Genomic DNA, 46074 nt, shown 5'->3' with positions numbered 1-46074 from the left:
TTTGGACGGGAATTATAGGGAATTACTTCCGCTTTGTCAAGGGGTTTTTCTTATTATTCGCTTAAATTTTGGAATTTAGGGAGTTTTAAGTTTTGGGGCTTCTTTCACCTAATTTATTATCCCATCATGCCATTGTACTAATGATAATCTATATCCATCTTTTACCTCTAATACTTCATGAGTAAAATAAGGATTACTCAAAAAAACAATCATATCTCCAGCTTGTGGTTCTAAACGTATTTGCTTTCCTTCTTGATCATATAAATAATTAAAAACCAATTCTCCACCTTGAAAGCTATTTTTTGTTTTTTCTTTATTATGACTTGTTGTAAATAAAACACTTGTAATTTTTCTTTGAGGAGCTACTGGAATAAAACCTACTAATTCATCATCTTTTAAAAGTACATTTGAATCATCACTATGTGCTTTATAGAATGAACCCTTTGTATACTCTAATGTTTGTATTTTTGTTGAAGTAGTTAAAGGTAAACTAAAAAATTCTTCAATATCTTTTTGATGTTTAGCAAAGTTTTTTAAATAAATCTTTTCATAAAATGGTGATAATTTATGTATTTTTGTATTTCTAATTTTTTTATTTAAATTTTCTTCTTTAATAAGAATACTTTTTTTTCTTACCTTTGCATCTATTGCATCATCTTTTTTTTGTGTTGATGTAGTTATTTCATCACATATTTTTTTAGATAAAAAATTTTTTATTATCATATATGGATAATCATAATATGGATTTGGAAGGATTTTTGTTTCTATATCTAACTGAGTAAGGAATTCTTTACAGAATATTTTATTACTTATTTGAATCATTTTTATACCTGATAAGTAATATTGTAAAGTTTATTCTTTATATATTTAACAATTTGATTTATTTTCATTTAATTTTCCTATTCATAGAGTATGAATAAATAGCATTTAATCTGAAAGATAGTCACAGATTATTGCAATGTTCTTTACTTTAATATACTTAAGAAGTTATATTTTTAAGTATAAGAGTTTTAAGTAAATTATTAATAATTTACAATTTCCAATTAATATAAGCACTATAGAGTTATATTACTTTGTATATCTATTAGGTAGATTTTAACTTGAAATATTAGCTAAGGAATTGTTAATTTTGATTTAAAAGTGTGTTCTAAATAAAAAAAGCCCGATTTAAACACTGTAAACAGTGATTAAATCGGGCTTCTAAATGGTACGCCTGGCAGGATCCGAACCTGCAACCGCCGGGGCCGAAACCCAGTGCTCTATCCAGTTAAGCCACAGACGCATTTTAAAGTTCGAGATTATATCTTATGAATACTTACAGAACTTTGAAATTTTTATCTTTTTTTATTTTTATACATTAACTCATCAGCTTTATTAATGATTGTTGATAATTCTTGTTCTTTTTTGAAATTTACCAAGCCAAAAGAAAAAGAGAATTTTAAATCATTTACTTTTCCAGATTTTAGTTTTTTACTTGATAATTTTTTTTGGACTTCAACTAATTTATCTTTTAAATTACAATTAATTGAACAAGGGAAAATTAACATAAATTCATCCCCTGCATATCTAACAACTTTAGCCTCATACTCTTTTAACTCTTTTGTTAAAAATTGTACTAGATATTTTAAAACCTGATCGCCTAATAAATGTCCATGATTATCATTTATTGATTTAAATTTGTCTATATCAATAAATGCTAAAAATCCATCTTCTTTGAAATTATCATTTTCTAAAAATACATCTGAAAACCATTTTCTATTATATGCTTTTGTTAAGCTATCTGAAAATAACTCTTTTTCTAAAAATTCAATTTGTTCTTGCATTTTTACTATATTTTTATTTATTGTTGTTAAAGATTTAATATCATTTTTCTCAATTGCTGTTTTTGCATTTTGTGTTGATTCTTTTAGTGTATTGATATTATTATTAGTCTCTTTTACAATAAAATCAATTTTGTCTAAATCTTGTTTTAAAGCTTGAAGAACAACTTCTTCATCTTCAATATCAATACTTAGTTCTTTTGCAAACTTTTTAAATGTATTAGAATATGTTGAAGGAAGAACAATATCATGTTTTTTTAAATCTTTTTGAGTTAAATACGTAATTTGTTTTAATATTTGAGACATCTTTGACCTTTTTATTTCATAATGATTGTATCAATAATAATTAATACAAAGAATACTATTCCAAGATAACCATTTACTGTAAAAAAAGCTCTATCAATTTTAGTAAAATCTTTATTTACAAGGTAATGTTCATAAGTTAGCATTATAGCACTAATTAAAACAGCTAAATATGAAAAGTATGAACCATCAGAATTTATAGCAAACAATAACCAAAAGACAACAGTTAAAATATGAAATACTTTTGATATTAGCATTGTTTTTTCTACACCAAACTTTGATGGTATTGAGTGTAAATTTAGTTTTTTATCAACTTCAATATCTTGTAAAGAGTAAAGTAAATCAAAACCAGCAACCCAAAACATAACACCAACACTTAATAATACTGACCATAAAGGTATAGATTCACTAACAGCTACAACTCCTGCAATTGGTGCTAAAGCAAGTGAAACACCTAATATTAGGTGAGCTAAATATGAAAATCTTTTAAAATATGAATAAGAACCAATGATTAATAAAATAGGTATTGACATATAAAATGCAAGATCATTTACAAAATATGCTACAAAAATAAACGCCAATGCATTTGCAAATGTAAATAAAAACATCTGAGTTGAAGAGATTCTACCATCAACATTTGGTCTATTAACGGTTCTTGGATTTAAAGCATCTATATCTCTATCCATATATCTATTAAATCCCATTGCAAAGTTTCTTGCACTTAGTGCTGCTAGAACACCAAGAAGTAGTAGTTTAAATCCAAACCATCCATTTGCAGCAACTACCATTGCAATAAAAATAAAAGGCAAAGAGAATATTGAGTGTTTGAACATAACTAGTTCATTAAAATCATTAAGTTTTTTTAGTATTTTTTCCATGGACGAGATTTTATCTAAAAGTAGAATAATATTAGTTGAATCTTTTCTACTAAAAAATAATATTTTAAAGATTTCAAAGATATAATAAAATAAAAAAATGAGGCAAAATTGAAACAAATAAAAATAACTCTTATTGCAATTTTTCTTATTCTAAATTTTACTGCATGTTCTTCTAAAGTTCAAACTGATGTAATTGACTCGAATAAAAAAGATATTTCTGAACTACTTTCAAATTTAATAAAAAAAGAAAAACAAATTAATAAATTAATGCAAGAGCTTGAAGATTGTAAAAAAGCAAAAAAAGATAATAAAGATGTTTCACAAAAAAACTTAGATAAAGTTAACTAATGAAAGAAATAGCAATAATTGGCTCAACAGCCTCAGGTAAAACAGCTTTATCAATAGACATAGCACAAAAAACGAACTCTATAATCTTGTCATTAGATTCATTATCAGTTTATAAAGAGATTGATATTGCTTCTGCTAAACCAAGAATTGAAGAAAGAGGAGATATTATTCATTTTGGAATTGATGAAGTTTATCCAAATGAAGAGTTTGATGTTATTCAATTTATAGATTGTTATAAAAAAGCAAAAAACTATGCGCTTGAAAATAATAATAACCTTATTATTGTTGGTGGTACTGGTTTTTATTTAAAAGCATTAATTGATGGTTTATCAACAGGTGTTGATTCAAAAATCAAACTTGATATTTCTGTAAACGATGCTTATGAGTTATTATATTCAATTGATAAAGAGTATATGCAAAACATTAAACGAAATGATAGATATAGAATTGAAAAAGCATATGCAATTTATAAACAATCAAATAAAAGCCCAAGTCAATACTTTTTAGATAATCCTAAAGTTCCTATTGCAAAAGATTTAAAAATTTTTGAAATTCTTTGGGATAGAGAAGAACTTAGAAAAAGAATAGCACTTAGAACAAAATTAATGATAAAAGATGGTGTAATTGATGAAGTTATTGCTTTAGAAAAAAAATATTCAAGGCAACCAAATGCAATGTCCTCAATTGGTATTATTGAAACACTTGATTATCTTGATGGAAAACTTTCAAAAGATGAACTTTTAGAAAAAATATCTTTAAATACTGCAAAATTGGCAAAAAGACAAAACACTTTTAATAAAGGTCAGTTTATTGAGAATAAAACTTCTAATATTATAAGCAACTTAAACTCAGATATAATTAAGTTTTTTACGCTATAATCCCGACTTAAAGAGTTTGCTAAAGGGCAACATAGACTTGACCTTTTATCTTACATTAATTAATATAAGGAATATGGCGTGAGAAAAGAAATACACCCAGATTACAAAACATGTTCAGTATCTTGTGCTTGTGGTAACGCGTTTGAAACTAGATCAAATGTAGAAACTATGAGAATTGATATTTGTTCAGCTTGTCACCCATTCTTTACTGGAGAGCAAAAAATTGTTGATGCTGCTGGTAGAGTTGAGAAGTTCAGAGCTAAATACAACATGGCTAAATAGTACAATATTGTGCTGTGCTTAGTTCCCACTCCAATAGGTAACCTTGAAGATATTTCTAAAAGGTCTTTACAGGTTCTTATGGATGCGGAACTAATTTTTTGTGAAGATACACGAGTAACAAAAAAACTACTTTCGCTTCTTGGTGAAAAAAACAATCTAGACTTTTCAAATAAAGAGTATAAATCTTATCATTCTCATAATGAAAAAAAAGTCCTAGAAACTTTAACAATCGAAACTTTTACTAAAAATGTTGTTTATGTAAGTGATGCAGGAATGCCTTGTGTTAGTGATCCTGGTGCAACACTTGTTGATTATTGTATACAAAACAATATCAAATATGATGTTCTTCCTGGTGCAAATGCAGTATTAACAGCTTATGCAATGAGCGGATTTACTCATACTACTTTTTCATTTCACGGTTTTTTAGACCATAAAGGAAAAGAAAGAGCTTCAAAGTTAAATGCAATTTTAAATGATGATAAATTAGCAATTTTATATGAATCTCCACATCGTTTAGCAAAATTACTTGAAGAATTAAATAAACTTGTTCCTAATAGAACAATATTTTTAGCAAAAGAAATAACAAAATTACATCAAAGAACTTATAAAAATTCTGCTTCAAATTTATATGAAGAGTTTAAAAGTATAAATATTAGAGGAGAGTGGGTTGTAGTAATTGAACCTAGCGTTATTACGGGTTCTGCAATTGAATTAAAAGATATTCAAGATCTTGATTTACCTCCAAAAATTAAAGCAAAACTTATCTCAAAACTAACTGGACAATCAACAAAAGAGGTTTATCAACAAATTTTAGATAAAATCTAGCCATGATAATATATGGAAAACAAATAGTACTTTACGTACTTGAAAATCACCCTCATTTAATAGAAGAAGTATTTCTTTCAAAAGAAATTGACAAGAAACTTTTTTCTAAGTTTGCAAATCTTAATAAAGTTATTTACAAAGTAGATAATCAAAAAGCACAAGCATTAGCTAAAGGCGGAAATCATCAAGGTTTCTTTTTAAAATTAGTTCAGTTTGATTATACAGATATCAAAGAAATTAAAAAAATGAATTTAATTTTAGTTCTTGATGGTGTAACTGATGTAGGAAATATTGGTGCAATTGCAAGAACTGCTTATTCTTTAGGAATTCAAGGAATAGTTGCTTCAAATATTAAAACAATTAACAACTCAGGAATTGTAAGAACAAGTTCAGGAGCATTACTTGACTTACCATTTACTGTTCATCCAAGATCTGCTGATTTAGCAAGTGAATTAATTGATAGTGGATTTACTTTAATTGGTGCTACTATGGATGGAATTGATCTTAAAAAATATGGTAAATTAGAGAAATCTGATAAAGTTGCAATATTTTTAGGTAGCGAAGGCGAAGGAATTTCTCCAAAAGTTAGAAAAAAATTAGATTTAAAAGTTTCTATTGCAATGGAACATGAGTTTGATTCATTAAATGTATCAGTTGCTGCAGGGATTTTAATTTATAACTTAACAAAATAAAGATTTATAATGATAAAAAAACTAATTTTAATAATAACTTGTGCTGTTGTTTTAAATGCTGATTTAAATACAAAAATAAAGAATTTATTAGGAGAAGAAGAGTATAGAACTCATCTTAATCTAATAAATTATATTTTTAAAGATCAAAGCATCTATTATAATAATGAACAAGTTAATTATCCACTTTTAACACAAACACTAAAAGACAATGGTTTATTAAAATTAGATTTATCACAAAAGAATCAAATTGAAGTAACATTTCAATTTACAAAAAATCCAACAAAATCTCTTAAGATATTAAAAGATACTCTTAGATCTTTAGGATACTACTATTATTTTACACAAGAAGCCATTGCTTATCAAGATGGTTTTATATGGAATATAATATTAAAAACTGAATCCGCCATTAACCCTCTCATGTTATCCAAGTCACTTTCATTATTAAATTGTGATGTAACTGATATAAAAAGAGAGGGAAATTATAAATGGTATTATTCTATAAATAGCAATAATTCAGAAATTTATAAAGCTTTAGACTTAATTACAAATAATGAATTAAGATTAAAAAAACCAGCAAAACCTTATATGATAAAAGTTAATAATTTACCAAACTTAACTGTTAACTCTAATAGCGGGAATAGATGGCATCCAAAAATAGTTTTTTATGACAATGAATTAAATATAATAGAAATTTTTAAAGAAGATAGTTTGCACAGAAATTTAACAATTCAAGTGCCTGATTATACAAAATATATCAAAATTGATGATTTATATAACCTTGCTAATTTAAGGCGAGGGATTAGTATTACTAAGGAGTAGAAAAAGTGTTTCCTGAAATAGAATTTGAAAGAATGAAGAGACTTCCTAATTATGTATTTGCAGAAGTAAATAATATAAAAATGGAAGCTAGAAGAAATGGTGAAGATATTATTGATTTTTCAATGGGAAATCCTGATGGTCCAGCACCACAGCATATTACAGATAAATTAAAAGAAGCTGCTGATAAACCAAAGAATCATGGTTATTCTGCATCTGCGGGAATTTATAAATTAAGACTTGCTATTTGTAATTGGTATAAAAGAAAATATGGTGTTGATTATTTAGATCCAGATAAACACGCTTGTGCAACTATGGGTTCTAAAGAGGGTTATGTTCACTTAGTTCAAGCAATTGTTAATGTTGGTGATGTTGCAGTAGTTCCTGATCCTACTTATCCAATTCATTCATATGCATTTATGTTAAGTGGTGCAGCTGTTCATAAATTTGAATTAACTTTTGGTGATGATTATAAAGTTGATGAAGATTTATTCTTTGAGAGATTACAAAAAACAATTGATGAATCAATTCCTAGAGTTAAATATATTGTTGTTAACTTCCCACATAACCCAACTTGTGCAACAGTTACACCTGAATTTTACCAAAGAGTTGTTGATTTAGCTAAGAAAGAAAGATTCTATGTAATTTCTGATATTGCTTATGCTGATATTACATTTGATGGATATACAACTCCTTCAATCTTTCAAGCAAAAGGTGCTTTAGATGTTGCTGTTGAGTCATATACTTTATCTAAATCATATAATATGGCAGGATGGAGAGTTGGTTTCATTGTTGGAAATGAAAAACTTGTTGGTGCTTTAAAAAGAATTAAATCATGGCTTGATTATGGTATGTTTACACCAATTCAAGTTGCTGCAACTGTTGCTTTAGATGGTCCTCAAGATTGTGTTGATGAGCATATTGAAAAATATAGATATAGAAGAGATATCATGATTGAAGCATTTAAAGATGCTGGATGGGAAATGAATACTCCTGATGCATCTATGTTTATTTGGGCTAAAATTCCAAAATGTGCACAACACTTAGGAAGTATGGAATTCTCAAAACAACTTCTTACTGAAGCAAAAGTTGCAGTAAGTCCTGGTATTGGATTTGGAAATTATGGTGAAGGTTATGTAAGAATTGCCCTAATTGAAAATGAAAAAAGAATCAGACAAGCAGCAAAAAATATAAAGAAATATTTAAAAACTTTAGAAAAATAGGAAATAAAATGTTAAAAGTAGGAATTATTGGAGTTGGTACTGTTGGAGCAAGTGTTGCAAATATTTTAAGAGATAATAAAGATATTATTACAGCACGTGCAGGAATAGAAATAGAACCTGTACTTGGAGTAGTTTCAAACTTAAACAAACAAAGAGATGTATCAATTAAACTAACTGATAATATTGATGATGTTTTAAATGATGACTCAATTGATATTGTTGTTGAACTTATGGGTGGAATTGAAAAACCTTATGAAGTTGTAAAAAGAGCTTTAGAAAAAGGTAAAGCAGTTGTTACAGCAAATAAAGCACTTTTAGCTTACCATAGATATGAATTACAAGAGATTGCTGGTGATACTGCTTTTGAATACGAAGCAGCAGTTGCTGGTGGTATTCCAATTATTAATGCACTAAGAGATGGATTAACAGCTAATCATATCCAATCAATTAGAGGTATTATGAATGGTACTTGTAATTATATGTTAACAAAAATGATTAATGAGGGTATTGATTACGACACTATTTTAAAAGAATCACAAGAGTTAGGGTATGCAGAATCTGACCCAACTTTTGATGTTGGTGGTTTTGATGCAGCACATAAATTATTAATTTTAGGTTCTATTGCTTATGGAATTGATGCAAAACCTGAAGATATATTAATTGAAGGTATTCAAAATATTTCACCTGAAGATATTGATTTTGCTAATGAATTTAATTATTCAATCAAACTTTTAACAATTGCTAAAAAAATTGGTAAAGAAATAGAATTAAGAGTTCATCCTGTTTTTATTCCAAATACTGAAATGATTGCAAAAGTTGATGGTGTTATGAATGGTGTTTCTGTAATTGGTGATAAAGTTGGTGAAACTATGTATTATGGACCAGGTGCAGGTGGTGATGCTACAGCATCAGCAGTTATTGCAAATATCGTTGATATTGCAAGACGTGGAAAAGGTTCACCAATGTTAGGTTTTGAATCATCATATGGTGAAGATTTAAAACTTATGTCTAAAGATGATATTCAAACAAAATATTATTTAAGACTAAGAGTTGAAGATAAAGCTGGTGTTTTAGCAAAAGTTGCACATATTTTAAGTGCAAAAAATATTTCAATTGAAAAAATGATACAAAAACCACTTAATTCAACTCATGCACATATTTTATTATCAACTCATACTTGTGTTGAAAAAGATATAAATGAAGCTTTAAGTGCAATTGAAGAAGCAGGAGTTGTAACAAATAAACCTGTTATGATTAGAATAGAGGATTAATCCTCTATTTTTAACCTTTCTTATATTTTCTTCTTTTCAAATATATCAATCTTTCAAATTTTAAAACTTATAATAAATTGGATATAAATTGAAAAATACAAATAACTTAACTACCCAAAATATACCAACACTAATAAAACAATTAGCAATACCTGCAAGTACAGGAATGTTTTTTAATACAATGTATAATGTTGTAGATACTTTTTATGCAGGATTAATTTCAACTCAAGCAATTGCTGCTTTATCTTTATCATTTATGATTTTTTTCTTAATTATTGGATTTGGATATGGTTTTTCATCTGCTATTACGGCCTTACTAGGAAACTCTTTTGGTAAAAAAAGATATAAATTAGCTTCTATTTATGCACATAAAGGTTTGATTTTTGTTCCTTTAATTGGAATAATCTTAAGTGCAATTGGCTATTTTATTTCTCCTTACTTATTCACACTATTAGGTGCTAGTGGTGAATACTTAGAGACTTCAATAGAGTATATTAACCCTATTTTATTTGGTGCAGTATTTTTTATGTTTAACTTTTCACTAAACTCAATATTAGTTGCACTTGGTGATACTAAGACATATAGAAATACACTTATTTTTGGTTTTTTTGCAAACTTAATTTTAAATCCAATTTTTATATATGGATTTTTATTTATTCCTGCAATGGGAATAAAAGGTATTGCAATTGCAACTGTTTTAATTCAAGTTATAAATATGTTTTATATGTTTTACAAAGTTTTACAAACAAAAGTTATTCACTTTGAGAAATTAGAATACTTTATTCCTAATCTTAGAATTTATAAACAGTTTATGATACAAGGCTTACCTGCTAGTTTAAATATGCTTACAATGGCAATAGGTTCGCTTATTCTTACATACTTTGTTGCACACTATGGAATGCATGCTGTTGCTGGTTATGGAATAGGCTTTAGAGTGGAACAACTTATGCTTTTACCTGCACTTGGTTTAAGTACAGCAGTTTTAACACTTGTATCAAATAACTATGGTGCTAAAAAATATGATAGAGTAATTGAGATTTTAAAAACTGCATTAAAGTATGGATTTATAATCTCAACAGTAGGAATTATAACCTTAACACTTTTAGGTGAATTTATTATTTCACAATTTGATTCAAATGAAATTGTTATTGCTTTTGGATTAGATTATTTACTTGTTGAAATCTGGATTTTTTATGCTTATGTTGTCTTATTTATTTGTGTATCAACTCTTCAGGGAATTAAAAAACCTAAGATGATTTTATATATTGGATTATATAGACAAATTTTTGCAAAACTTATTGTTGCATTTATTATTGTAAAATATTTTGAACTTGATTATATTTATTTATGGTTTGGTATTTTATTTATGATTTATTCAGCTGCAATATTTGCTTATATTTATACAAATAAACTACTAAAAGAAAATTGTCATAGAACTATTTAGTTCTATGATTTAATTTAATCCTATTTTATATTTTTGCATTATTTCTACATTCTTTTGGGCTCTTTTAAAACCTTTTTTAGCTGATAATGTAAAGTATTTATAGGCTTGTTTATCATCTTCTTTAATACCTAAACCTATATAATTATAAATACCTAAATTAAAATATGCCTCTTTTAACTCACTACTTTTAAAATAATCTATTGCTATTTGATTACTTCTTACAGTATTTATTTTAGAGTAAATAATTCCTAAATTATAGTAAATTGTACTAACTGAACTTTCATTAGATTGAATTAATGCTTCTTCTAATAATTGCCTACTTTTTAAATATTTTTTCTCTTTATAAAAATCAATAGCCTTATCATTTAAAGAATTAAATTTATTAAAAGCTATCATTTCATTTATTCTTTTTATATCTAAAGAATAAGATGGTAAAACGGCCTTTTGCTTCTCTTTCTTCTCTTTCTTCTCTTCTTTTTTTACTTTTTTCTCTTTTTCTGTTTTCTGTTTTTCTTTTACTACTTTTTTCTTTATTTCTTTTTTTACTTCATCTTTTTTTAGCATATCTTTTTTATCTAAATTCATAAAATATGTATGGATTTTATTAAATTTATTATCTGAATGTTGAATAATTTTAAAGTGATTACTTATATAAGTATCAATCTTTTTTTTATCTAATATCATTGTATATGAGTAAACTAAATCATTAAAAACAGTATTTGTTTTATCAAAACTAAAATAAATCCACTTATTAAGTTTAGTATTTATTGAAGAAGGAATATTTGAAGCCTCAATTATAATAGATGTAAATCTTTCATATGGAATGACTTTATTATTCAATAAATATGATAATTGATTTTTTTTCTTTTTTAAAAAATTACTTGTATAGTATTCTAAATCATTTTCATTAATATTTTCTATTATATTTTGAGCCAAAAACCTACTGTTTTTTGATAAGTAACCACTTATATAACCAATTGAACCTACTCTTAACATTTCTAAATTATAAGATTTTGTAAAATTTGGTAAATAAAATTTAAATCCATTTTGATCTTTAGAAATATATCTAGGTTCTTTTATATATACTCTATAATCACCATTTTCTATACTATATGATAATTCAGGGTTTTTAAAATAATAAATAGATTTAAAAGAGCAGAAGGCTAGTGTTTGAAGAAAAATAAGTAGAAAAAAAATTCTACTTATTTTAGGTATTTTTAAAAAGAAATTATTTTTTTGAATAATCATGTACAGCTAAAGCCTTACTATGAAAACTTTCTGGTTTAACTTCTTTAATCTCTTTTGTTGCACATCCTGAAAACATATATCCTACAGAAAATGCAAATACAGACATAATAAATTTATTTTTCATATAATTCCTTTTAAATTAATTATTTAACAGGAGCGCTAACTGCTGTGTTAATAAATGTTTCATTGCCTTGCATAGTTGAAACTAAAGTTGGTAAAAATGATGCATATTGACCTTGACCTAACTGATGATTACTTCTATTTCTAATCTCTTTAATTTGAATCATACCTTCTTTGAATTTACCTGCATTATTAGTTAATTCAATTAATTCATTTACAGGAATTACTGCTAGTTCATTTTTAATAGAGTATTGTTTTTTAGAAACTCTTGGAGAGAAGATTACTTCTTTTTCAACTTCTTTATTTTCTTGCATATCTCTAACTGTTAATTTAAAAACTCTTTCTTGATTATGTGTATATCCAAAAGGAAATGTTAAATAAACAAATTGCTCTTTTCCATAGTTATCGTAAGTAAAAGATGTAGTACTATTTTGTAATAATTCAAGAATTTGTTTTTTCTCACTTTGACCTAATAATATTGAAGGACTTGTATCTTCTGAATATCTAATACTAGCACCTGTTTTTTGCTTTGAATGAGTTCCTTCAAAAGCTGTCATATTCATAGATGCAGTTTCTTTATTATTTGTTTTATATGAAGTAATTCCACTTAAACTATTTCCATCAACACCATTTTTTCTAAGTTTAGGATTTGACATATCCCCATTAGCTAGAGCATCCCATCTTTTTACAAGAATATCTTTTTGTACTTTATTTGTACTTCCTTCTTTAAATTGTGCAATAGGATAAATTTCTATATAACCTCTTGAAAAATCAACATTTTCATGACCTGCACTTATACTTTGAGCATTTAAATCTTTTCCTACTGCTAAAATATCTTTTGCAGCTGGATGATTTGAATCATCATTACTTGTTAATAAGATTTTTCCATAAGTTTCACAAATCTTTCCAGACCATACATCTCCTGGAGATAAAAATATTGGTAAATCAACTTCTTGAGAACTAATTTGTTCTCTAATTGATACTTTTGCTAAAATTGAATCTGTTTCATTAGTATTAAAAACTTTGATTTCACTACAAATATCTTTTTTTGCTTCATAAAAAGGAGCTAATAAAAAGTCACCAGTCCCATCTGTTGCTAAACTAACTTTTTCACCCGCTGTTAAAACACTAGAACATAAAACTGATGCCAATAAAATTGATACTTTTTTACTAATTTTCATTTGTTTCCTTTTATTACTATCTAAGTAACATTTCTTTATTTTTTCTTATATCAAAATAATATATTAATTAAATGTCAACAGCGTGTCAATTCAAGTTATTTTTTATTTTTTAATAAATTAATTGATTGTAAATAGATAATATAGAATTTATTGTAATTATTATAAAATATATCAAAAGGTGTATATGTCAAAAATTCCATTAACTAAAAAAGCAAAAGTTTCAACACTTATGTTTATCATTTTATCTCTATTTTTTATCGTAAACTACTTTGGTTACATCTACTTAGTAAAAAATATTAAAATTAAACATAAGAAGAATGAACAAATACTTTTTTATAAACTTCAAATAGAATCAAATAATCTACTTTTATTATTACTAAGTAATTACTCAAAACAAAAAGAAGAGATAAGAAAAACTCACTTAATAGTTAAAAATTATTTAGATAACAAAGATTATGATATTAATCTAGAAGAAATACATAAAATAATAAATAAAGATAGAAAAAATAATCCTTACAATATTTATATAACAGATGAAAATCTTAAAATTATAAATACCACTTTTAAAAAAGATTTAGGGTTTGATTTAAGTTTTGCAGAAGATACTTTTAAAGAGCATAGAAAAAATAATATGATTGGTGTCTCAGCACCAATTTTTGAGACATATACAACAAACTTTTTCTCTTATTCTGATTCATATTTACCAAATACTAATAGAATAATGCAAATTAGTTATACATACCCAAATACACAAAAACAACTAAAAAAAATACAAGATATAATTGATTCAAATGATTTAATAAAAAACTCAAAAGCCTATGTAATATTTAAAGATGGATATATTGGTGATTTTGTATTTAAATCATTTAAAGCAAAAAAAGTTGATATAAATAGTATAAAAGAACGACTAGAAAAAGGTAAAGACCTTTCAAATAAACTTCAAAATGAATCTATTCTAATTGAAGAGCATAAACAAGATGGAATATTGTATAAAGATTTCTATTTTTCACAAGACTCAGTACTATTTAATGATGCTCAAATTATTTTTAATGTTAGTTTTGATCAAAATCACTTAAGAGATGAGATTCATAAAATTAATCTATTAAGTACATTTTTATCAATCATTTTACTTCTTACAATTTATTTTTTATTGAGAATTAGAGATAAAGAAAATTTATTAAATCAAAAAGATACTTTTATTAAATATTCTGTTCATGAGATAAAAACTCCACTAAGTATTATTTCATTAAATAATCAATTAAGACAAACAAAATTAGGAACAGATAAGTACTCTGATAAAATTAATAGTGCTATTAAGACATTAAAAAATTCATATGAAGATATGTCTTATTTAATTTCAAAAGATCATATAGAATATGAAAAACAATTAATTAATCTAAATCATTTTCTAAAAGATAGAGTAAATTTCTTTTCAGCAATTGCTATTGCACAAGGAAGAGAACTTATACTAAGTAGTGATGATAAATGTCAAGTTTTAATTTCTGAAGTTGAACTAACAAGATTAATTGATAATAATCTATCAAATGCTATTAAATACTCAGATATAAACTCAAAAATAACAGTTAATTTAAAAAATAATTCTTTATCATTTAAATCATTTGGAAAAGAAATAGTTGATACTAAAACTATTTTTGAAAAATATCAAAGAGAAAATTCGTCACAAGGTGGGCATGGTTTGGGTTTAAGTATTGTAAAAGATATTGCAAATAAAAACAATATTAGAATAAAAGTAAGTTCAACAAATAAAATTAATAATTTTACGTATTTATTTGATTGCCACTGTGCTGACATATCAAAAGTATATAATAAGTAATGAAAATATTATTATTAGAAGATGATTACAGTCTAAATGAATCAATAACAGAGATACTTGAGTACTCTAATTATGAAGTAGATAGTTTTTATGATGGATTAGAAGCTTTAACAAATGTTTCAAATAAATATGATTTATATATACTAGATATTAATACTCCTTCTATTGAAGGAATCGATATTTTAGCTCATATAAAAAAGTTAAATCCAAAATCAAAAGTTTTAATGATTAGTGCGATAATTGATATAGAAAAAATCAGAGAAGCATATAAACTTGGTTGTAATGATTATATAAAAAAGCCTTTTGAAATAGAAGAATTACTTTTAAAAGTAGAAAGATTAGATGTAAATATACAGTTAAATAATATAGAAGTAATCAATCCTACCACAAAATATTGTTATGTAAAAAAACAACTTTATATCAATGAAGAAATATGTAATCTAACAAAAAATGAAAAAAATTTCATTTACTTATTACTTAAAAATAAAGATGAAATAATATCACATCAACAAATAGAAGATTTTGTATATGATGGAGAAAATAAAAGCAATGATGCCATAAGAAGTATGGTTAAAAGGCTAAGAAAAAAACTATCAATTGATTTAATACAAAATGTACTAGAAGAAGGTTATCAGATTAAAATGGGTTTCTAAAGACTTTATAGGATTCTAAATTTTACTTATTTTTATTTAGAAACTTACGATACTCTTTTTCATTTATAGTTTTTTCTTTAGGATTATTTTTAATAATTTTATCTGCCATACTTTTTGAGTTTTTGTTTTTGGTTTTTATGGCACTCTTTTTTTGATTAAGATGTTTATTTAATTTTTTTGAGAAGTTATTATACATTGCATTTGAAATAGGTCTTGGAATATTAAAGGGTTGGGAACTATAAGTATTTATTCCACCTTCTAATTTATCTTTTTTTATATTAGTATCAGAAAAAATAAAAATAGGGCAAAAGAAAATAGTTAGAATAAAACTCTTCATGACTTTATTAATTTTTATTTATAGCTTTATCTAAAAGTAGTTCATTTAAGGCTTCATATAAAATAGTTTTTGCTTCGTTTATATCTATTTCATTTTCAGTACATAATAAATTTAGCGTTTCTTCTATGGATTCTTTTTTATTAATTTTTTGTAATAAAACAAAAATAAACTGATTGATTTCTCTAAAAACCACTTCATTGATTTTAAAGTTATTATAAATAATTAAAAAGTTTTCTCTTTTTATTTTATACTCTTTATTTATAATATCATAATCAAATTTTTTAATTTTACAAGTAGGAGATAAAGAGTAAGAATTTTTCCAATCAAAAGTACTTTCATCTTGACTTTTATACTCTGTCATAATCAATTTAACTTCTATCCAGTCAAAATATAAGAGCTCATATAAATACTTTTTTGAATCAAATATTTTATTCTTTTTTACAAATTTTCTATAATCATTTGCAATTTTCCAAACAAAAGGTGTATTTGGAGGATTTTTTAGAAATTCAAATATTGATTTTTCTAGTTTTTTTTCAGATATATTTTTAATAAATTCAGGGAATGTATTTTTAATAATCTCTTCAAATCTATAATAAACTAACCTTTGGTAAACTTTGTAAGCATTTGAGCTAGGATTTTCTTTTTGATTTGTAATAATATCAAAAAATCTATCTTCAACATCTCTTTCTAATTTAGCCATTTTTTATTGCCTTACAAATCTTTTTCATTTGTTTATACTCTTTTTGTAACTCTTCTAAAGGAGGGATATTATTATCTCTTTCAATCATTACAGGAGCATCAATTTGTTTTAATGTATATTCTAAAAGTTTCCAAACACCTGAGCAAATAGGCATACCATGTGAGTCTATTTTCATTTGTGATTGATCATCAAAATAGTGACCAGCCATATGCATATAAGCAACTTTACTTTTATCTATTTCATCGATAAATTTTCTTGCTTTAAAAGAGTGGTTTACAGAATTTACAAATACATTATTCACATCTAATAACATTTTTGCACCAGATTTTTCCAAAACTTCATTTATAAAATCTGTTTCTCTCATTTCACTATAAGGCACTAAATAATATGTTGCATTTTCTAATATCAAATTTCTTTGAATAATATCCTCAACTTCTTTTACTCTATCAACAATTACATTTACCATTTTTTTAGTCATTGGTACGGGTAATAGTTCATATGATTGTTTATTATCTAATGATGAAAAGCTAAGATGTTCAGAATAGTATTCGATATTGTATCTATCAAGAAAAGTTTTGATCTGTTTAACAAATTTTTTATTTATTTTGTCAACAGATCCTATAGATAGTGATAAACCATGTGCTATGGTTGGTCTTGAAAAAACTTCCTCTTCAAAAGCTTTTTCAAATATTTTAGGCATATGCATCCAATTTTCAGGAGTAACTTCCCACCAATCTGGTCTGAATTTATCTTCTTGTAAATCAAGTAAAAAATCACTTCTTAGACCTAATCCACAACCTTTTAAGTTTATCATCTTATCTATACCTTTATGAAAAAACTAAAATTAATTAGATTTTTTCATATCTCCACCACATTTACCAGCACCACAAGCGCCTTTTTTCATCTCTTTTGCTTCTTTTTTCATGTCGCCACCACATTTACCAGCTCCACATGCGCCTTTTTTCATCTCTTTTGCTTCTTTTTTCATGTCGCCACCACATTTACCAGCTCCACAAGCGCCTTTTTTCATCTCTTTTGCTTCTTTTTTCATATCACCACCACATTTACCAGCTCCACATGAACCATTACCTGCAAATGCAGTTGTAGTTGTAAGTGCCGCACCTAAGATTAAACCTGCTAATTTCATTTTTTTACTCATTGTATATCCTTTTGTTTTATATATATTAATATTACAACATAAATTCTTATATTATATGTTTTTACTCTTATGTAATTATATTTTATAAAATTATTGTGTACCTAATGTGTAGTTAAGTCTATTTATTAATGACTTAAATCACATTCGGCCATTTTCCCACCTTTTTTTATTGCTAATATATAGAATATTGAAGGTATTACAATTAGTGTTAAAAATGCTGAAGAGACCATTCCTCCAATCATTGGGGCTGCGATTCTTTGCATTACTTCACTACCAACTCCATCTATATACATAATAGGAATAAGTCCTCCTAAGATTGCAAATAAAGTCATTAGTTTAGGACGAAGTCTTAAAACTGCACCTTTATAAATTGCATTAAATATATGTGAACTCTCAGGTTTTTCACATTTTTCTTTTAATTCTAACATTGCTTCATGTAAATATACAATCATTACAATTGAGGTTTCAGCAGCAACCCCAAGTAAAGCTAGGAATCCTACAATTACTGCAATTGAAATATTAAAACCTAAGAAGTCTAAATAAAATATTCCTCCTGTTAATGCAAATGGTAAAGTAAAGAAAATTATCATTGTATATATAATATTTTTTAGAGCAAAATATATTAAAATAAATATAATTACAAAAGTTAATGGAATAATATACATTAATCTTTGCATTGCTGATTCTAAATACTCACTTTGACCTGCCCATTCATAATAATAACCAGTAGGAAGCTTAATATCTTTTAATAACTCTTTTGCTTCATCTTTATATTGTTTTGCTGAAATATCTGACTTTGGAGTAATATATATAAAGTTTACATTTAATGCTTTTTCAGATTTAATAATAGAAGGACCTTCAACATACTCTAAATGTGCAAACATCTCAAGAGGTTGAAATCCTAATTTTGTTTTAACCTGTAATGAACGTAAACTTGTAATATCTTCTCTTTGCGTTGTTTCAAATCTTAAAGTCATAGGATATCGCTCAAGTCCATCTAAGAATGTAGAAACTTTTGCACCTGCAACACCTAAAGAAACTGTTGATAAGATATCATTTTTTGTAATTGAATATCTTGAAATCATCTCTTCATCAATATTAATATTTAAATAATAACCTGAATTGATTTTATCTGTTGAAACAGATAAAGTTTTATCAAATTTTTTTAATTTTTGCTCAATTAATCCTGCTGTTTTCTCCAGTTCTTGGTGATTATTCCCATATAATTTTATACCAAGAGGCGTACGAATTCCTGTTAAAAGCATATCTATTCTTCCTCTAATTGGATAAGTCCATGAATTAATAAGCCCTGCCACTTGAAGTTTTTCATCCATTTCTTGCATTAGTTTTTTATATGTCATTCCTTCACGCCATTGGTCTTGTGGTTTGAAAGTTATAATCGTTTCAATCATTGCTAAAGGTGCAGGATCAGTTGCTGTATCTGCTCGTCCTGCTTTTCCAAATACTGTTTGTACTTCTGGAAATGATTTGATGATTTTGTCTGTTTTAAATGTCAACTCTTTTGCTAAATCAACTCCTAAACCATAAGGAGTAACAGGCATATACATAAATGTTTGCTCATTCATCATTGGCATAAATTCCCAATTTTGTTTTTTATAAACAGGGTATGCTAAAATGATAGTTCCTATAAATAACACTACAACTAAATATCTTAATTTTAAAGATAATTTTAAAACAGGTGAATATAGGAAAATAAAAAATCTATTTAACCAGTTTTTATTTTCACTTAGGATTTTCCCTCTAATAAGAAATACCATTAAAATAGGAACAACAGTAATTGAAAGAATTGCTCCACTTATCATTGCAAATGATTTAGTAAAAGCTAAAGGAGTAAATAATCTTCCTTCTTGTCCTGTTAATGCAAAAATAGGTAAAAATGAAACTACAACTAAAATAAGTGCAAAAAAGATTGGACGTCCAACTTGTTTTGCTGATTTTATAATTATTGCTGTTCGTTCCTCATTGGATATATTCTCTTTTCCTTGAAGATATTTATGAGCATTTTCAACCATTACAATTGTTGCATCAACCATAGCTCCAATTGCAATAGCAATCCCACCTAAACTCATAATATTTGAACCCATTCCAAATAGTTTCATTAATAAAAATGTAATTAAAACAGTAATTGGTAATGTAATGATAATAATTAATGCTGACCTTGCGTGAAATAAAAACAATCCTGTAATAATCATAACAATTATTGATTCTTCTATTAAAGTATTTTTTAGAGTATCAATTGCTTTATCAATAAGTGAAGATCTATCATAAGTTTCAACAACTTCAACACCATCAATTTTTAATGTTTTAATTTTCTCTTTTACAGCTTTAATAACAGCATACGGATTCTCACCATATCTAACTACAACAATTCCACCAACCGTATCACCTTGACCGTCTAAGTCAGCCATTCCACGTCTATTTGAAGATGTAATATTTACAGATGCAATATCAGATATTTTTAAAGGAATCGAGTCCAAAGTTTTAACTGTAATATTTTCAATATCTACTACACTTTGTAAATAACCTTTGGCTTGAATCATATGTTCATAACCATTTTCAAGGATTATTCTTCCACCTTCTTCATTATTATTTTTAGATAAGGCATTTTTAACATCATCAATACTTAAATCATATTGCACCAATTTATCTTGGTCTAGTGTAATCTCATAGTTTTTTATAAATCCACCAATTGAAGCTATTTCACTAACTCCATCAACACCAAGTAGGGCATATTTATAGTAGTAGTCTTGTAAAGTTCTTAGTTCATCTAAAGATTTACTATCTGATTTTAAAGCATATTCATAAGCCCAACCAACACCTGTGGCATCAGGACCAATTGCTACATCTACACCTTGTGGAAATGTTCCTTGTAATGACGAAAGCTGTTCTAATATCCTATTTCTTGAATCATAAAGGTCAGTTCCATCTTTAAAGATTATATAAATAAGTGCATTTTGAAATGAACTCATTGCACGAACTGTATCAATATTTGGTAAAGACATAAGATTTGAAATCAAAGGATATGAAACTTGCTCTTCAATTGTTTTAGGACTTTGTCCTGGCCATTTTACTTGAACAATTACTTGAGGAGGAGATAAATCAGGTAAAGCATCTAAGGCTGTGTTTTTAACAGCCCAAATAGATGCAAATGTTAAAATAATTACTGAAAAAAGAATTAGAAATTTATTTCTAATACTATATGAAATTACACTTTCAACCATAATATTATCCTACCAATCTTCATCAGTATCTGATTCATACAGCGCATTTGTTACAGCATCTGAATCAAGTAAGAATAAAGCATTATTTATAACTTTATCACCTTTTTCTAAACCATCTAAGATTTCATATTTATTAGCATTAATTCTTTTAGCTTCAATTTTTACAGGTTCAAACTCTTTAGGCGAGATTGGTTTAAATACATAAAAGCTACTTCCTTTTGATAAAACTGCTGTTTTAGGTAGTGTTAGTATTGTTTTATTTGATGCTTTGATTTTTACACTTGCAAACATATTTGGATATATCTTTAAATCTGCATTATCAATAATAAATCTAACATCAATTGTTTTATTAGCATCATCAACAATTGGGTAAATGAAATCAACTTTTGATTTAACAGCTTGAGTTAAGCCATCTATATAAATCATTGCTTGCATATCTTTTTTTATAAATGTTAAATCTTTTTGATAAACTTTTGCAATAAACCATAGTTTATTTATATTTGCTAATTGTAAAAGTAATGTTCCACTTTTTACGGCACTTTTATCATTGATATTTTTTGCAACCACAAGAGCATCAATAGGAGAATATACTTTTATTCCTTCAATTGAAGTTTTTGCATTTTTGATTTTATTTATTTCATTTTTATTAATATCTAAAACTTTTAGTTTTTCAATTGAACTATTATATAAATTTTTATTTATACTTTTTGATACTTCTATCTCTTTTTGGATACTTAAAACCTTATCACTATAAATTGAGAATAAAGCTTCATCTTTTTTTACAAACATATAATTTTTATTTGCATTTAACTTAGTAATAAAACCATCAAATCTAGTAACAATATCTACAACATTTGATTCATCAATTGCTGTTTTACCATAAAAACTTTTTATTGTTCCAATAGATTCTTCTTTTACTTGTGTAATTTTTTTATTAAATAATTGCTCAACTTCTATTATTTTTGCATTAGCATTTGAAATAATCGCCAAAGATAAAAGAGTTATTCCTATATATTTTTTTATGTTCATTATTTTACCTTTACCATGTAATATTTACTTTTTGAATAGTTTAAAAAATACTCTTCTAATCTATCGTATGCTTTTATTTCAAATGAAATTAATTCATTTAAATTTTTTATCATTTGCGTTGCATTAATATCATTTAAAGTATTGTAATTTTCTAAGTTTTTTTGGATTTTTCTTTTTAGTGGAATAATAGATTGATTAATTAATTTATAGTTTAAATAAGAATTATTCATATTATTTTGTAAAACTTGTAATTCAATTTTTAATGTTCTTTTTAAATCAACTAATTTTGAATCTATTTCATTAGCTTCTAGTTTTGCTTTTACAGCTCGAACTTTTTCACTTTTATATAAAGATAAAGGAATATTTACAGAAACATTTGCATAATCTTTATATTTATCATCTCTATTAAAATATGTTACGTTTAATTTTATATCAGGTATTTCATTCTCTTTTTCAAGTTTCCCAAAATATCTTGACCTTTGTGATTTTAACTCTTCTTTTATAATTCTTGGATGTTGACTTATATCCATATTTAAAACTAGTTTTTCTATATCTAAACTCTCTTTTATATTATCGATTTTTTTATATGAAATTTGCTCTAGCTTTAAATATAAGTTATCAATTGTATTTTGAAGATTTTGTTTTTGAATTAAAATATCAGATAAAGCAATTTTTGCATTTAATACTTCATTTTGATCATTTTTAGCATTTTCATATAGTGAAATTGATAGTTTTTCTAATTTTTTGATATTCTTTTCATATGAGTTTAAAAGATTTAATTTTTTCTCTAAAATTAAAATATTATATGAAAGTTCATATATTTTTGATTTTAATAATAACTTCTTATCTTCTAATGTTAAAGAAATAATCTCTTTATCTTTTTTTGCAATAGACTCTTTTATCTGCAATTTTTTTCCAATAGGTATAACTTGCGATAATCCAATAAATTGTGCTTGCATAGCTTCACTATCTCTTTTTAAAGGTTCATCAAAATGAATATCATTTGCACCAATACTAAGTACTGGATTAGTCCATTTTGTTGCTAATTTAATATTTTCATTTGCAATTAATATCGCTTTTTGCGTACTTTTTAAATCATAATTATTGTTTAAAGCATTATTTACTATCTCATCAATGCTTATTGCTAAGCTTGATGAAATAACAAAAGATAAAGCTATTGCTATCTTTTTCATTAGATATTCACACTTCCTCTTAGAGTATGGATTTTTCCATCATTAGTTTTAAATTTTAATTGATATTGCCATGTTCCACCCATTGCAAAATTGATTATCATTTTATATTTATCTCCAACAACTGTTCCCTTAGCTTTATATTCCATATATGGCATACCAGGCATTTCAGGCATAAATACTTTGATTTTCACCTTTGCATCTGTTAAAGATTTTCCATCTTTACTTAATTGTACAAATATATCATTATTTCCAACAATAAGTGATTTTTCTGATGTTAATTTAACTTCATAACCATTCTTTTCACCTGTTTGTGATACAGCTTGAGCATTTAAAAAACCAACGCTAAGCAACATTGCAATCATTATTTTGAATAAACTTTTCATTTGTAAAACTCCATTGTTTAAATTTATAGAGGAATTTTATCGACTTTATGTGGAGTTAGTGTGCAGAGCAGATGTCTTTAATTCTTTATTAATTAAAGAATTAAAAACGTAAAGTAAAAGTAGTTCCTTTTTTAAGTTTTGAGTTTACTTCAATTTTAATATTATATTTTTTACAAATATGTCCAACAATATTAAGTCCAATACCAAAGCCACCTTGTTCACTTGTGGCTCTATAGTATCTATTATAGATATTTTTTTGTTTTTCTTCTTCAATCCCAATACCAGTATCACTTATTTTTAGAACACTATTTTTTAGTGAAATTTCTATGTTTCCAGCAATCCTATTATATTTTATTGCATTTGATACTAAGTTATTTACTACTCTTATCATGTCATCTTTATTAGCTAAATATGTAAATTCATCTAAATCTTTTTTAATCTTAATTCTCTTTTTTAAAGCTAATGGCTCAAAATATTCTAATTGTTCTTCAATTAGTTTATTAATTTTTAGTTTTTCGATAACTTTATTTTCATCATTTTCTTGTAAAAAAATATATGTTAAATCTTTGTATATTTCAGATACTCTTTTTGCACTTAATCGTACTCTTTCAACTTGTTTTTGAGTTAAATTAGTTTTTTCTGTTGACATTAAAATAGCGCTAATTGGAGTATTAAGCTCATGAGTTGTATCTTTGATAAAGTTATTTAGTTTTTCTCTTTCTTCTTTAATTGGTTTTAAAAATAACTTTGCAAGATAAAACCCAATCAATGAAATAAAAGAGTAAATAAAGATAAATAATAAACATATATCAATTTTTAACTTTTTAACTTTTTTTGAAAAAAGATTCTCTTCAATGGCTATATAAAAAACTCCTAAATGTCCAAGTGTTGATTTATCAATTAATATAAAATGCTCTTTTTCATCCTGCATAATATCTTTTGAAAAATCAATTTTTTTATCAAGATTACCAAATATTTTTTCTTTTTTGGCATTATAAAAAGAGATTTTATATTCATTTGTATTTAATAAATTGCTATTATCAAAACTTGTTTCTGTCATATGAGCAAATATTATTTTTGAAGAGATTTTTGAGACTGTATTTTGCATATTTGATTTGATCAAATCAAAATATAATCTTTTTTCATTTTGAAAATAAAAAAATGCAATTAAAAGCAATAATATTAAAGATGAGCCTAAATATAAAAATAAAAATCTTATAAATGTTCTTTTTTCACTAACCGTTAAATCTATAACCAACTCCTCGTGTATTTATAATAAACTCTTCACCTAAAAATTTTCGTAGATTTTTTATATATGTTCTTATTGTAGAAGCAAGTGGAGCTTCTTCATAAGACCAAACATTTAAGCTTAGTTCTTCAATACTTACATGTTTGCTCTTCTTATTTATTAAATATTGTAAAACATCACACTCTTTTTTTGTTATGTGGATTTCTTCTTTTTCTTTTTTTATAAGTAAATTATTTATATCTAAAGTTATATTTGTTGATATTTGAATACTGCTTGAATTATTAATATTATATAACCTTTTAATATTATCAATACGTAAATCTAGTTCTTTTAAAGCAAAAGGTTTTTTTATATAATCATCACAACCTGATTTAAAACCCTTTTCTATATCTTCTAACATATTTGCAGAAGTTATAAAAATAGCTGCGGTTTTAATCTCTTTGGAACGAATATCTTTTAATAAATCAAAACCATTAATATTAGGAACATTTACATCTAAAAGTAATAAATCAAATTTTTGTGAATAGATTTCTTCTTGTGCATCTTCACCATCAAATACAGAAAAAACTTCATATCCTTCTTCTTCTAAATGCTCTGTAATTATTTCATTTAATATTAAATCATCTTCAAGTAGTAATATTCTCATTTAAATCCTTCTAATATTTTAAAATAATATCATTTTTATTATTCATTTATCTTCTGCACAATAAGTCCACACTTTTTTTATATAATAATAAAAATAAAAGAGGAAATCTAGATGAAAAAAATATTTTTATTATTAGCATTAATTGCAAGTTCAATTTTTGCAGTTGAAGGCAAAGAGATGGTTGTTTATAAATCGCCATATTGTGGATGCTGTACAAAATGGATTGATTTGATGAAAAAAGAGGGTTTTAATGTAAAAACCGTAATGCTAAATAATGTAAATGAAATAAAATCAAAAGTAGGGCTTACAAGTAAAACTTCTTCTTGTCATACAGCAATTGTTGATGGTTACTTTGTAGAAGGTCATGTGGATTATTCAGCTGTTAAAAAAATGTTAAACGAAAAACCTGATATTTTAGGAATTACAGTTCCAGGTATGCCAATTGGAAGTCCAGGTATGGAGCAAGGAGATGTTAAAGAAGCATACAATATTTTATATGTGAATAAAAATGGAACAACTGGCATCTATGAAAAACATTAAAATAGTTGTTCTATTTGCTTTTATAGGAATTGCTTCTTATTTAATCTTCTTTGAAAAAGAAGCTACTGTTGAAAATAGATGGTATACAAAAACTCAAGTACTACAAGGCCAAGAAATTTTTACTAAAAATTGTGCCGTATGTCATGGAGAGAAAGCAGAAAAAACTATTTTATGGAAAAAAACTCTACCTGATGGTTCATATCCTGCTCCTCCATTAAATGGTGATGCTCATGCATGGCATCATCCTTATGAACAATTAATGTCAATTATAACAAATGGTGGAAAGCAATATGATGGTAAAATGCCTGCATTTGGAGATAAATTAACTAATAAAGAAAAAGAAGCCGCAATTTCATATTTTCAATCATTTTGGACAGATGAAATTTATAATTTATGGATTCAACATGGTGGTTTAAAAAATAAGTGATAAAGAAGAGAATAGTAAGTATTCTCTTTCTATTATAACTTTTTCATTTTTAGTCTAAGTGAATTTAATACAACGGTTAAAGAACTAAAACTCATAGCAATACCTGCATACATTGGAGTTAGCATTAGATTAAAAAATGCATAAAATACTCCTGCTGCAATTGGAATACCTAAAGCATTGTAAATAAAAGCCCAAAATAAATTTTGTTTAACTACTTTCATTGTTTCTATTGATAAATTAATACTTTTTATAATAGATTGAAGTTTATTATTAACTAAAATAATATCCCCTGCATCTTTTGAAATATCAGCACCTGAATTAAGTGTAATTCCAATATTGGCTTGTTTAATAGATGGAGCATCATTTATTCCATCACCTATAAACATTACTTTATGCTCTTTTTGTAGCTCTTTAATTATTTCATATTTTTCACTTGGTAATGTTTGGCTATATACTCTATTAATATTTAGCTCTTTTGCTATTTTAGAAGCAGTGATTTTATTATCACCTGTTAATAATATAGCTTCGATATTTAGTTCTTTTAAAGCTTTTATAACTGATTTCGCATCATCTTTTATTGTATCTTCTAAACTAAAAGAACCTATTGATTTTTTATTAATAGCTACTAAGATTACGCCATTTGAGTTTTCTAATTCACTTGAAAAAAAACTTTTATGTAAAGAGTCAATTTCTACTTTATGTTCATCTAGTAATTTTTGATTTCCAAGAAGTATTTCATCATTATCTACAATTGCTTTTATTCCTTTACCTGCAATAATTTCAATATCTTTAATCTCATAATTAGAAGTGATTTCTTTTTCTTCTATAAAATTAACTATTGCTTTTGAAATAGGGTGTTCACTATATCTTTCAATAGCTAAAATCAATGAAAAGTAAGAACTAGAAATATCAGTTTTTGATACTGTAATTTCTCCTTTAGTTAATGTTCCTGTTTTATCAAAAACGGCATATTTTATATCTTTTATTTGCTCTAAAATTTCAGGATTTTTAATTAATATCCCTTCACTTGCACCACGGCTTACAGAACTAACTATCGCAATTGGAGTAGCAAGACCTAATGCGCAAGGACATGAAATAATCAAAACACTAATACTTGCAATTATTGCAGCTTGAATATCTCCTACAAAAAAAGCCCAAACTATAAATGTTACAATTGAAATAATAATAACACTTGGAACAAAAATATTTGCTATTTTATCTGCAAATCTACTAATTGGTATTTGTTTACCTTGAGCTGATTTTAAAAGTTCAATTATTTTTGATAGTGTAGTATCTTCAGATTCTTTTGTAACTTTTACGGTAATTACACCATTTGTATTTAAAGTTCCAAGAAGTACTTCATCTGATACATCTTTAAACACCGGTAATGATTCACCTGTTATCATTGAAGCATCAATATCTGCATTTCCTTTTAAAATAATTCCATCTGAAGGAATTTTTTCACCTGCTTTAATTATGACTTTGTCAGAAATTTTTAAAGTAGAAGTTAATACACTTTTTATTTCATTATTTTCTAAAAGTAAGTTTGCATAAGTTGGAGCTAAAGTCATAAGTTTTTTTAAAAAACCACTTGCTTTTTGTTTTGAGTTTTCTTCTAAGTACCGTCCTAATAAAACAAAACTTATAATTACAACAGCACCATCAAAGTACATAAATCTTAAGTGTTCTGGAAATAAAAAAGGAAAAAATACAACAAAAGTAGAATAAAAATAAGCAGCACTTGTACCTAAGGCTACTAATACATTCATATCATAGTTTTTATTTTTAATTGATTTATATGAAAGTTTATAAAAACTAGCTCCACAGTAAAACTGTACAATTGAAGCAAGAAAAAACATTATATATTTACTGATTTCATCTTGAATTAAATTAGAAAAGGCTAAAACAAAAATAAGTAAAGTAATAGATATAGAAACAATAAACATATTTCTTAATTTCTTAAAACTAAGTAACTGTTCTTTTTGCACATTTGAAAAATCTTCTATGACCTTATATCCAAGTTTTTGAATATCTTGGGATAATTGCTTTTTTGAATAAAGTTTTGTATCTATTTCAAATACACCTTCATTTGAAGCAAAATTTACCTTTGCTTTTAAAACACCATCTATTTTATTTATGTTTTTTTCTATACCATTTGAACAATTAACACAACTCATTCCTGAAATACTAAGATTTATTTTTTCAATTGCCATAATAGTTCCTTTTAAATAAAGGTTTTGGGTTTGATTTTAGTTTATACATTTATTATACAAGGAAATATACGAATTTAGTGTGTAGTAGATTTAAGTAAAAGTTATAGATTCACAATAAATGAATGAAAAATATTCAAAAAATGTGAATCTAAAGTTTAAAAAAGTAATAATTTTTGAAAATCAAAATATATGTATTTGTGTTTTAAAATAGTTAAAGTGATGTAAGTTTTAATATAAAAATATAGTTACCATTTTAGGTACCATGTGGTACCTAAAATTTTTATAATCTTTTTAGATTAATATTCTCTTCTTGGTCTTTCTTCTCTTGGTTTTGCTTCATTAACTCTTAAAGTTCTACCTTCTGATTCTTTACCATTTAATGCTTCAATTGCTTCATTCCCTGCAATTGAAGTTTCCATTTCAATAAATCCGAAACCTTTTGATCTTCCAGTTTCTCTATCAGTAATAACTTTTGCGCTTTTTACAGATCCAAACTTTGAAAAAAGTTCTGCCAAATCTTTATCATCAACTCTATATGATAAATTTCCTACATAAATATTCATCTTGTCTATCCTTTTTTATAAGTGCGTTTATTATGCCTTATTATTAAGTAATAATCAAGTAAAAGACTTATTCTTTACCAAAACCTAATTCAAGTGCGCTATTTATTCTATTTGCTGTTTCTTCATAACCTAAAATAGAGATAATATCATAAACAGAAGGAGCTTGAGTTCCACCTGTTAGGGCAATTCTAATTGGTTGGAATAATTGAGGGAATTTTAACCCTTTTTCTTCAATAAATGGTTTTGTAATATTTTCTACATTATCAACTGAATATAAATCATCTTTGTTTTTTTCTAAAACCTCTAAGTACTCTTTTAAAAATACAGGAGTATCTTCTTTTACAAATTTCTTAGTTCCCTTAGCTTCATATTGCGTTGGTACATCAAGAATAGTTGTAACAGCTGTTTTTAACTCTAATAAAGTCTGAGCTCTTTGTTTTCCTAAATCAAGAATTTCCATTCTTTTTGCATAATCTGATAAGTCTAAATCAAAGAATTTTAATTCTTCAATTAATCTATCATTTGATACAGCTTTTATATATTCAGAGTTTAACCATAAAAGTTTTTCTGCATTATATGAAGATGCTGATTTATTAATATTTTTAGGATCAAATAATTCTAACATTTGATCCATTGAGAATACTTCTTGATCACCATTTGACCAACCAAGTCTTACTAAGAAGTTTAAAAGTGCTTCAGGTAAATATCCATCTCTTTTATATTGCATAACATCCATAGCACCATCTCTTTTAGATAGTTTTTTCCCAGCAGGATTATTAATCATTGGCATATGGTAGAATTTTGGAACTTCAAAACCTAAAGCATTATAAATTACGATTTGTTTTGGAGTATTAGTTAAGTGATCATCACCTCTTAATACATCAGTAATTCCCATTAAATGGTCATCAATTGCAACAACAAAGTTATAAATAGGCATTCCATTTGCACGTGCAATTACAAAATCATCTACTTGGTTAGCTTCAAATTTCATTGAACCTTTTACACCATCTTCAAAAGTAATAGCACCTTCTAATGGAGCTTTAATTCTAATAACAGGTTCAATATCAGCAGGAATTTCTGGTAATACTTTACCATCTTCTGGTCTCCAAGTACCATCATATCTTGGATTTTCTTTTGCAGCTTCTTGTGCAGCTCTTAACGCATCAAGTTCTTCTCTACTCATATAACACTTATATGCTTTACCTTCTTCTAAAAGTTGATTTATATATTTTTTATAAATATCTACTCTTTTAGATTGGTACTCTATTTCACAATCACTTGGCATTCCTACCCATGTAAATGCTTCTAATATAGCTTTAACAGCATCTTCATTATTTCTAGCATTATCTGTATCTTCAATTCTTAACTTAAATTCACCGTTTGTTTTTCTTGCCCATAAATAACTATAAAGTGCAGTTCTAAGTCCTCCAATATGTAGGTATCCTGTTGGACTTGGTGCAAATCTTGTAATTGCCATTTATTACTTCTCCTCTTCTTTTTTGTTAGATATATAAAATCCTATTCCTGCTACTATTGCAACTGTTGCTATAAATACTAATAGTACTATCTCAAGCGAACCCATTTGCATCCTTCTCTTTTAATTGCCCACAAGCTGCTGAGATATCAATACCTTTTGATTCTCTTATTGTACAAATTAAACCTCTATCATTTAGATAATCTTTAAACTTTAACATATCTTCCACTTCTGGTCTTTCATAGTCAGTTCCTGGATATGGATTGAAGAAAATAAGGTTTACTTTTGCAGAAATACCATTTAATAGTTGTAATAGTTTTTGTGCTGCTTCAATACTGTCATTTTTATTTTTAATAACTAAGTATTCAAACATTACTTTTTTTCTAGTATCAACTGGGAATTTTTTTACTGCATCGATAATAGTTGCAATATTATATGCTTTATTCATAGGAATTAATTCTGATCTTAATTCATCATCAACAGCATGTAATGAAATTGCAAGTTGAATTCCTAAATCAATTTCACCTAGTTTTTCAATTTTAGATGCAATTCCAGATGTTGAAACAGTTTGTCTTCTTCTATTAATTGATAAACCTTCTTCTTCTGAAAATACTTCAACAGCTTTTGTAAAGTTTTTGAAGTTATCTAAAGGTTCACCCATTCCCATATAAACTATATTTACAGATTTATTAGCAGGAATGTCATTATCTCTTTTAATATTTACAATTTGTGCAATATATTCACCAACTGTAAGGTTTCTTACAAAGCCACCTTTTGCAGTTAAACAGAAAGTACAACCTACTTTACATCCAACTTGAGATGAAATACAAACAGTGTATTTTTCACTACGAACAATTACACCTTCTTCATTTCTTTTTTTATCTTTCATTAATAAAAGTACTGCTTCAACAGTTAAACCATCTCTTAATTTAAATAAATATTTAATACTTCCATCAGTACTAACTTCTTTTTTTAAGATTGACATTACATCAAGAGGGTAATTATTTATTAATTGTTCTTTTAAATCTTTTGGTATATTTAACATCTCATCATAAGATGTAACATATTTTTTGTATAACCAGTTATATACTTGTTTAGCTCTAAATGAAGGTTTTAAAGTCTCTTTTAATTCATCTAAAGTAAAGTCATATATTGATGGTGTTCCAGCTTTTGCCATAATTTTTCCAATTCTTTTTATTTTGATTATTTAATAATCTGTTTATCTAATAGATAAGTAGTTAATTTTTTCATTGCTTCTTCATGATTTTTTATAAAATCATCATGAGCATTTTTATTCGTATAGTTAGTTACAATAAATATTCCAGCAACTGGGATTGAAAATTCTCGTGCTACTTGTAGTACTGAAAAGTACTCCATATTTTCAATTCCAATGCCATATTCATTATATTTTTTAGCTAATTCTTCATTTGTTGATATATAATTTGATGAATTAACAATAGTATCATTTTTCACCATTTTATTATCAGATTCTAATACATTATCTAATGGAGTATAAGAACTATTTGTTAAAAAAGAAAGTTCTATATTTGAAGCTCTTCGTGATTCAATAATATCAAATATCTTATGATTACCATAAGAACCTGCTGTTCCTATAAAAAGGATAAAATCAGGTTTATTAAACAGACATGTTCTTGTTAAATTAATTGCAGATTCAATTAGTCCAACACCAATTGTTTCAGCAAATTTAAATGTTTCATTTCTTCCTGCACAAACTATCATTTACACTCCAACACAAAAGTAGGATTTATAGTAATATTTTGTTGTGTGTTTTCAGGTGCTACATCTAAATAACTTTTTTTAACAGCTGGTGAGATATTATCCATATGTCTCATTAGATTTATACCTTGAACTGTATTTATATCTATTTTATTAATAGTACATGTTTTATTAAGATCTTTTGATAATGATGTTGAATATGATTCAACCCATAAAATAGTACTAAGTCTTAATTTTTCTAAACTAGTTTCATATAAACTTCTACTTGTTTTCCATGAAATATTTGAAATATTTAATTCAATCTTTTTTAAGTCAATATTGTTTTTCATCTTTATTAACTTATCCATAAACTTATTTAACTCTTTTGCTTGTGTTGACTCAACTTCATATCTTAAAGTTCCAACATAACCTGTAAATTCTTGTTTATTTTTATGATATCTATGTTTTGGACTTAAAGTAAAACTACCATTATTTTTTATTACAGTATTATTTGATTTTATATAATTGTTAAATTTTTCAATATTTTCATTAATATATTTTTCATTCATATTCTCAATACTTATAGTTATGTATGTTGATAATAAATCAGGTGTAACTGTTGTTGTAAACTTCTTATTAAAACTTACTTCATAAGAGAATAGGGCACTTGGTAATAAACAAAGGAGCCCTGTTAAAATAATCTTTTTCATTTTTATATCCTTACTGGAATATTATTTGCTCGTAAATATCTTTTTAAATCCATAATATCTATTTCTTTAAAGTGAAAAATTGATGCAGCAAGTGCAGCACTAGCACCATGTTCAAAAGCTTCTTTTATATGTTCCATTGTTCCTGCACCACCTGATGCAATAACAGGAATATCTACAAGAGATGAGATTTGTTCTGTAATATTTAATTCAAAACCAGTTTTTGCACCGTCTGTATCCATTGATGTTAGTAAAATTTCACCAGCACCTCTATCATAAACTTCTTTTGCCCAAGCAAGTGCATCTAAGCCTGTATCTTCTCTTCCACCTTTTACAAAAACATGGTAAGAACCATCTGCAACTCTTTTAACATCAATTGCTGTAACAATACATTGACTTCCAAATCTTTTAGCACTTTCGTTAATTAAATCAGGGTTAGTAACAGCTGATGAATTAATAGAAACTTTGTCACATCCAACATTTAATAAAGCATAAATATCTTCAAGTTTTCGAATTCCACCACCAACAGTTAATGGAATAAAAACTTCTTTTGCAACTTCTTTTACTATATCTACAATTGTTCCTCTATTTTCATGGCTTGCAGTAATATCTAAAAATGTGATTTCATCAGCACCTTCATTATTATATCTTTTAGCAACCTCTACAGGGTCACCTGCATCTCGAAGACCTACAAAATTTATACCTTTTACAACTCTTCCGTTATCAACATCTAAGCATGGAATTATTCTTTTTGCGAAATTACTCAAATAAAATCCTTAATTATTATTAATTAATATTAGTTAATATCTTATCTAATTGTAAGTTAAAAGCAGATATACTCATCCCAATTATGGAAAAAGTAAAAGCAAAAAAACAATTCGGACAAAATTTTTTAAAAGATACAACAGTTTTGGATAAAATCATCCAATCGATGCCCAACAACAGTAACTACGTGGTAGAAATTGGGCCTGGATTAGGTGATTTGACCAAAAATATAGTCAAGTACAAAGAGATGACTGCTTATGAAGTAGATACTGATTTAATCGGTATCTTAGAGTCGAAATTTGCAATAGAAATAGAAAGCAAAAAACTAAAACTTATTCACACTGATGTTTTAGAGGCTTGGGATAGACAAAAAAGTCTACATGATGGTAAATACGATTTAATAGCAAATTTACCATATTATATTGCAACGAATATTATATTAAGAGCGTTTGAAGACGACAATTGTGAGAATATAATCGTAATGGTTCAAAAGGAAGTAGCTTTAAAATTTACTGCAAAAGTAAAGGATAAAGAGTTCTCATCTTTAGGAATAATTAGTGAATTAATATCATTAGAATCTAGGATACTGTTTGATGTACCTCCTGAATCTTTTGATCCTGCTCCAAAAGTTATGTCTTCAATACTTTACATTAGAAAAGATATGAACAAAAGTATTGATAAAGATTTTAACAAATTTCTAAAGGCGTGTTTTGTACAACCTAGAAAGAAATTATCTAAAAACTTATCTTCAATACTAAGTAAAGAATTTATATCTTCTTTATATCAAGAGTTAGAAATTAGTGATAATATTAGACCTCATGAAGTTAGTTCATCTTTGTATAGCCAAATGTATACAAAGGTAAGAGATGGAAGAAACTAGAAAAGAAGAGACTGTTGTTGATACAAAAGTAACTAATGAACCTACTAATACAACTGCTGAAACAAAAGAAACAAGTAAACCTGGTTTAAATACTGAAGATAACACTCCAAAGAAAGCTGAAAATAAACCAGCACAAAATGGAGAAAAGAAAGCGGCATTTAAAAAAAGAAAACCAAAACCAATTCAATACTCAAAAGGTGATGGTTGGGTAAGTGACTTAAAAAAAGCTCATTTAATTAATGAAAAAATTCATAAAGACAGATTAAACCCTCACTATAAATTAAATCTAAATACTAATGCAAAAATTAGAATTACTCCACTTGGTGGATTAGGTGAAATTGGTGGAAACATGATGGTTATTGAGACTGAAAAGTCTGCAATTATTGTTGATGTTGGTATGAACTTCCCTGATGAAACTATGCATGGTGTAGATATTTTAATTCCTGATTTCACATATATTAGAGAAATCAAACATAAAATCGAAGCTATTATTATTACTCATGGACATGAAGATCATATTGGTGCAATGCCATATTTATTCAAAGAAATGCAATTTCCAGTTTATGGGACATCTTTACCATTAGAAATGATTGGTTCAAAATTTGATGAACATAAAATGAGAGAGCATAGAAAATATTTTAGAGCTGTTCAAAAAAGACTTCCTATTAAAATAGGTGAATTTGAAGTAGAGTGGATGCACGTTACTCACTCAATTATTGATTCATCAGCAATTGCTATTACAACAGAAGCTGGAACAATGATTCATACAGGTGATTTTAAAATAGATCATACTCCAATTGATGGATATCCAACAGATTTACATAGACTTGCTTATTATGGGGAGAAAGGTGTTTTATTATTAACATCTGATTCAACTAATTCACATTCACCAGGATTTACAAGAACTGAAAAAACTGTAGGACCAACATTTGATAGAATTTTTGCAGGTGCAAAAGGTAGAGTTATTATGTCTACATTCTCATCAAATATTCATAGAGTTGCACAAGCAATAGATAGAGGAATTGCTACGGGTAGAAAAGTATGTGTAATTGGAAGATCAATGGAAAAAAACTTAGACTTAGCAATGGGTCTTGGATATGTTAAATTCCCAAAAGATTCTTTTATTGATGCACATGAAGTTAATAAATATAATGATTCAGAAGTTTTAATTGTTACAACTGGTTCACAAGGTGAAGCAATGTCTGCACTTTACAGAATGGCAATTCATGAGCATAGACATATTAAAATTAAACCAACTGATCAAATTGTATTATCAGCAAAAGCAATTCCTGGAAATGAAGGAAGTGTATCTGGTATTATTAACCATTTATTAAAAGCTGGTGCAAAAGTTGCATATCAAGAATATCCAGATATTCATGTATCAGGACACGCAGCACAAGAAGAACAAAAGTTAATGTTAAGATTAGTTAAACCTAAATTCTTTATGCCAGTACATGGTGAATACAATCATGCCTTAAAACATGGACAAACTGGTATTTCATGTGGTGTATTAGAAAGAAACTTATACATTATGAATTCTGGTGAACAAATTGAAGTTACACCAAAATATTTAAAGAAAGTTAAAACAGTTAAATCTGGAAAAGTTTATATTGATAATCAATTAAACCATAAAATTTCAGATGATATCGTTATGGATAGACAAACAATGGCAAACGAAGGTGTTGTTATGGTTGTTGCTCAAATTAACGAAGATGATAGAACATTAGCACAATCTCCAAAAGTAACATCTTTTGGTTTAGTTCCTGATCAACAAGACAGATTCTTTGCAAAAGAAATTGAAGAGTTATTAACAACTTTCTTAGCAAATGTAAAACCAGGTATTTTCAAAAATACTAGAATGATAGAAGATGAATTAAGAAAAGCAGTAAGAAAACACTGTATCAGAAAATATAAAAAATATCCAATGATTGTGCCAACTATATTTGTACAATAAGGAAGTAAAAATGAATTTTAAAGAAATAGTTAAAGAGGTTCTTTTAACAGAAGCAAAAGAATTAGAAAATGCAGCCACTAAGGTTGCATTTGATGTAGAAAAAACTGTAGATTTAATTATAAATTCAAAAGGTAAATTAATCATTACTGGTGTTGGAAAATCTGGTCTTGTAGGTACAAAAATTGCTGCAACTTTAGCAAGTACAGGTACAAGTTCATTTTTCTTACATCCAACAGAAGCTATGCATGGCGACTTAGGAATGATTGGAAAAGATGATATTGTATTAGGTATCTCTTACTCAGGTGAAAGTGAAGAATTAGTTCAAATTCTTCCTCATTTAAAAAGATTCAATATTCCATTAATTGCAATGGCAAAAAATCCTAACTCAACATTAGCAACTTATGCAGATGTATTTATTGATATTTCAGTAGATAAAGAAGCTTGTCCTTTAGATATTGCACCAACTTCTTCAACAACATTAACTATGGCTATGGGTGATGCTCTTGCTGTTTGTTTAATGAAAAAAAGAGATTTCCAAAGAGAAGACTTTGCATCATTTCATCCTGGTGGGAGTTTAGGTAAAAAACTTTTTGTAAAAGTTGATGACTTACTAAGAAAAGAGAATCTTCCTATAGTTTCACGTGAAACACAATTAAAAGATGCAATTGTTACAATGAGCGAAGGAAGACTTGGAAGTGTAATTATTATTGATGAAAATGATAAAGTAATTGCATTATTAAGTGATGGTGATTTAAGAAGAGCTTTAATGAATAAAGACTTTTCAATTGATTGCAAAGTTGAAGATATTGCAAGTAAAAATCCTAAAACACTAAAAAACAAAGATCTTCTAGCAAGTGATGCATTACAAATTGTTGAAGATTATAAAATACAATTATTAATCGTAACAGATGAAGATGATAAACTAGTTGGTGTATTACACATTCATGATTTAATAGAAGCTGGTATAAAATGAAAAAAAACGAAACAATAGAAAGAACAAGACTTAATAAATTTATCTCTCATAATAGTAAATATTCTAGAAGAGAAGCAGATAGATTAATAGAAGAGGGTAAAGTTAGAGTTAATGGAAATGTAGTTGATAATTTAGCTACACAAGTTAGTAATAATGATGAAGTTTATGTAAACAAGTCAAGAATAAAAGAAGATAAAGATAAAATTGTTACAGTTATTGTTTACAATAAACCAAAAGGTGAAATCGTTTCTAAGAAAGATCCTCAAGGTAGAAAAACAATTTATGATACTTTAGATGCTAAATATAAACACTTTATGTCAGCTGGTAGACTTGATTATGCTAGTGAAGGTTTACTACTTTTATCTGATAGTGTTGATGTAATTGATGCATTAACTCATTCTAAACTAGAAAGAGTTTATAAGATTAAAGTAAATGGTCAAATCACTAAACAAGTAGAAGCTGCTATGCAAAATGGTTTAGAGCTACAAGATGCAAGTGATGGAGCATTTAAAAATAGTAAAATTAAATCAATGAAGTTCTCACCATTTTCAGGATATAATATTCTTACAAATAATGAGAAATTTTCAAAAATCAAAGTTGCAATTACAGAAGGTAAAAATAGAGAGTTAAGAAGATTCTTTGCTCACTTTGGACTTGATGTATTAGATTTAAAAAGATTAGATTTTGGTGGAATATCTTTAAATAACTTACCAACTGGAAAAAGTAGATATCTAACAAGAGAAGAATACAAAAATCTAAAAATCTTCATGAATGAAGATGCTTGATTTAGCAAGTAAACTTAGACCAACAAATTTAGATAATTTTGTTGGTCAATCTCACATAATTTCAAAAGACAAAGCTCTTTACAAACTAATCAAACAAAAAGATATACCTCATTTATTTTTCTATGGAAAACCTGGTACTGGAAAAACTACACTAGCAAAAATTATTGCAAAAGAGATTGATACAGATTACTACTATTTTAATGCAACAAGTTTAAAGATTGAAGAGTTACGTAAAGTATTTGATAGATATAAAAATGCTTTAATTAAACCTTTAATATTTATTGATGAAGTACATAGATTATCAAAAAATCAACAAGAAGTTTTATTACCAATTATGGAAAGTTACTCTGCAATTATAATTGGAGCAAGTACAGAAAATCCATTTTTTACATTAACAAGTGCTATTAGATCAAGATCTTTTACTTATGAGTTTAAAGCTTTTACAAAAGCAGAAATGATAAAAATACTTAATATAGCATTTAAAGATATTGATATAACTATTGAAGATGATGCTAAAGAGTATTTAATAAATTCAAGTTCTGGTGATGCAAGAGCAATGCTTACACTTTTAAATTTTTCATATAAAGTATCTAATAATATAACTACATCTTTATTAAAAGAGTTAAGAGAAAATGTTATTGGAGATGGAGTATCATCTTCTGATACTCATTATGATTTAGCAAGTGCAATGATAAAATCTATAAGAGGCTCAAACGTTGATGCTGCTTTATACTATTTAAGTAGATTAATAAATGGTGGAGAGAGTGTAGATTTTATTACAAGAAGATTAGTTATATTTGCAAGTGAAGATATTGGAAATGCTAATCCTAATGCTTTAAATTTGGCAGTAAGTACAATGAGTGCTTGTAATAAAATAGGTTATCCAGAATCTAGAATTATCTTAGGTCAATGTATTATATATCTAGCTTCATCTCCTAAATCAAACTCAGCATATAAAGGTATAAATAAGGCCCTACAAACTGTAAAAGAGGGTTTAATACTAGATATCCCTAAACACTTGGATTCACAGCATATAGGCTACTTATATCCGCATGATTTTGGTGGTTATGTTGAACAAGAATACTTAAGTAAAAACTTATCTCTTTATGAGAGTAATAATATCGGTTTTGAAAAAACTCTAAATGAATGGCTAAATAAAATTAAATACAAAGGTTAAGAATGGAATATTATACTTGGATACTAACTTTTCATATAATGGCTGTTATGTCGTGGATGGCAATGTTATTTTATTTACCAAGGTTATTTGTTTATCATGTTGAAAATATAGATAAAAAAGAGTTTGTGGAAATCATTAAAATACAAGAATACAAAATATACAAATATATTGGAGCACCAGCTATGTGGGCAACAATTATTAGTGGTGCTTTAATGTTATATCTTAATTCAGATATTTTATCACCTAGTACAGGTGGTTGGATGCATGCTAAATTAACTGTACTAGTTTTTTTAATTGCATACTCTTTTTCACTTGAAAAATATAGATTACAATTACAAAATGATACTTGCAAGAAATCAGGTAAATTCTTTAGAATGTATAATGAAATACCAACAATGTTAGCAATTTTAATAGTTGCTTATGTAATAACTAAAACTTTTTCTATTTTATTTACATTATTAACAATTGCATTATTTGCATTTATTTCTTACAAAATTATGCAAGTTAAAGGAGAAAAATAATGGATTTTGAAAAATATTATGTTTTAGACACAAATATCTTATTAGAAGATGCAAAAAATATATTTACTTTAGCAGATGATGCAAAGAATTTAATTATTCTTCCAGAAACTGTTCTCGATGAAATTGATAGTAAAAAATCTGGTTTTGATGAAATAAACTTTCAAGCAAGAGAGTTTGCAAGAATCTTAGAAAATTCTACGATAAAAAACTCTATTGCTATTGATTCATATAAGATTATTAGATTAATCATTAACAATGAACAAAATTCAATAATCGATATTATTTCAAAAGATGAATATAATATCAATACAAAAAATGTATCATTAAATATAATCAATGATAGAAAAATATTAGAAATTGCTACTTTTGCAAATTCATATTATAAAAAAAATGTAGAATTTTTATCTCAAGATATAATGGCAAGAACAAGAGCTATTTCACTTGATATAAAAACTGAATGTCTAACTGGATCTAGTAGAGACGACTTTAAATACGAGTTTATAAAAGAAATAGATGTAGAATTTGATGAGCTTGAAAATCTTAATAATCAAGACATAATAAAGTATGATAAAGAGTATAAATCATATAACTACTCTTATTGTTTTAATGTAATAGATTCAGATCAAGTAATATTAGCTAATATTAAAAACAGTAGAATTGAACTTTTAGATGAAGGTGAAGTAAGAAATCAAATAATAACGCCCCTTAATAAAGAACAACTATTTTTTTCAAATGCACTTTTATCATATTTTTACAATGTTTTGATTGTTGAAGCAAAAGCAGGTTCTGGTAAAACACTTCTTGCATTAAGTGCTGCATTAAAATTAGTAAGAAGAAAAGAGTATCAAAAAATCATTTATATTAGAAACTCAATTGAGTCTTTAGATAAAGGTGAAGATATTGGGTACTTACCAGGATTTGAAGAGAAGTTTAGAATATATAATCACCCATTAATGGATAGTTTAGATTATATAATCAGAACTGACTATAAGAAAAGAAGTAATAAAAAGAATATAGATAAAATCCCAGAACTTGATGATGCAGAAGTTAATGCTAAAATTGAAGATATGATTACGAATTATGGTATTGAAACTATGTGGGTAGGGGAAATGAGAGGAAGAACGCTATCTAACTCATTTATAATTATTGATGAAGCTCAAAATATGTCAAATAAAACAATGCAAATGGTATTATCAAGAATTGACAATACTTGTAAGGTTGTAGTACTTGGTTCAAATAAACAAATAGATAACTTCTATGTAAATAAATATACTAATGCATTAACAACTCTATTAAAGTCTACAAAGGACGAAAATGAATTAGTTAATACATTTGCTATTAGACTTCAAAAAGTTCTTAGAGGGCCAATTACTGAATGGGCAGAACAAATCTTCTCAAAATAAATTAAAACAAATATTTTTATGTTCTTTTATACATAAAAATATTTGTATTTAAATCTCAATCTTTAAAAAAATTCTTAACAAAACAAGTTAAAAATATAAATACAATCATAAAAATAAAACTCAAATCTAGTTAGTAATTTTATACATAAATTTTTATATATTAATATTTGCTTTTTTATTTAGTTAATAAATATATAATTTTTTATAAAACTCTATTTTGTAGTAGATAAATTAATATCTAGGATACATCTAACAAATTAAAAAAATTATTTACTTAATAGATAATTTTCTTATTATTAAAAATAAAATGTATGATATAATACAAACTACAATACGTATAGGAGTTAGAATATGAGTTTGTTACAGTATACATCGAATGAAATGTTTTCATCTACAGAGTTAATTAGAAAAAGTAAAATGATATTTGATAAACTTCAAAAAGACCAAATAGAAAAAGCTGTTATATTAAGAGATGGTAAGCCTAGTTTTATGTTATTAGATTTTAATAAATATGAACAGTTAATTGCAGAGTACTTAGAACTAAAAGAAAATAGTTTAAAAAGTGAAAATAAAAGTACTAAAGATACTGCAAGTATAAATAATGATGTAGTTAAAGAAGAGAATAAAACTCAAAACAATAGTCAAAATAATAGTGATGACGATTATGAAAGTGCTTTAAAAAAGATTGAAGAACTAGAGATAAATCTAGATACAAATTTACTTGATGAAAAAAAAGAACCTTTAAAAGAGTTTTGGGATTAATATGATTGATGTACTAATTATTGGTTCAGGAGCTGCTGGACTAACAGCTGCAATAAATGCAAAAGAAAATGGCTCAAATGTTCTTGTTATATCAAAAACATATCCAACACATTCACAAACTGTACAAGCACAAGGTGGGATAAATGCAGTTATCTATGATGATAATGATAGTATAGATACGCATATAGATGATACATATAAAGCTTCAAAAAATTTAGCATATAAAGAGAATATAAAGTATATGTGCCAAAATGCTAAAGATACAATTAAATGGCTTGATAGTATAGGAGTGCCATTTAATAGGGATAAAGAGAATAAATTTGCACAAAGAAAATTTGGTGGTACAAAAAAAATAAGAACTTGTTATTCAAGTGATTATACAGGATTAAAGATTCTTCATACACTTTATGATCAATGTATAAAGTGTAATATAAAGTTTGAGAATGAACATTTATTACTAAGTTTAATAATTCAAAATAATAAATGTATTGGAATAATAGCCTTAGATATACAAAGTGGTATAGTAAAAGAGTTTATTGCTAAAACAGTAATAATTGCAAGTGGTGGATACGGTGGAATCTTCTCAAATAATACTACAAACTCATATTCAAATACAGCAGATGGAATTGCTATTTCGTATAAAGCAGGAGTACATTTGTCTAATATGGAGTTCGTACAATTTCATCCCACAACATTGCTAAATACAAATATTTTAATTAGTGAAAGTTCAAGAGCAGAGGGCGGTTATTTATTAGATCAAAATCAAAATAGGTTTATTGATGAACTTGAATCAAGAGATAAAGTAGCTCGCGCAATACAAGAAAAAATTCAAAACAATGAACAAGTTTTTTTAGATTTGAGACATTTAGGTTTGGAGAAAATCAATAAACTTATGCCTCAAGAAAGAAGATTAGCGTTAGAGTTTTCAAATATAAAACTTGAAAATGAACTTTTACCAATTAATCCATCAGCTCACTATACAATGGGTGGAATAAATACTGATATTAATTGTAAAACAAATATAAAGAATCTTTATGCCTGTGGTGAAGTTGCACAAGCTGGAATTCATGGAGCAAATAGGTTAGGTGGAAACTCTTTACTTGAAATAGTAACTTTTGGTAAAGTAGCTGGACTTAATGCTTCAAAAGAATCTAATGAAATGAATGAATTTGATATAAAGAATACTCATGAGTACTTAAATCAAAAAGAGTATATTTCTTCACTTTTTACAAAAGAAAATTCTATTGATTTTTATAAAGAAAAAGAAAATCTATCACATATTTTATTTGAAAATGTTGGTTTATTTAGAGATGAAGAAAAATTAAATAAAGCAAATAAGTATATAGAAGAGTTAAAATCAAAAATAGAAAAAATGGGAATATCAGATAAATCACAAGAATATAATAAAAATCTTGTAGAGTATATTGAGTTTTTAAATATTTTAAATGTATCACATCTTGTTGTAAATTCTGCTATTAATAGAAAAGAGAGTAGAGGTTCACATTTTAGAACTGACTATAAAAATGAAGATAAAAACTTTGAAAAACTAAGTATTTCATTTTTACAAAACAATAAAGACAATTTATTTTTTAAGAGTTTATATGAAAATTAATATTAAAAGATTCAATAAGAATGATAATGAAAATTCAGGTAAAAAAGAATATCTTGTAAAAAATACAAATCTTTTACAAGCATTAATAGAAATCAAAACTACTATTGACAATTCATTATCTTATAGATGTGGATGTAAAAGTGGTGTTTGTGGTTCTTGTGCAATAAGAGTTAATGGTGTTGAAAAACTCGCTTGTAAGACCACAATTAATGATAATGATTTAATTGAGCCAATTTTAAATACAAGAGTTATTCGTGATTTAGTTGTAGATGTTTCACATGAAACATTCTTATTAAAAAATACAAATGCATTTATTGAAGAAAATAAAGATATAGAAATAAGCCAAAATGATATAAATCTTATAGATGTACAAAGTAATTGTATTCTTTGTAGTTCTTGTCATAGTTCTTGTCCAGTTTACAGTGTAAATAAGAGCTTTCTAGGGCCTTTTGCATTATCAAGAGCATTAAGATATGTAAATGATAAAAAGAGTATGAATAGTACTACTATAATCGATTCTATTCAAACAAATGGAATTTGGGATTGTACTTTATGTAGTGCTTGTACTTTGGTTTGTCCACAAAATATTGATCCAAAAAGTGATATTATGAATTTACAAAATATATCAGTACAAAATGGTTATACTAATCCTAATATGCAAAGTTTTGATGCTAATATGGGATTTGATATGAGTGATATGGGTTTTGACCCAAATGGATTTTAAGCTATAAAATAAGGAGCTAAAAATAGCTCTTTATTTTAGTTGTCTATATTATCTTTTAAGTATAAGTAGTCAGACATTTTAGTCCATTCTCTAGCTTTTTTCATATAAGCATCTTGTGAATCTAAAATCTCTTTTAATAGTGGATTATTGCTTCCCATTTCAGTTCTAAGTTCAGCATTTGCTTTTTTCATTGCATCCATTACAACTTTTGGAAATGTTTTTACTTTAATATTTGCTTGTTCTTTTTTCATTTTATCCCAAGCAGTAGCACTCATATCATAATTTTGAATATACATATCGTATGCTGATACTCTAATTGCAACAAGCATAATTTGTTGTAAATCTTTTGGTAGTTTATTAAATTTCTTCTTATTAATTATAAACTGTAATTCAGAAGCAGGTTCATGCCATCCAGTATAATAATAAGGTGCAATTTTATGGAATCCCATTTTGATATCCATTGCAGGACCAACCCATTCTAATGCATCAATTGTATTTCTATCAAGTGCAGTATACAATTCACCAGGTGCAAGGTTTGTAACTTGAACATCTAGTTTTGCCATAATCTCACCTGCAAATCCAGGAATTCTCATTTTAAGACCTTTTAAGTCTTCTAAAGTATTGATTTCTTTTCTAAACCAACCTCCCATTTGAACACCAGTACTTCCACCAGGAAATGATAAAACTCCATGCTTTGAATAAACTTTTTGCATTAGTTCTAATCCACCACCGTGGTAAAACCATGCATATTGTTCAGGTGCAGTTAGCCCAAAAGGCATTGATGTAAATGGTAAAGTGTTTATATCCTTACCTTTCCAATAATAAGAAGCAGTATGAGCCATATCATATTGTCCACCTTTAACCATATCAAGAACACCTAAAGGTGCTTTATGTTTATTTGATGAATCAACTCTAATTTGAATTCTACCGTTTGACATTTCTTCTGCAATTTTAGCCATATTATTAGCTGTATCTATTAAAGGACTTGCAGATTTTCCCCATGTAGTTGCCATTTTAAACTTATAAACTTTCTCCGAGGCGTGAGCGCCCATACTCATTGCAATTAGGATAACAGATGTTACTCCTAATTTACCAATTAATCTTTTCATTTATTCTCCTTGTTT

The 46074-nt window shown here is 26.5% G+C and carries 47 protein-coding genes and 1 tRNA gene; 23 read left to right on the top strand and 25 right to left on the bottom strand.

Annotation, left to right across the window (positions count from 1 at the left end; genetic code table 11):
* Positions 1-108 precede the first annotated feature (108 nt).
* From ACERKK_RS01350 to mqnP, 4 genes are all read right to left on the bottom strand, one after another.
* The gene (locus ACERKK_RS01350) at positions 109-822 is read right to left on the bottom strand and encodes a 2OG-Fe(II) oxygenase (RefSeq protein ID WP_373771271.1); all 714 of its coding nucleotides are present in this window, start codon (positions 820-822) and stop codon (positions 109-111) included.
* A 383-nt stretch (positions 823-1205) separates the two neighbouring features.
* A tRNA-Arg gene (locus ACERKK_RS01345) sits at positions 1206-1282 on the bottom strand.
* A gap of 52 nt (positions 1283-1334) precedes the next feature.
* Positions 1335-2126 carry a GGDEF domain-containing protein gene (locus tag ACERKK_RS01340; protein WP_373771270.1) on the bottom strand — a complete coding sequence of 264 codons (792 nt, stop codon included), beginning with the start codon at positions 2124-2126 and terminating at the stop codon, positions 1335-1337.
* 11 nt (positions 2127-2137) lie between these two features.
* The gene (gene mqnP / locus ACERKK_RS01335) at positions 2138-3001 is read right to left on the bottom strand and encodes a menaquinone biosynthesis prenyltransferase MqnP (RefSeq protein ID WP_373771269.1); all 864 of its coding nucleotides are present in this window, start codon (positions 2999-3001) and stop codon (positions 2138-2140) included.
* Between the two features lie 108 nt (positions 3002-3109).
* Between mqnP and ACERKK_RS01330 the strand changes: the two genes are divergently transcribed.
* From ACERKK_RS01330 to ACERKK_RS01290, 9 genes are all read left to right on the top strand, one after another.
* Positions 3110-3349, top strand: coding sequence for a hypothetical protein (locus ACERKK_RS01330; protein ID WP_373771268.1), 240 nt, complete (start codon positions 3110-3112; stop codon positions 3347-3349).
* Positions 3349-4227 (top strand): tRNA (adenosine(37)-N6)-dimethylallyltransferase MiaA, encoded by an 879-nt coding sequence (gene miaA / locus ACERKK_RS01325; RefSeq protein ID WP_373771267.1) that lies wholly within the window; start codon positions 3349-3351, stop codon positions 4225-4227. Before ACERKK_RS01330 ends, miaA begins: the two co-directional genes overlap by 1 nt.
* 78 nt (positions 4228-4305) lie before the next feature.
* Positions 4306-4509 carry a 50S ribosomal protein L31 gene (rpmE, locus tag ACERKK_RS01320; protein ID WP_373771266.1) on the top strand — a complete coding sequence of 68 codons (204 nt, stop codon included), beginning with the start codon at positions 4306-4308 and terminating at the stop codon, positions 4507-4509.
* A 9-nt stretch (positions 4510-4518) separates the two neighbouring features.
* Complete coding sequence (rsmI, locus tag ACERKK_RS01315) at positions 4519-5334, top strand: 16S rRNA (cytidine(1402)-2'-O)-methyltransferase (RefSeq protein ID WP_373771265.1); 816 nt, start codon at positions 4519-4521, stop codon at positions 5332-5334.
* A 2-nt stretch (positions 5335-5336) separates the two neighbouring features.
* On the top strand, positions 5337-6026 hold the full coding sequence (gene rlmB, locus ACERKK_RS01310) for a 23S rRNA (guanosine(2251)-2'-O)-methyltransferase RlmB (protein WP_373771264.1): 690 nt from the start codon (positions 5337-5339) through the stop codon (positions 6024-6026).
* A gap of 9 nt (positions 6027-6035) precedes the next feature.
* On the top strand, positions 6036-6845 hold the full coding sequence (locus ACERKK_RS01305; protein WP_373771263.1) for a hypothetical protein: 810 nt from the start codon (positions 6036-6038) through the stop codon (positions 6843-6845).
* Between the two features lie 5 nt (positions 6846-6850).
* The gene (locus ACERKK_RS01300; RefSeq protein ID WP_373771262.1) at positions 6851-8065 is read left to right on the top strand and encodes an LL-diaminopimelate aminotransferase; all 1215 of its coding nucleotides are present in this window, start codon (positions 6851-6853) and stop codon (positions 8063-8065) included.
* Between the two features lie 8 nt (positions 8066-8073).
* Entirely contained in the window at positions 8074-9336 is a 1263-nt protein-coding gene (locus ACERKK_RS01295) for a homoserine dehydrogenase (RefSeq protein ID WP_373771261.1), read from the top strand.
* Positions 9337-9424: 88 nt separating this feature from the next.
* Positions 9425-10780, top strand: a complete 1356-nt coding sequence (locus ACERKK_RS01290) for an MATE family efflux transporter (protein ID WP_373771260.1) — start codon at positions 9425-9427, stop codon at positions 10778-10780.
* 9 nt (positions 10781-10789) lie between these two features.
* Here ACERKK_RS01290 and ACERKK_RS01285 read toward each other — a convergent pair whose 3' ends face one another.
* The 3 genes from ACERKK_RS01285 to ACERKK_RS01275 are packed head-to-tail and all read right to left on the bottom strand — an operon-like array spanning position 10790 to position 13329.
* The gene (locus ACERKK_RS01285; RefSeq protein ID WP_373771259.1) at positions 10790-12028 is read right to left on the bottom strand and encodes a tetratricopeptide repeat protein; all 1239 of its coding nucleotides are present in this window, start codon (positions 12026-12028) and stop codon (positions 10790-10792) included.
* A complete protein-coding gene (locus ACERKK_RS01280) occupies positions 12009-12152 on the bottom strand; it encodes a hypothetical protein (RefSeq protein WP_373771258.1) in 144 nt (47 codons plus the stop codon). The genes ACERKK_RS01285 and ACERKK_RS01280 overlap by 20 nt, the downstream gene beginning before the upstream one ends.
* Positions 12153-12171: 19 nt before the next feature.
* A complete protein-coding gene (locus tag ACERKK_RS01275; protein ID WP_373771257.1) occupies positions 12172-13329 on the bottom strand; it encodes a hypothetical protein in 1158 nt (385 codons plus the stop codon).
* A gap of 184 nt (positions 13330-13513) precedes the next feature.
* Between ACERKK_RS01275 and ACERKK_RS01270 the strand changes: the two genes are divergently transcribed.
* Together ACERKK_RS01270 and ACERKK_RS01265 are read left to right on the top strand one after the other, a co-directional pair.
* Entirely contained in the window at positions 13514-15163 is a 1650-nt protein-coding gene (locus ACERKK_RS01270) for a sensor histidine kinase (RefSeq protein ID WP_373771256.1), read from the top strand.
* On the top strand, positions 15163-15816 hold the full coding sequence (locus tag ACERKK_RS01265; protein ID WP_373771255.1) for a response regulator transcription factor: 654 nt from the start codon (positions 15163-15165) through the stop codon (positions 15814-15816). The genes ACERKK_RS01270 and ACERKK_RS01265 overlap by 1 nt, the downstream gene beginning before the upstream one ends.
* 22 nt (positions 15817-15838) lie before the next feature.
* On the opposite strand, the gene ACERKK_RS01260 is transcribed toward ACERKK_RS01265, so the two are convergent.
* The 10 genes from ACERKK_RS01260 to ACERKK_RS01215 form a co-directional block, all read right to left on the bottom strand.
* Positions 15839-16153, bottom strand: a complete 315-nt coding sequence (locus ACERKK_RS01260) for a hypothetical protein (RefSeq protein ID WP_373771254.1) — start codon at positions 16151-16153, stop codon at positions 15839-15841.
* Positions 16154-16160: 7 nt separating this feature from the next.
* Positions 16161-16853 (bottom strand): hypothetical protein, encoded by a 693-nt coding sequence (locus ACERKK_RS01255; RefSeq protein ID WP_373771253.1) that lies wholly within the window; start codon positions 16851-16853, stop codon positions 16161-16163.
* Positions 16846-17667 (bottom strand): DUF692 domain-containing protein, encoded by an 822-nt coding sequence (locus tag ACERKK_RS01250; RefSeq protein ID WP_373771252.1) that lies wholly within the window; start codon positions 17665-17667, stop codon positions 16846-16848. The genes ACERKK_RS01255 and ACERKK_RS01250 overlap by 8 nt, the downstream gene beginning before the upstream one ends.
* 30 nt (positions 17668-17697) lie before the next feature.
* Positions 17698-18012, bottom strand: a complete 315-nt coding sequence (locus ACERKK_RS01245; RefSeq protein WP_373771251.1) for a hypothetical protein — start codon at positions 18010-18012, stop codon at positions 17698-17700.
* 125 nt (positions 18013-18137) lie between these two features.
* Positions 18138-21254, bottom strand: coding sequence for an efflux RND transporter permease subunit (locus ACERKK_RS01240; protein ID WP_373771250.1), 3117 nt, complete (start codon positions 21252-21254; stop codon positions 18138-18140).
* A 9-nt stretch (positions 21255-21263) separates the two neighbouring features.
* The gene (locus ACERKK_RS01235) at positions 21264-22283 is read right to left on the bottom strand and encodes an efflux RND transporter periplasmic adaptor subunit (RefSeq protein ID WP_373771249.1); all 1020 of its coding nucleotides are present in this window, start codon (positions 22281-22283) and stop codon (positions 21264-21266) included.
* Entirely contained in the window at positions 22283-23476 is a 1194-nt protein-coding gene (locus ACERKK_RS01230) for a TolC family protein (protein ID WP_373771248.1), read from the bottom strand. Before ACERKK_RS01230 ends, ACERKK_RS01235 begins: the two co-directional genes overlap by 1 nt.
* Positions 23476-23859: a FixH family protein gene (locus ACERKK_RS01225; RefSeq protein WP_373771247.1), complete on the bottom strand. Its 384-nt coding sequence runs from the start codon at positions 23857-23859 to the stop codon at positions 23476-23478. Before ACERKK_RS01225 ends, ACERKK_RS01230 begins: the two co-directional genes overlap by 1 nt.
* 100 nt (positions 23860-23959) lie before the next feature.
* The gene (locus tag ACERKK_RS01220; RefSeq protein ID WP_373771246.1) at positions 23960-25117 is read right to left on the bottom strand and encodes a sensor histidine kinase; all 1158 of its coding nucleotides are present in this window, start codon (positions 25115-25117) and stop codon (positions 23960-23962) included.
* The gene (locus ACERKK_RS01215) at positions 25095-25754 is read right to left on the bottom strand and encodes a response regulator transcription factor (protein WP_373771245.1); all 660 of its coding nucleotides are present in this window, start codon (positions 25752-25754) and stop codon (positions 25095-25097) included. The genes ACERKK_RS01220 and ACERKK_RS01215 overlap by 23 nt, the downstream gene beginning before the upstream one ends.
* 111 nt (positions 25755-25865) lie before the next feature.
* Here ACERKK_RS01215 and ACERKK_RS01210 point away from each other — a divergent pair, with 111 nt between their 5' ends.
* A complete protein-coding gene (locus ACERKK_RS01210; protein WP_373771244.1) occupies positions 25866-26294 on the top strand; it encodes a DUF411 domain-containing protein in 429 nt (142 codons plus the stop codon).
* The gene (locus tag ACERKK_RS01205) at positions 26281-26721 is read left to right on the top strand and encodes a cytochrome c (RefSeq protein WP_373771243.1); all 441 of its coding nucleotides are present in this window, start codon (positions 26281-26283) and stop codon (positions 26719-26721) included. Before ACERKK_RS01210 ends, ACERKK_RS01205 begins: the two co-directional genes overlap by 14 nt.
* Positions 26722-26753: 32 nt before the next feature.
* Here ACERKK_RS01205 and ACERKK_RS01200 read toward each other — a convergent pair whose 3' ends face one another.
* From ACERKK_RS01200 to hisF, 7 genes are all read right to left on the bottom strand, one after another.
* Positions 26754-28934, bottom strand: coding sequence for a heavy metal translocating P-type ATPase (locus tag ACERKK_RS01200; protein WP_373771242.1), 2181 nt, complete (start codon positions 28932-28934; stop codon positions 26754-26756).
* Between the two features lie 296 nt (positions 28935-29230).
* Positions 29231-29497, bottom strand: coding sequence for an RNA recognition motif domain-containing protein (locus ACERKK_RS01195; RefSeq protein ID WP_373771241.1), 267 nt, complete (start codon positions 29495-29497; stop codon positions 29231-29233).
* A 67-nt stretch (positions 29498-29564) separates the two neighbouring features.
* Positions 29565-30974: a glutamate--tRNA ligase gene (gene gltX, locus ACERKK_RS01190; protein ID WP_373771240.1), complete on the bottom strand. Its 1410-nt coding sequence runs from the start codon at positions 30972-30974 to the stop codon at positions 29565-29567.
* A 91-nt stretch (positions 30975-31065) separates the two neighbouring features.
* Positions 31066-32148, bottom strand: a complete 1083-nt coding sequence (rlmN, locus tag ACERKK_RS01185; RefSeq protein ID WP_373771239.1) for a 23S rRNA (adenine(2503)-C(2))-methyltransferase RlmN — start codon at positions 32146-32148, stop codon at positions 31066-31068.
* Positions 32149-32174: 26 nt separating this feature from the next.
* Positions 32175-32711, bottom strand: coding sequence for a purine-nucleoside phosphorylase (locus ACERKK_RS01180; RefSeq protein ID WP_373771238.1), 537 nt, complete (start codon positions 32709-32711; stop codon positions 32175-32177).
* Entirely contained in the window at positions 32708-33397 is a 690-nt protein-coding gene (locus ACERKK_RS01175) for an SIMPL domain-containing protein (protein ID WP_373771237.1), read from the bottom strand. The genes ACERKK_RS01180 and ACERKK_RS01175 overlap by 4 nt, the downstream gene beginning before the upstream one ends.
* 2 nt (positions 33398-33399) lie before the next feature.
* Positions 33400-34161, bottom strand: coding sequence for an imidazole glycerol phosphate synthase subunit HisF (hisF, locus tag ACERKK_RS01170; RefSeq protein ID WP_373771236.1), 762 nt, complete (start codon positions 34159-34161; stop codon positions 33400-33402).
* An 83-nt stretch (positions 34162-34244) separates the two neighbouring features.
* Here hisF and rsmA point away from each other — a divergent pair, with 83 nt between their 5' ends.
* The 10 genes from rsmA (at position 34245) to ACERKK_RS01120 (ending at position 44950) form a co-directional block, all read left to right on the top strand.
* Positions 34245-35039, top strand: coding sequence for a 16S rRNA (adenine(1518)-N(6)/adenine(1519)-N(6))-dimethyltransferase RsmA (gene rsmA / locus ACERKK_RS01165; RefSeq protein ID WP_373771235.1), 795 nt, complete (start codon positions 34245-34247; stop codon positions 35037-35039).
* The gene (locus ACERKK_RS01160; RefSeq protein ID WP_373771234.1) at positions 35026-36993 is read left to right on the top strand and encodes a ribonuclease J; all 1968 of its coding nucleotides are present in this window, start codon (positions 35026-35028) and stop codon (positions 36991-36993) included. Before rsmA ends, ACERKK_RS01160 begins: the two co-directional genes overlap by 14 nt.
* Before the next feature lie 10 nt (positions 36994-37003).
* Positions 37004-37966, top strand: a complete 963-nt coding sequence (locus ACERKK_RS01155) for an SIS domain-containing protein (RefSeq protein WP_373771233.1) — start codon at positions 37004-37006, stop codon at positions 37964-37966.
* Positions 37963-38751 (top strand): pseudouridine synthase, encoded by a 789-nt coding sequence (locus tag ACERKK_RS01150; RefSeq protein ID WP_373771232.1) that lies wholly within the window; start codon positions 37963-37965, stop codon positions 38749-38751. The genes ACERKK_RS01155 and ACERKK_RS01150 overlap by 4 nt, the downstream gene beginning before the upstream one ends.
* A complete protein-coding gene (locus tag ACERKK_RS01145; RefSeq protein ID WP_373771231.1) occupies positions 38744-39928 on the top strand; it encodes a replication-associated recombination protein A in 1185 nt (394 codons plus the stop codon). Before ACERKK_RS01150 ends, ACERKK_RS01145 begins: the two co-directional genes overlap by 8 nt.
* 2 nt (positions 39929-39930) lie before the next feature.
* On the top strand, positions 39931-40449 hold the full coding sequence (gene hemJ / locus ACERKK_RS01140) for a protoporphyrinogen oxidase HemJ (protein ID WP_373771230.1): 519 nt from the start codon (positions 39931-39933) through the stop codon (positions 40447-40449).
* Positions 40449-41852, top strand: coding sequence for a PhoH family protein (locus tag ACERKK_RS01135; protein WP_373771229.1), 1404 nt, complete (start codon positions 40449-40451; stop codon positions 41850-41852). Before hemJ ends, ACERKK_RS01135 begins: the two co-directional genes overlap by 1 nt.
* Positions 41853-42203: 351 nt before the next feature.
* The gene (locus ACERKK_RS01130) at positions 42204-42614 is read left to right on the top strand and encodes a hypothetical protein (protein WP_373771228.1); all 411 of its coding nucleotides are present in this window, start codon (positions 42204-42206) and stop codon (positions 42612-42614) included.
* A 1-nt stretch (position 42615) separates the two neighbouring features.
* Positions 42616-44226 (top strand): FAD-dependent oxidoreductase, encoded by a 1611-nt coding sequence (locus ACERKK_RS01125; RefSeq protein ID WP_373771227.1) that lies wholly within the window; start codon positions 42616-42618, stop codon positions 44224-44226.
* Positions 44216-44950, top strand: coding sequence for a succinate dehydrogenase/fumarate reductase iron-sulfur subunit (locus tag ACERKK_RS01120; RefSeq protein ID WP_373771226.1), 735 nt, complete (start codon positions 44216-44218; stop codon positions 44948-44950). Before ACERKK_RS01125 ends, ACERKK_RS01120 begins: the two co-directional genes overlap by 11 nt.
* A gap of 35 nt (positions 44951-44985) precedes the next feature.
* Here the strand turns inward: ACERKK_RS01120 and ACERKK_RS01115 are convergent, their stop codons facing one another.
* Complete coding sequence (locus tag ACERKK_RS01115) at positions 44986-46059, bottom strand: TRAP transporter substrate-binding protein (RefSeq protein WP_373771225.1); 1074 nt, start codon at positions 46057-46059, stop codon at positions 44986-44988.
* Positions 46060-46074: the final 15 nt, after the last annotated feature.

This window comes from Poseidonibacter sp., from assembly GCF_041821165.1.
In the GTDB taxonomy this organism is placed as follows: domain Bacteria; phylum Campylobacterota; class Campylobacteria; order Campylobacterales; family Arcobacteraceae; genus Poseidonibacter.
The sequence above is the reverse complement of the archived record's forward strand: the minus strand, read 5'-3'. Positions and strand labels throughout refer to the sequence as shown.

Excerpts from the sequence above, each read along its gene's own strand:
- ACERKK_RS01195 (WP_373771241.1), bottom strand. The coding sequence starts at position 29,497 with ATGAATATTTATGTAGGAAATTTATCATATAGAGTTGATGATAAAGAT.
- ACERKK_RS01155 (WP_373771233.1), top strand. The coding sequence starts at position 37,004 with ATGAATTTTAAAGAAATAGTTAAAGAGGTTCTTTTAACAGAAGCAAAA.
- ACERKK_RS01210 (WP_373771244.1), top strand. The coding sequence starts at position 25,866 with ATGAAAAAAATATTTTTATTATTAGCATTAATTGCAAGTTCAATTTTT.
- rlmN (WP_373771239.1), bottom strand. The coding sequence starts at position 32,148 with ATGGCAAAAGCTGGAACACCATCAATATATGACTTTACTTTAGATGAA.
- ACERKK_RS01340 (WP_373771270.1), bottom strand. The coding sequence starts at position 2,126 with ATGTCTCAAATATTAAAACAAATTACGTATTTAACTCAAAAAGATTTA.
- rsmA (WP_373771235.1), top strand. The coding sequence starts at position 34,245 with ATGGAAAAAGTAAAAGCAAAAAAACAATTCGGACAAAATTTTTTAAAA.
- ACERKK_RS01265 (WP_373771255.1), top strand. The coding sequence starts at position 15,163 with ATGAAAATATTATTATTAGAAGATGATTACAGTCTAAATGAATCAATA.
- ACERKK_RS01225 (WP_373771247.1), bottom strand. The coding sequence starts at position 23,859 with ATGAAAAGTTTATTCAAAATAATGATTGCAATGTTGCTTAGCGTTGGT.
- ACERKK_RS01250 (WP_373771252.1), bottom strand. The coding sequence starts at position 17,667 with ATGATAAACTTAAAAGGTTGTGGATTAGGTCTAAGAAGTGATTTTTTA.
- ACERKK_RS01115 (WP_373771225.1), bottom strand. The coding sequence starts at position 46,059 with ATGAAAAGATTAATTGGTAAATTAGGAGTAACATCTGTTATCCTAATT.
- ACERKK_RS01305 (WP_373771263.1), top strand. The coding sequence starts at position 6,036 with ATGATAAAAAAACTAATTTTAATAATAACTTGTGCTGTTGTTTTAAAT.
- ACERKK_RS01135 (WP_373771229.1), top strand. The coding sequence starts at position 40,449 with ATGGATTTTGAAAAATATTATGTTTTAGACACAAATATCTTATTAGAA.
- ACERKK_RS01175 (WP_373771237.1), bottom strand. The coding sequence starts at position 33,397 with ATGAAAAAGATTATTTTAACAGGGCTCCTTTGTTTATTACCAAGTGCC.
- ACERKK_RS01295 (WP_373771261.1), top strand. The coding sequence starts at position 8,074 with ATGTTAAAAGTAGGAATTATTGGAGTTGGTACTGTTGGAGCAAGTGTT.
- ACERKK_RS01245 (WP_373771251.1), bottom strand. The coding sequence starts at position 18,012 with ATGAGTAAAAAAATGAAATTAGCAGGTTTAATCTTAGGTGCGGCACTT.
- ACERKK_RS01285 (WP_373771259.1), bottom strand. The coding sequence starts at position 12,028 with ATGATTATTCAAAAAAATAATTTCTTTTTAAAAATACCTAAAATAAGT.
- ACERKK_RS01205 (WP_373771243.1), top strand. The coding sequence starts at position 26,281 with ATGAAAAACATTAAAATAGTTGTTCTATTTGCTTTTATAGGAATTGCT.
- gltX (WP_373771240.1), bottom strand. The coding sequence starts at position 30,974 with ATGGCAATTACAAGATTTGCACCAAGTCCAACAGGATACCTACATATT.
- ACERKK_RS01180 (WP_373771238.1), bottom strand. The coding sequence starts at position 32,711 with ATGATAGTTTGTGCAGGAAGAAATGAAACATTTAAATTTGCTGAAACA.
- hemJ (WP_373771230.1), top strand. The coding sequence starts at position 39,931 with ATGGAATATTATACTTGGATACTAACTTTTCATATAATGGCTGTTATG.
- ACERKK_RS01230 (WP_373771248.1), bottom strand. The coding sequence starts at position 23,476 with ATGAAAAAGATAGCAATAGCTTTATCTTTTGTTATTTCATCAAGCTTA.
- ACERKK_RS01235 (WP_373771249.1), bottom strand. The coding sequence starts at position 22,283 with ATGAACATAAAAAAATATATAGGAATAACTCTTTTATCTTTGGCGATT.
- mqnP (WP_373771269.1), bottom strand. The coding sequence starts at position 3,001 with ATGGAAAAAATACTAAAAAAACTTAATGATTTTAATGAACTAGTTATG.
- ACERKK_RS01270 (WP_373771256.1), top strand. The coding sequence starts at position 13,514 with ATGTCAAAAATTCCATTAACTAAAAAAGCAAAAGTTTCAACACTTATG.
- ACERKK_RS01125 (WP_373771227.1), top strand. The coding sequence starts at position 42,616 with ATGATTGATGTACTAATTATTGGTTCAGGAGCTGCTGGACTAACAGCT.
- rlmB (WP_373771264.1), top strand. The coding sequence starts at position 5,337 with ATGATAATATATGGAAAACAAATAGTACTTTACGTACTTGAAAATCAC.
- ACERKK_RS01120 (WP_373771226.1), top strand. The coding sequence starts at position 44,216 with ATGAAAATTAATATTAAAAGATTCAATAAGAATGATAATGAAAATTCA.
- ACERKK_RS01255 (WP_373771253.1), bottom strand. The coding sequence starts at position 16,853 with ATGGCTAAATTAGAAAGAGATGTTGAAGATAGATTTTTTGATATTATT.
- ACERKK_RS01280 (WP_373771258.1), bottom strand. The coding sequence starts at position 12,152 with ATGAAAAATAAATTTATTATGTCTGTATTTGCATTTTCTGTAGGATAT.
- ACERKK_RS01130 (WP_373771228.1), top strand. The coding sequence starts at position 42,204 with ATGAGTTTGTTACAGTATACATCGAATGAAATGTTTTCATCTACAGAG.
- miaA (WP_373771267.1), top strand. The coding sequence starts at position 3,349 with ATGAAAGAAATAGCAATAATTGGCTCAACAGCCTCAGGTAAAACAGCT.
- ACERKK_RS01215 (WP_373771245.1), bottom strand. The coding sequence starts at position 25,754 with ATGAGAATATTACTACTTGAAGATGATTTAATATTAAATGAAATAATT.
- ACERKK_RS01350 (WP_373771271.1), bottom strand. The coding sequence starts at position 822 with ATGATTCAAATAAGTAATAAAATATTCTGTAAAGAATTCCTTACTCAG.
- ACERKK_RS01275 (WP_373771257.1), bottom strand. The coding sequence starts at position 13,329 with ATGAAAATTAGTAAAAAAGTATCAATTTTATTGGCATCAGTTTTATGT.
- ACERKK_RS01150 (WP_373771232.1), top strand. The coding sequence starts at position 37,963 with ATGAAAAAAAACGAAACAATAGAAAGAACAAGACTTAATAAATTTATC.
- ACERKK_RS01240 (WP_373771250.1), bottom strand. The coding sequence starts at position 21,254 with ATGGTTGAAAGTGTAATTTCATATAGTATTAGAAATAAATTTCTAATT.
- ACERKK_RS01145 (WP_373771231.1), top strand. The coding sequence starts at position 38,744 with ATGCTTGATTTAGCAAGTAAACTTAGACCAACAAATTTAGATAATTTT.
- ACERKK_RS01260 (WP_373771254.1), bottom strand. The coding sequence starts at position 16,153 with ATGAAGAGTTTTATTCTAACTATTTTCTTTTGCCCTATTTTTATTTTT.
- ACERKK_RS01160 (WP_373771234.1), top strand. The coding sequence starts at position 35,026 with ATGGAAGAAACTAGAAAAGAAGAGACTGTTGTTGATACAAAAGTAACT.
- ACERKK_RS01200 (WP_373771242.1), bottom strand. The coding sequence starts at position 28,934 with ATGGCAATTGAAAAAATAAATCTTAGTATTTCAGGAATGAGTTGTGTT.